General features: G+C 70.6%; 50 protein-coding genes (1 of these 50 cut by a window edge). 22 read left to right on the top strand and 28 right to left on the bottom strand.

Annotation, left to right across the window (positions count from 1 at the left end; genetic code table 11):
• A protein-coding gene (locus FXF65_RS35295; RefSeq protein WP_148354396.1) for a hypothetical protein crosses the window boundary here: on the top strand, nt 1–102 show its 3' end. Its footprint begins 816 nt before the window's first position; only the last 102 of its 918 coding nucleotides appear in the window; its start codon lies off the left edge, out of view; the stop codon is at nt 100–102.
• Between the two features lie 147 nt (nt 103–249).
• On the opposite strand, the gene FXF65_RS35290 is transcribed toward FXF65_RS35295, so the two are convergent.
• Nucleotides 250–639, bottom strand: coding sequence for a DUF5319 domain-containing protein (locus FXF65_RS35290; protein WP_148354395.1), 390 nt, complete (start codon nt 637–639; stop codon nt 250–252).
• Between the two features lie 256 nt (nt 640–895).
• Here FXF65_RS35290 and guaB point away from each other — a divergent pair, with 256 nt between their 5' ends.
• The 3 genes from guaB (at nt 896) to glpD (ending at nt 5594) form a co-directional block, all read left to right on the top strand.
• Nucleotides 896–2392, top strand: a complete 1497-nt coding sequence (guaB, locus tag FXF65_RS35285; RefSeq protein ID WP_148354394.1) for an IMP dehydrogenase — start codon at nt 896–898, stop codon at nt 2390–2392.
• A gap of 239 nt (nt 2393–2631) precedes the next feature.
• Nucleotides 2632–3747: a GuaB3 family IMP dehydrogenase-related protein gene (locus FXF65_RS35280; protein WP_148354465.1), complete on the top strand. Its 1116-nt coding sequence runs from the start codon at nt 2632–2634 to the stop codon at nt 3745–3747.
• Nucleotides 3748–3854: 107 nt separating this feature from the next.
• Complete coding sequence (gene glpD, locus FXF65_RS35275) at nt 3855–5594, top strand: glycerol-3-phosphate dehydrogenase (protein WP_148354393.1); 1740 nt, start codon at nt 3855–3857, stop codon at nt 5592–5594.
• Nucleotides 5595–5687: 93 nt separating this feature from the next.
• On the opposite strand, the gene FXF65_RS44905 is transcribed toward glpD, so the two are convergent.
• Nucleotides 5688–7004, bottom strand: coding sequence for a TetR/AcrR family transcriptional regulator (locus tag FXF65_RS44905; RefSeq protein ID WP_222868890.1), 1317 nt, complete (start codon nt 7002–7004; stop codon nt 5688–5690).
• Between the two features lie 110 nt (nt 7005–7114).
• On the opposite strand from FXF65_RS44905, the gene FXF65_RS35260 reads away from it, so the two are divergent.
• Nucleotides 7115–8590: an MDR family MFS transporter gene (locus tag FXF65_RS35260; RefSeq protein ID WP_148354392.1), complete on the top strand. Its 1476-nt coding sequence runs from the start codon at nt 7115–7117 to the stop codon at nt 8588–8590.
• Between the two features lie 79 nt (nt 8591–8669).
• On the opposite strand, the gene FXF65_RS35255 is transcribed toward FXF65_RS35260, so the two are convergent.
• Nucleotides 8670–9323: a TetR/AcrR family transcriptional regulator gene (locus FXF65_RS35255; RefSeq protein ID WP_148354391.1), complete on the bottom strand. Its 654-nt coding sequence runs from the start codon at nt 9321–9323 to the stop codon at nt 8670–8672.
• Nucleotides 9324–9865: 542 nt separating this feature from the next.
• On the opposite strand from FXF65_RS35255, the gene FXF65_RS35250 reads away from it, so the two are divergent.
• Nucleotides 9866–11446 carry a succinic semialdehyde dehydrogenase gene (locus FXF65_RS35250; protein WP_148354390.1) on the top strand — a complete coding sequence of 527 codons (1581 nt, stop codon included), beginning with the start codon at nt 9866–9868 and terminating at the stop codon, nt 11444–11446.
• A gap of 9 nt (nt 11447–11455) precedes the next feature.
• Nucleotides 11456–13207 (top strand): FAD-dependent oxidoreductase, encoded by a 1752-nt coding sequence (locus FXF65_RS35245; RefSeq protein WP_148354389.1) that lies wholly within the window; start codon nt 11456–11458, stop codon nt 13205–13207.
• Between the two features lie 220 nt (nt 13208–13427).
• Here FXF65_RS35245 and FXF65_RS35240 read toward each other — a convergent pair whose 3' ends face one another.
• Nucleotides 13428–14327 carry a zinc metalloprotease gene (locus tag FXF65_RS35240; RefSeq protein WP_148354388.1) on the bottom strand — a complete coding sequence of 300 codons (900 nt, stop codon included), beginning with the start codon at nt 14325–14327 and terminating at the stop codon, nt 13428–13430.
• A 165-nt stretch (nt 14328–14492) separates the two neighbouring features.
• Here FXF65_RS35240 and FXF65_RS35235 point away from each other — a divergent pair, with 165 nt between their 5' ends.
• Nucleotides 14493–15224 (top strand): DNA alkylation repair protein, encoded by a 732-nt coding sequence (locus tag FXF65_RS35235; RefSeq protein WP_187412670.1) that lies wholly within the window; start codon nt 14493–14495, stop codon nt 15222–15224.
• Here FXF65_RS35235 and FXF65_RS35230 read toward each other — a convergent pair.
• Nucleotides 15221–16204 carry a zinc metalloprotease gene (locus tag FXF65_RS35230; protein WP_246199319.1) on the bottom strand — a complete coding sequence of 328 codons (984 nt, stop codon included), beginning with the start codon at nt 16202–16204 and terminating at the stop codon, nt 15221–15223. The two genes, FXF65_RS35235 and FXF65_RS35230, sit on opposite strands and share 4 nt — an antisense overlap.
• A gap of 264 nt (nt 16205–16468) precedes the next feature.
• On the opposite strand from FXF65_RS35230, the gene guaA reads away from it, so the two are divergent.
• Nucleotides 16469–18037 carry a glutamine-hydrolyzing GMP synthase gene (gene guaA, locus FXF65_RS35225; RefSeq protein ID WP_246199318.1) on the top strand — a complete coding sequence of 523 codons (1569 nt, stop codon included), beginning with the start codon at nt 16469–16471 and terminating at the stop codon, nt 18035–18037.
• A gap of 51 nt (nt 18038–18088) precedes the next feature.
• On the opposite strand, the gene ahpD is transcribed toward guaA, so the two are convergent.
• The 5 genes from ahpD to FXF65_RS35200 form a co-directional block, all read right to left on the bottom strand.
• Nucleotides 18089–18631 (bottom strand): alkylhydroperoxidase, AhpD family, encoded by a 543-nt coding sequence (gene ahpD / locus FXF65_RS35220; RefSeq protein ID WP_148354386.1) that lies wholly within the window; start codon nt 18629–18631, stop codon nt 18089–18091.
• 83 nt (nt 18632–18714) lie between these two features.
• On the bottom strand, nt 18715–19275 hold the full coding sequence (locus tag FXF65_RS35215) for a peroxiredoxin (protein WP_148354385.1): 561 nt from the start codon (nt 19273–19275) through the stop codon (nt 18715–18717).
• 343 nt (nt 19276–19618) lie between these two features.
• On the bottom strand, nt 19619–20101 hold the full coding sequence (locus FXF65_RS35210) for an RICIN domain-containing protein (protein ID WP_148354384.1): 483 nt from the start codon (nt 20099–20101) through the stop codon (nt 19619–19621).
• Nucleotides 20102–20230: 129 nt separating this feature from the next.
• Nucleotides 20231–20629 carry an ATP-binding protein gene (locus FXF65_RS46335; protein WP_425458760.1) on the bottom strand — a complete coding sequence of 133 codons (399 nt, stop codon included), beginning with the start codon at nt 20627–20629 and terminating at the stop codon, nt 20231–20233.
• Nucleotides 20630–20697: 68 nt separating this feature from the next.
• Nucleotides 20698–20955: a hypothetical protein gene (locus tag FXF65_RS35200; RefSeq protein ID WP_148354382.1), complete on the bottom strand. Its 258-nt coding sequence runs from the start codon at nt 20953–20955 to the stop codon at nt 20698–20700.
• Between the two features lie 125 nt (nt 20956–21080).
• On the opposite strand from FXF65_RS35200, the gene FXF65_RS35195 reads away from it, so the two are divergent.
• Both FXF65_RS35195 and FXF65_RS35190 read left to right on the top strand, forming a co-directional pair.
• A complete protein-coding gene (locus FXF65_RS35195; protein ID WP_148354381.1) occupies nt 21081–21914 on the top strand; it encodes a helix-turn-helix domain-containing protein in 834 nt (277 codons plus the stop codon).
• Nucleotides 21892–22083 carry a DUF397 domain-containing protein gene (locus tag FXF65_RS35190; RefSeq protein WP_148354380.1) on the top strand — a complete coding sequence of 64 codons (192 nt, stop codon included), beginning with the start codon at nt 21892–21894 and terminating at the stop codon, nt 22081–22083. Before FXF65_RS35195 ends, FXF65_RS35190 begins: the two co-directional genes overlap by 23 nt.
• Here the strand turns inward: FXF65_RS35190 and FXF65_RS35185 are convergent.
• Complete coding sequence (locus FXF65_RS35185) at nt 22055–23053, bottom strand: phosphotransferase family protein (protein ID WP_187412668.1); 999 nt, start codon at nt 23051–23053, stop codon at nt 22055–22057. The genes FXF65_RS35190 and FXF65_RS35185 overlap by 29 nt on opposite strands.
• A complete protein-coding gene (locus FXF65_RS35180) occupies nt 23050–25524 on the bottom strand; it encodes a tetratricopeptide repeat protein (RefSeq protein WP_148354378.1) in 2475 nt (824 codons plus the stop codon). The genes FXF65_RS35185 and FXF65_RS35180 overlap by 4 nt, the downstream gene beginning before the upstream one ends.
• A gap of 206 nt (nt 25525–25730) precedes the next feature.
• Here FXF65_RS35180 and FXF65_RS35175 point away from each other — a divergent pair, with 206 nt between their 5' ends.
• The 4 genes from FXF65_RS35175 to FXF65_RS35160 all read left to right on the top strand — a co-directional run bounded on the left by FXF65_RS35175 (nt 25731) and on the right by FXF65_RS35160 (nt 35117).
• Nucleotides 25731–26675: a hydrogen peroxide-inducible genes activator gene (locus FXF65_RS35175; RefSeq protein WP_148354377.1), complete on the top strand. Its 945-nt coding sequence runs from the start codon at nt 25731–25733 to the stop codon at nt 26673–26675.
• A 150-nt stretch (nt 26676–26825) separates the two neighbouring features.
• Complete coding sequence (locus FXF65_RS35170; RefSeq protein WP_148354376.1) at nt 26826–30272, top strand: bifunctional glycosyltransferase/CDP-glycerol:glycerophosphate glycerophosphotransferase; 3447 nt, start codon at nt 26826–26828, stop codon at nt 30270–30272.
• A 23-nt stretch (nt 30273–30295) separates the two neighbouring features.
• A complete protein-coding gene (locus tag FXF65_RS35165; protein ID WP_187412667.1) occupies nt 30296–33868 on the top strand; it encodes a bifunctional glycosyltransferase/CDP-glycerol:glycerophosphate glycerophosphotransferase in 3573 nt (1190 codons plus the stop codon).
• 43 nt (nt 33869–33911) lie between these two features.
• The gene (locus FXF65_RS35160; RefSeq protein ID WP_148354374.1) at nt 33912–35117 is read left to right on the top strand and encodes a serpin family protein; all 1206 of its coding nucleotides are present in this window, start codon (nt 33912–33914) and stop codon (nt 35115–35117) included.
• A gap of 5 nt (nt 35118–35122) precedes the next feature.
• Here FXF65_RS35160 and FXF65_RS35155 read toward each other — a convergent pair whose 3' ends face one another.
• From FXF65_RS35155 to FXF65_RS35120, 8 genes are all read right to left on the bottom strand, one after another.
• Nucleotides 35123–35824: a class I SAM-dependent methyltransferase gene (locus FXF65_RS35155; protein WP_148354373.1), complete on the bottom strand. Its 702-nt coding sequence runs from the start codon at nt 35822–35824 to the stop codon at nt 35123–35125.
• 97 nt (nt 35825–35921) lie between these two features.
• Nucleotides 35922–36950 carry an SRPBCC family protein gene (locus tag FXF65_RS35150; RefSeq protein WP_148354372.1) on the bottom strand — a complete coding sequence of 343 codons (1029 nt, stop codon included), beginning with the start codon at nt 36948–36950 and terminating at the stop codon, nt 35922–35924.
• Between the two features lie 118 nt (nt 36951–37068).
• Nucleotides 37069–37926: an FAD binding domain-containing protein gene (locus FXF65_RS35145; protein WP_148354371.1), complete on the bottom strand. Its 858-nt coding sequence runs from the start codon at nt 37924–37926 to the stop codon at nt 37069–37071.
• Complete coding sequence (locus FXF65_RS35140; RefSeq protein ID WP_148354370.1) at nt 37923–40334, bottom strand: xanthine dehydrogenase family protein molybdopterin-binding subunit; 2412 nt, start codon at nt 40332–40334, stop codon at nt 37923–37925. The genes FXF65_RS35145 and FXF65_RS35140 overlap by 4 nt, the downstream gene beginning before the upstream one ends.
• Nucleotides 40331–40822 carry a (2Fe-2S)-binding protein gene (locus FXF65_RS35135; RefSeq protein ID WP_148354369.1) on the bottom strand — a complete coding sequence of 164 codons (492 nt, stop codon included), beginning with the start codon at nt 40820–40822 and terminating at the stop codon, nt 40331–40333. Before FXF65_RS35135 ends, FXF65_RS35140 begins: the two co-directional genes overlap by 4 nt.
• 223 nt (nt 40823–41045) lie before the next feature.
• Nucleotides 41046–41837: a CHAP domain-containing protein gene (locus FXF65_RS35130; RefSeq protein WP_148354368.1), complete on the bottom strand. Its 792-nt coding sequence runs from the start codon at nt 41835–41837 to the stop codon at nt 41046–41048.
• Nucleotides 41834–41992, bottom strand: coding sequence for a hypothetical protein (locus FXF65_RS35125; RefSeq protein WP_246199317.1), 159 nt, complete (start codon nt 41990–41992; stop codon nt 41834–41836). The genes FXF65_RS35130 and FXF65_RS35125 overlap by 4 nt, the downstream gene beginning before the upstream one ends.
• A 343-nt stretch (nt 41993–42335) precedes the next feature.
• Nucleotides 42336–43919: an alkaline phosphatase D family protein gene (locus FXF65_RS35120; RefSeq protein WP_148354366.1), complete on the bottom strand. Its 1584-nt coding sequence runs from the start codon at nt 43917–43919 to the stop codon at nt 42336–42338.
• A 271-nt stretch (nt 43920–44190) separates the two neighbouring features.
• On the opposite strand from FXF65_RS35120, the gene FXF65_RS35115 reads away from it, so the two are divergent.
• Nucleotides 44191–44625 (top strand): cupin domain-containing protein, encoded by a 435-nt coding sequence (locus FXF65_RS35115; RefSeq protein ID WP_148354365.1) that lies wholly within the window; start codon nt 44191–44193, stop codon nt 44623–44625.
• On the opposite strand, the gene FXF65_RS35110 is transcribed toward FXF65_RS35115, so the two are convergent.
• The 3 genes from FXF65_RS35110 to FXF65_RS35100 all read right to left on the bottom strand — a co-directional run bounded on the left by FXF65_RS35110 (nt 44604) and on the right by FXF65_RS35100 (nt 47029).
• Nucleotides 44604–45353: a TetR/AcrR family transcriptional regulator gene (locus tag FXF65_RS35110; protein ID WP_148354364.1), complete on the bottom strand. Its 750-nt coding sequence runs from the start codon at nt 45351–45353 to the stop codon at nt 44604–44606. The two genes, FXF65_RS35115 and FXF65_RS35110, sit on opposite strands and share 22 nt — an antisense overlap.
• Nucleotides 45354–45438: 85 nt before the next feature.
• Nucleotides 45439–45711, bottom strand: coding sequence for a hypothetical protein (locus FXF65_RS35105; RefSeq protein WP_148354363.1), 273 nt, complete (start codon nt 45709–45711; stop codon nt 45439–45441).
• Nucleotides 45704–47029, bottom strand: a complete 1326-nt coding sequence (locus FXF65_RS35100) for a PspC domain-containing protein (protein WP_148354362.1) — start codon at nt 47027–47029, stop codon at nt 45704–45706. The genes FXF65_RS35105 and FXF65_RS35100 overlap by 8 nt, the downstream gene beginning before the upstream one ends.
• A gap of 149 nt (nt 47030–47178) precedes the next feature.
• Here FXF65_RS35100 and FXF65_RS35095 point away from each other — a divergent pair, with 149 nt between their 5' ends.
• From FXF65_RS35095 to FXF65_RS35085, 3 genes are all read left to right on the top strand, one after another.
• Entirely contained in the window at nt 47179–48420 is a 1242-nt protein-coding gene (locus tag FXF65_RS35095) for an ATP-binding protein (protein WP_148354361.1), read from the top strand.
• Between the two features lie 52 nt (nt 48421–48472).
• Nucleotides 48473–49117 carry a LuxR C-terminal-related transcriptional regulator gene (locus tag FXF65_RS35090; protein ID WP_148354360.1) on the top strand — a complete coding sequence of 215 codons (645 nt, stop codon included), beginning with the start codon at nt 48473–48475 and terminating at the stop codon, nt 49115–49117.
• Nucleotides 49118–49264: 147 nt separating this feature from the next.
• Nucleotides 49265–50080, top strand: coding sequence for a DUF4190 domain-containing protein (locus FXF65_RS35085; protein ID WP_148354359.1), 816 nt, complete (start codon nt 49265–49267; stop codon nt 50078–50080).
• A 66-nt stretch (nt 50081–50146) separates the two neighbouring features.
• Here the strand turns inward: FXF65_RS35085 and FXF65_RS35080 are convergent, their stop codons facing one another.
• The 3 genes from FXF65_RS35080 to FXF65_RS35070 all read right to left on the bottom strand — a co-directional run bounded on the left by FXF65_RS35080 (nt 50147) and on the right by FXF65_RS35070 (nt 52429).
• A complete protein-coding gene (locus FXF65_RS35080) occupies nt 50147–51046 on the bottom strand; it encodes a serine hydrolase (RefSeq protein ID WP_148354358.1) in 900 nt (299 codons plus the stop codon).
• A 100-nt stretch (nt 51047–51146) separates the two neighbouring features.
• A complete protein-coding gene (locus FXF65_RS35075) occupies nt 51147–51608 on the bottom strand; it encodes an SRPBCC family protein (protein WP_148354357.1) in 462 nt (153 codons plus the stop codon).
• A 137-nt stretch (nt 51609–51745) separates the two neighbouring features.
• On the bottom strand, nt 51746–52429 hold the full coding sequence (locus FXF65_RS35070; protein ID WP_148354461.1) for a PIG-L deacetylase family protein: 684 nt from the start codon (nt 52427–52429) through the stop codon (nt 51746–51748).
• 199 nt (nt 52430–52628) lie between these two features.
• Here FXF65_RS35070 and dhaK point away from each other — a divergent pair, with 199 nt between their 5' ends.
• The 3 genes from dhaK to FXF65_RS35055 are packed head-to-tail and all read left to right on the top strand — an operon-like array spanning nt 52629 to nt 54636.
• Nucleotides 52629–53624, top strand: a complete 996-nt coding sequence (gene dhaK / locus FXF65_RS35065; protein ID WP_148354356.1) for a dihydroxyacetone kinase subunit DhaK — start codon at nt 52629–52631, stop codon at nt 53622–53624.
• On the top strand, nt 53621–54247 hold the full coding sequence (gene dhaL, locus FXF65_RS35060; protein ID WP_148354355.1) for a dihydroxyacetone kinase subunit DhaL: 627 nt from the start codon (nt 53621–53623) through the stop codon (nt 54245–54247). The genes dhaK and dhaL overlap by 4 nt, the downstream gene beginning before the upstream one ends.
• 2 nt (nt 54248–54249) lie before the next feature.
• Nucleotides 54250–54636, top strand: coding sequence for a PTS-dependent dihydroxyacetone kinase phosphotransferase subunit DhaM (locus FXF65_RS35055; protein WP_222868889.1), 387 nt, complete (start codon nt 54250–54252; stop codon nt 54634–54636).
• 12 nt (nt 54637–54648) lie between these two features.
• On the opposite strand, the gene FXF65_RS35050 is transcribed toward FXF65_RS35055, so the two are convergent.
• Complete coding sequence (locus FXF65_RS35050) at nt 54649–54948, bottom strand: protealysin inhibitor emfourin (RefSeq protein ID WP_148354354.1); 300 nt, start codon at nt 54946–54948, stop codon at nt 54649–54651.
• A 33-nt stretch (nt 54949–54981) separates the two neighbouring features.
• Nucleotides 54982–56451, bottom strand: a complete 1470-nt coding sequence (locus tag FXF65_RS35045) for a gluzincin family metallopeptidase (protein WP_148354353.1) — start codon at nt 56449–56451, stop codon at nt 54982–54984.
• Nucleotides 56452–56511 lie beyond the last annotated feature (60 nt).

The raw sequence follows: 56511 nt of genomic DNA, 5'->3' as shown, positions 1-56511 counted from the left end.
GACAACGGCTGGCCCGGCTTCGCCGACCCGAACCAACGCCCCCAGAAGCGCTTCGACCAGTACCGAGACCCTTACTCGGACCCATACTCCGGCCGCGACTGACCTACGGCCCGGCAACGCTCGCCCGCAGGCCCCGCGGACAGGTCACGCGGGCGGCGCCGGGCCGCCGCGCGGGCCGTGCGCGCGGTCGATCGACTTCGGACGGGCCGCCGCGCGGATACGGCCGCGCGGTCAGTTCTCGCCGAGCGGTCAGTTCTCGTCGTGGCCCTCTTCGCTGTCGATCACGCCGTCGACGTAGCCGCGGGCGTACTCCCAGCTCACGTAGTCGACCGGGTCGGGGGCGAGGGCGGGCTCGTGGACGCGGGGGAGCCCCTGGTCGAGCAGGTGGCGCAGGTTGCCGTGCAGCAGCTCCCAGTCGATGTAGTGGAGCTTGCCGCAGTCTCCGCAGTCGACGGTCAGCCCGCGCACGCCGAGCGGTTCCAGCAGGGCGCGGAAGACCTCCAGGTCGGCGAGGTCGGCCAGCACGTCCTCCCGCTCCGTCACGCTGAGCGGAGCGGTGTCGTCGCCGAGGTCGCCGAGCGCCGCCGCCGGATCCTCCGGGTCTCCGGCGAACGGGTCGATCGGAGCGTCGTCGTGCACACCCCCACGCTACTGCTCCGCGCCCGGAGTGGTGCACCCCCCTGTCTCCTCTGTGCGCGAACAATCACGCGGAGTCAACGCCGGAAAGGGCTGGGCGGGGGGAATCGACTGGAGCGTCCGGCGTGTTGGGGGATGTCACGAAGACCACGCGGCCGTGCCGCGCAACGAGCCGTCCAGGCGCGGGGAGAGCCCCTACCATGGGAACAGGGTCCACCATGACCTGGCCCGATGCCGCGACCACCACGGGAAGGTAGTCATGAACCCCGCCGCCGAGTCCGACAAGTTCCTCCCCCAGGGCCTGACCTTCGACGACGTGCTCCTCCTCCCGGGGTACTCCGATCTCCAGCCCGGCGAGGCCGACACGTCGACCCGGCTCACCCGCCGGATCTCGCTGCGCATCCCGCTCGTCTCCGCGGCCATGGACACGGTGACCGAGGCCCGCACGGCGGTCGCGATGGCACGCCAGGGCGGCATCGGCGTCCTGCACCGCAACATGCCGATCGAGGAGCAGGCCGACCAGGCCGACCGGGTGAAGCGCTCCGAGGCCGGGATGATCACCAACCCGGTGACCTGTCTGCCGGACGCGACGCTCGCCGACGTCGAGGAGCTGTGCGCCCGCTACCGGATCTCCGGCGTCCCGGTGACCGACGTACGGGGCGTGCTGGTCGGCATCGTGACGAACCGGGACATGCGCTTCGAGTCCGACCCGGCCCGTCCCGTCCGCCAGGTGATGACGCCGATGCCGCTGGTCACGGCCCCGGTGGACGTGACGCGCGACGAGGCGTTCCGGCTGCTCGCGGGCAACAAGGTCGAGAAGCTCCCGCTGGTGGACGCCGACGGACGCCTCAAGGGCCTGATCACCACCAAGGACTTCACCAAGAGCGAGCAGTACCCGCACTCCACCAAGGACGCCGACGGCCGCCTGCTCGTCGCCGCGGCGGTCGGCGTCGGCGAGGACGCGATCAACCGCGCCCGCGCCCTCATCGAGGCGGGCGCCGACGTGATCGTCGTGGACACCGCGCACGGCCACTCCAAGGGCGTCGCCGACACGATCGCCACCATCAAGGCGAGCGCGCGGGTCGAGGTCGTCGGCGGCAACATCGCCACCTACGCGGGCGCGAAACTGCTGGTGGACGCGGGCGCCGACGCGGTCAAGGTCGGCGTCGGACCGGGCTCGATCTGCACCACCCGGATCGTCGCGGGCGTCGGCGTCCCGCAGCTCACCGCGATCTCCGAGGCGGCCCGCGCGGCGCGCGAGGCGGGCGTCCCGGTGATCGGCGACGGCGGCCTCCAGTACTCGGGCGACATAGCGAAGGCCCTGGTCGCGGGCGCCGACACGGTGATGGCCGGGTCGCTGCTCGCCGGGGTGGAGGAGTCGCCGGGCGAGCTGATCTTCGTCCACGGCAAGCAGTACAAGTCGTACCGGGGCATGGGCTCGCTCGGCGCGATGCGCAACCGGGAGCGCGGCGCTTCGTTCTCGAAGGACCGGTACGCGCAGGCCGACGTGTCCGCCGAGGAGAAGCTGATCCCGGAGGGCGTCGAGGGCCAGGTGCCGTATCGCGGGCCGCTCGCCAACGTCGCGCACCAGCTCGTCGGCGGGCTGCACCAGTCGATGTGGTACGCGGGCACCCGCACGATCCCCGAGCTGCAGGAGCGCGGCCAGCTCATGCGCATCAGCGCGGCCGGCCTGCGCGAAAGCCACCCCCACGACATCCAGATGACCGTAGAGGCCCCCAACTACCAGGGCCGCTGAGCCTCCAAGCGCCAGGCCGCCAGGCCCCAGGGCCGCTGACGTGCTCGATCGCCCGGGGCGCTGACGCCCCTTCGTGCCTTTCCGCGTCCTCGCGGGGCGTCGCGCCGTCGACCGGTCGTTCGTCCGGGGGAGCGCGGTAGCCCGGCGTGTCCGGGGCTGACGTAAGCTCGTCCGGGGCTCGTTCCCGCCGCCTGCGGGAACACCGGACCACGTGGAGGAAGGGCGCAGTGGCTGCTGAGGTGGAGATCGGCCGGGGCAAGAGCGGCCGGCGGGCGTACGCCTTCGACGACATCGGCATCGTGCCGTCGCGGCGGACGCGCGACCCCGAGGAGGTCAGCGTCGCCTGGCAGATCGACGCCTACCGGTTCGACATCCCGCTGGTCGTCGCGCCGATGGACAGCGTGGTCAGCCCGGCCACCGCGATCGCGGTCGGACGGCTCGGCGGGCTCGCCGTCCTCGACCTCGAAGGGCTGTGGACGCGCTACGAGAACCCCGAGCCGCTGCTCGCCGAGATCGCCTCGCTGGACACCGTCCGCGCCACCCAGCGCCTCCAGGACATCTACACCGAGCCGATCAAGGAAGAGCTGATCGGCCGCCGGATCGCCGAGGTCCGCGAGGCCGGGGTGACCGTCGCGGCGCGGCTGTCGCCGCAGCGCACCGCCCAGTTCCACAAGGCCGTGATCGACGCGGGCGTCGACCTGTTCGTCATCCGGGGGACGACCGTGTCCGCCGAGCACGTGTCGGGCCGCGCCGAGCCGCTGAACCTCAAGCAGTTCATCTACGACCTGGACGTCCCCGTCATCGTCGGCGGCTGCTCCACGTACACGGCCGCGCTGCACCTGATGCGCACCGGCGCCGCCGGGGTGCTCGTCGGGTTCGGCGGCGGGTCCGGGCACACGACGCGGACCGTCCTCGGCGTCGCCGTCCCGATGGCGACCGCCGTCGCGGACGTGGCCGCCGCCCGCCGCGACTACATGGACGAGTCCGGCGGACGCTACGTCCACGTCATCGCCGACGGCGGGATGGTCAACAGCGGCGACATCGCGAAGGCGTTCGCGTGCGGGTCCGACGCGGTCATGGTCGGCTCCCCGTTCGCCCGCTCCACCGAGGCGCCGGGACGCGGCTACCACTGGGGCAGCGAGGCGCACCACGGCGACGTCCCGCGCGGCACCCGCCTCGAACTCGGCACGATCGGCACGATGGAGCAGATCCTGTTCGGCCCGTCCCGGGTCGCGGACGGCTCGATGAACCTGATCGGCGCGCTGCGCCGCGCGATGGCGACGTCCGGATACACGGAGCTCAAGGAGTTCCAGCGGGTGCAGGTCGTGGTGGCCCACCGCAAGTCGAACGACTGACGACAGCTGAGAGCGAACCCACGCAGAATTGGTCGTTCCGAGTGTGGCCCCCTCCCTACTCTTGGGTAGGTAACGCTCGGAAACCGACCGGTGTGGGGGGAATCGCGATGACGGGATCACCTGTGACGGGGCTGGGCACCTCCCGGCTGGGTCCGGCCGAACGGGCGGCGTCGCTCGATCGGATGGCCCGCGAGGAGTTCGACGTCGTCGTGGTGGGCGGCGGCATCGTCGGTGCCGGCGCGGCGCTCGACGCGGCGACCCGGGGCCTGTCCGTCGCGGTGGTCGAGGCGCGGGACTTCGCCTCCGGGACGTCGTCGCGGTCGTCCAAGCTGATCCACGGCGGGCTGCGGTACCTGGAGCAGTACAACTTCGACCTCGTCCGGGAGGCGCTCACCGAGCGCGGCCACCTGCTCCAGCAGATCGCGCCGCACCTGGTGCGTCCCGTCCCGTTCATCCTGCCGACCACGCACCGGGTGTGGGAGCGCGCGTACTTCGGCGCGGGCGTGGCGCTGTACGACGTGCTGGCGTTCCAGATGGGCAACACGCGGGGCGTCCCGCACCACCGGCACCTGAGCCGGCGCGGCGCGCTGCGGCTCGCGCCGTCCCTGCGCAAGGACTCCTTCGTCGGCGCCATCCAGCTCTGGGACGCGCAGGTCGACGACGCCCGCTTCGTCATGACGGCGCTGCGCACGGCCGCCGAGTACGGGGCGCAGATCGCGTCCCGCACCCAGTGCCTCGGGTTCCTGCGCGAGGGCGAGCGCGTGACGGGCCTGCGCATCCGCGACCTTGAGGGCAACACGACCAGCGAGGTGCGCGCCAAGCAGGTCGTCAACGCCACCGGCGTCTGGACGGACGACATCCAGCAGCTCGTCGGCGGGCGCGGGCAGATCCACGTGAAGGCGTCCAAGGGCATCCACCTCGTCGTCCCGAAGGACCGCATCCACTCCGCGACGGGCATCCTCCTGCGCACGGAGAAGTCGGTCCTGTTCGTGATCCCGTGGGGGCGGCACTGGATCATCGGCACCACCGACACGGCCTGGGACCTCGACAAGGCCCATCCCGCCGCGTCGAAGGCCGACATCGACTACGTCCTGGACCACGTGAACTCCGTCCTCAACACACCCCTCACTCATGACGATGTCGAAGGTGTGTACGCGGGGCTGCGGCCCCTCCTCACCGGTGAGACCGAGGAGACGTCGAAGCTCTCTCGCGAGCACGTCGTGGCGCACCCCGTCCCCGGGCTGGTCCTGGTGGCGGGCGGCAAGTACACGACGTACCGGGTCATGGCCAAGGACGCGATCGACGCCGTCGCGCACGGCCTCGACGGGAAGATCCCCGAGTCGTGCACGGACCGCGTCCCCCTCGTCGGCGGCGACGGCTTCCAGGCCATGTGGAACGCGCGGCACCGGCTGGCGTCCCGCTCCGGCCTGCACGTCGCCCGCATCGAGCACCTCCTCCGCCGCTACGGCACGCTCGTGGACGACCTCCTCGCGCTGATCGCCGACAAGCCCGACCTCGGCAAGCCGCTCGCCGGGGCCGACGACTACCTGCGCGCCGAGATCGTCTACGCCGCGTCGCACGAGGGCGCCCGGCACCTGAACGACGTCCTCGCCCGCCGCACCCGCATCTCCATCGAGACCTGGGACCGCGGCGTCGGCGCCGCCCAGGAGGCCGCCGACCTGCTCGGCCCCGTCCTCGGCTGGTCCAAGAAGCAGCGCGACCGCGAGATCGAGTACTACCGCAAGCGCGTCGAAGCCGAACGCGCCTCCCAGACCCAGGAAGACGACCAGGAAGCCGACGCCCGCCGCCGCGGCGCCCCCGACATCGTCCCCACCACGGCCCCCTAGCACCTTGCCGGATCGCCGGGCTACGACTCGGGACCACGCCCCCACAGCCCTAAGCCGATCGTCGGCCTGGTCGGACTGGCCGGGCTGGTCGGGCTAGTCGGGCTTGGGCTCGTGGAGGCAGGCGGGCCAGCCTCGGCTGAGGAGGTCGATGACGATGTCAAGGGTGCGCCCGGGGTCGGAGGTGTTCCGCGCCAGGTCGGGGATCTGCAGGACGTAGCGCGCCAGGAGCCGCGCGGTGAGGTCGTCGGCGGGGAGGCCGGACTCCGCGGCGATGGCGGCGGCGAGAGGCTCTTGGCCGTGCGTCCAGGAGCGGAGCGCGTAGTCGCGCAGGTCCGGAGTGGCGCTCACCAGGTCGAGGACGCGCTGCTCCGCGGGCGTGGGGTCTTCCTTGAACGGCCCGCGCTGGGACAGGAGACCGCGCAGCGCGTCCAGGACGGTCTGGCCCGGCGCCCGATCGTGGACGGCACCGGTCAGCGAGGCGATCCTGGCCGCCCGATCGCCGGGAAAGACCAGGCTCACCTTGCCGTCCGGGAAGTACTTGAACAGGGTCGCGATCGAGGTGTCGGCGGCATCGGCGATCTCGCGGACGCCCACATCGTCGTAACCGCGCTCGGTGAACAGCGCGACCGCGGCCTCGGTGATGGCCCGCCGTGTCTGGGCTTTCTTGCGTTCGCGCAGCCCAGGCGGCCCGGCCGGAGCCTCGGGCCGCGCGCCAGCCGGGGCCTGTTCACGCGCCGGGCGGCTCAGTTCGGGGGCAGGCCACCCGTGAGCCAGCAAGGCGAACGCGGCCTCGACCACGCGACGCGGATCACCCTGCTCCCCGACCCGCAGCCGATCCAACCCAAACCGCGCAACAGCCCGCGCCGCAACATCGGTGCGCGCCGGGTCATGTGTTCGCGTGGCGATGTCCGTCTGCGAAGCGCCTGCATCTGGGGCGCCGCCCGCCGGGCCGTCCGGGCTCGGGGCGTGCGGGTCTGTTTCGGCTTGGGCTAGGGCTTGGGCCAGTTCCTTCTCGTGGGCTAGCCACATTCGGTCGGCGTAGTCCTGGAGGGCCGGGGTGCCGGTGACGAGTTCGGCGAACGCGGCCGTCCGCGGGTCGGCGGAGCGTTCGCGGAGCCGGGCCAGCCGCCAGTCGCGCAGGGCGTCCAGCGGCGGGACGCCCTCGGGACGGTCGCGCACCGCCGACACCAGACTCGTCCGGATGTCGTCGTCCCGGTCGAAGACCAGGGCCTCCTTGGTCGGGAAGTGCTTGAACAGGCCGCTCGTCGACACATCGGCGGCCTCGGCGACGTCCTTGACGCTGACCTGGTCGTAGCCGCGTTCGAGGAACAACTCCAGCGCGGCGTCGGCGATCGCCTGCCTGGTCCGTGCCTTCTTGCGCTCCCTGCGCCCCATGGTCGCCTCGGTCATGCCGCCAGTCTACCGCCGCCTGCAGAACCACTCTCAGAGTAGAGTCGTTCTAGTTTTTTAACGACACCACGAGTATGCTCGTTTCTACTCTGCTTCGGAGGTGATCGGCCATGACGACGACGGCCGTACCGCAGGCGTCCGCCCCCACTGGACGCGAAATCCGCGTCATCTTGTTAGGCGTCATGCTGGCGATGCTGCTGGCGATGCTCGACAACGCGATCGTCGGCACCGCGATGCCGACGATCGTCCGGGACCTCGGCGGCCTCGACCACATGGCCTGGGTCGTGACCGCCTACACGCTGATGACCGCGATCTCCACGCCGGTTTGGGGCAAGCTGGGCGACCTGTTCAGCCGCAAGACGGTCTTCCTGACCTCGATCGCGGTGTTCCTGGTCGGGTCGCTGCTGTCCGGGGCGGCCTGGTCGATGTCCGCCCTGATCGGTTTCCGCGCACTGCAAGGGCTCGGGGCGGGCGGCCTGATGGTCGGCGCGTTCTCGATCATCGGCGCGCTGGTGCCGCCTCGTGAGCGGGGCCGCTACCAGGGGATGACCGCGGCGGTCATGGCGATCGGCGCCATCGGCGGCCCGCTGCTCGGCGGGGTGGTCGCCGACCAGTTGAGCTGGCGGTGGGCGTTCTACCTCAACCTGCCGCTCGGCCTGCTGGCCTTCGGCTGGTCGGCGATGCTCCTGGACCTGCCCGCGACCCGCCGGAACGTAAAGATCGACTACGCCGGGATCGGGGCGCTGGCGACGACCATCGGGGCGCTCATCCTCGCGGCGACCTGGGGCGGCGTCCAGTACGCGTGGACCTCGGGACCGATCCGGGGCCTGGCCGCACTGGCGATCGCCGGTGCTGCGATGTTCGTGCTGGCGGAGCGGCGGGCCGCCGACCCGGTCATCCCGTTGCGCATGTTCGGCAGCCGCAACTTCACCCTCGCCTCCGCGCTGTCGCTGGTCACGGGCGTGGTGATGTTCGCCGGGGTGCTCTACCTGCCGCTGTTCCAGCAGACCGTCCAGGGCGCGTCCGCCTCGTCGTCCGGGCTCCTGCTGCTGCCGATGATGATCCCGATCCTGTTCACGACCCAACTCGTCGGACGGGTGATGAGCGGGACCGGCCGGTACAAGATCTTCCCCATCCTCGGCGGCGTGGCGCTCACCGCGGGCGCTACGTGGCTGTCCGCCGTCGATCCCGGGACCGGACGTGTGGCCACCGGCGCCGCCATGGCGCTGCTCGGCCTCGGTCTCGGGCTGACCATGCAGTTGACCGTCACCATCGCGCAGAACAGCGTCGAGATGACGGACATCGGCGCGGCCTCCGGCACCGTCACCTTGTTCCGCACGATCGGCGGCTCACTGGGCATCGCTGCGTTCGGCGCCATCTTCACCCGCTCACTGGACGGCCGCACCCCCGCCACAGGCCCCGCCTACCTGGACGCCGTAGCCCACGGCACCGCCCAAATCTTCCTGGCAGTAGCCGCAGTAAGCGCCACCTGGCTAACCCTCTCCTGGCTGATCAACGAACTCCCTCTACGCACCGCCCCCGTCCCCAAGCCCGCCCCAACCCCCACCCCCCAGCCCACCCACTGAGGACCTCCGCACCTTCGCCCCGGCCCTCCACCCCACCGGGGCAAACCCACGAGGACGCGGCGTGGGGTGCTTGGTGGGGTTAGGGGGTGCCGAGCATTAGGGTTTTGCCGGTTTTGTAGAGGTGGGCGGGGACGCGGGTCGGGTCGAGTAGGTGTTGGAAGGCGACGCCCAGGTCCAGGGCTACGGCCAGGGCGGCGCGGTCGTCGGCGGCCAGGCCGTCGGTGGTTTCCAGTTCGCTGGCCATTTGGGCGCGGCGTTCGGCGTACCAGTCGGCGATGCGCCAGCCCGCGGCGTAGTCGCGCATGCCGTAGAGCCAGAACTCGACGAGGAGCAGGGCCAGGCGCCGGGGACGGTCGTCGGGGGCGTGGCGGGTGGGACGGCCGGTGGGGTCGGCGTCCTCCTCGGCGGTGCGGATCTCGTCGCAGACGTCGCTGCGGGACGGATCGCTGGTGAAGCGCTCCATCAGGGCCAGCAGCAGGTCGGTCTTGCCCGCGAAGTTGGAGTAGACGGCGCCCTTGGTGAGGCCCGCGGCCGACGCGATGTCGTCGAGAGAGGCGCCGTGGATGCCGCGTTCCGCCCAGAGGCGTTCGGCGGCGGTGAGCAGGGCGGTCCTGGTCTGCTCGCGGCGGTCCCGGCGCGGTGGGGTGCCGCCGCCGGACGGGGGCGGAGTGCGGAAGCCCCCCGGCCCGGTCGAGTCACCCTCGGGCCGGTTGTCACCGTGGGTGTCCGTCATGTGCTGTTCCCTCCCAGTGTGGCCTTTGATACGTCCCTCGCCCCCTTGTGCTTGCGCCCCTGGCCGCCGGGCATATCGCCGCGACGCACGCGCTTTCCTCGTGTTTCCTGGTTGCTTTGGTCTGGGAGATGCTCCCCGGCTTGCCTGCCTGCCTGCCTGCCGTCGGGCGGACGGACAGGGCCTGACCGCGCTCCCGCCTTTCGATCAAGTCGCCGACATCTCCAATTGGACCCTTGTGGGCTTGGGTCTCTGGGTGGTCGTCTGAGCCCGGGGACTGGACGGTGTGTCGTGGTTGGTGGGCTTTGGTTCTCCTTGGTTGGGGAGCGGGCGGCGTGGGCGTGGAGCGAGATTCTCTCTTCGGAATACACCGGGTAAGCATGGTCAGTCCGTCGGTTACGTAATTCGACCTGGCTTGGAACGGTCCGGTCAGGTTGAGGTGTCAATGGGGGATGGAGACTGCTCTAGCGCGTGGGGTACATCACTCCACGGGTCGCGTTACTTGCGGGTAGCCAAGAGTGGGCGGGGGGTCATACGCTGCCTGTATGGCATCCCCGACGGTCTCCGCCGAAGGCGCGACGGAGCGCACGCTGCCGCAGACTCTGATCGACCGGCTGGTCTCGCATGTGGCGTCGAGCGGCGCCGAGACCGCGACGATCACCGGGCCGTTCACCGGCGAGCCTCTCGCGACCGTTCCGCTGTCCAGCGCCGACGACGTCCGGAAGGCGTACGAGCGGGCGCGGGCGGCGCAGCGGGCCTGGGGCGCGCTGCCGGCGGCGGAGCGGGTCAAGCCGTTCCTGCGGCTCGCGAACGCGCTGGTCGACCGGCGCGCGGAGATCCTCGACGTCATCCAGCTGGAGACCGGCAAGGCGCGCCGCCACGCGATGGAGGAGTTCCTCGACGTGGCGCTCTGCTCGCTCTACTACGCGCGGCGGGCCCCGAAGCTGCTGAAGCCGCGGCGCAGGCAGGGCATGATGCCGGGGCTTACGCGCGTCCATGAGTTGCGGCACCCGAAGGGTGTCGTCGCGCTGATCGCGCCGTGGAACTATCCGTTCGCGCTCGGGGCGAGCGATATCGCACCCGCGCTGATGGCGGGTAACGCCGTGATCCACAAGCCGGACACGCAGACCTGTTTGTCCAGCTTGTGGGTTCTCGATCTGCTGATCGAGCTTGGGCTGCCGCGCGATCTGTGGCAGATCGTCGTGGGTGACCCGTCCGACATCGGCGACCCGCTGGTGGAGAACGCCGACTACGTGTCGTTCACCGGGTCGACGCGCGGTGGGAAGGCGATCGCGGAGAAGGTCGCGCCTCGGCTGGTCGGGTACTCGCTGGAACTCGGCGGAAAGAACCCGATGATCGTCCTGCCGGACGCCGACGTGGAGCGCACCGCGCGGGGCGCCGTGCGCGCGTGCTTCACCAACGCCGGGCAGCTCTGCATCTCGATCGAGCGGATGTACGTGCACGAGGACGTCTACGACCGGTTCGTCCCCCGGTTCGTCGAGCTGGTGAAGGGGATGAGGCTCGGCGCCGGGCTGGACTTCCAGGCCGAGATGGGGTCGCTGACCTACAAGCGGCAACTGGACGCAGTGACGCGCCATGTCGACCAGGCCGTGGAGGCGGGTGCGACCGTTCTGGCCGGAGGCAAGGCCCGTCCGGACGTCGGGCCGCTGTTCTACGAGCCGACCGTTCTCGCGGATGTCGATGGCGATATGGACCTGTGCGCCAACGAGACGTTCGGGCCGGTCGTCGCGGTCTACAAGTACCGGGACGAGGACGAGGTCGTCGAGCGGGCGAACGACACCCCTTATGGGTTGAACGCCTCGGTATGGACGAAGGACGTCGCGAAGGGGCGCCGTCTCGCCGCCCGCATCCAGGCGGGGACGGTCAACATCAACGACGGGTACGGCGCGGCCTACGCGTCCTACGACTCGCCCATGGGCGGGATGAAGCAGTCCGGTGTGGGCCGGCGGCACGGGTCCGAGGGGCTGCTGAAGTTCACCGAGGCGCAGACGGTCGCGAGCCAGCACATCATGGACCTGGAACCGCCGGGCGCCATCGGCTACGACCGGTTCGCCGACATGATGGCGACCGGGATCAAGCTCATGAAGAAGCTGCGGATCAAGTAGGGATCGCCCGTGAAGCATGACTTCGACGTGCTCGTGGTCGGGTCGGGATTCGGCGGCAGCGTGTCGGCGCTGCGGCTGACCGAGAAGGGCTACCGGGTCGGGGTGATCGAGGCGGGCCGCCGCTTCGACACGAACCCGTCCGGAGCGCCCGGGTCGCGGTATCCGGCGCTGCCCAAGACGAACTGGCGCATCGCCCGCTACCTGTGGGCGCCCGCGCTCGGGTTCACCGGCATCCAGCGGATGCACCTGATCCGCGGGGCGAAGTCCAGCCGGGTGCTGGTGCTGGCCGGTGCGGGCGTGGGCGGCGGCTCGCTCAACTACGCCAACACCCTGTACGTCCCGCCGGAGCCGTTCTTCAAGGACCGGCAGTGGGCGCACATCACCGACTGGCAGGACGAGCTGGCGCCCTACTACGAGCAGGCGAAGCGCATGCTCGGCGTCGTGCAGAACCGGACGACCACCGAGGCCGACAAGATCATGAAGCGGGTCGCCGACCGGATGGGCAAGGGCGACACGTTCGTCAGGACACCGGTCGGCGTGTTCTTCGGACGCGGCGCCGGGGTGGAGAGCGCCGACCCGTACTTCGGCGGCGCGGGCCCGCGGCGGCGCGGCTGCCTGGAGTGCGGCGAGTGCATGACGGGCTGCCGCCACGGCGCGAAGAACATGCTCACCGAGAACTACCTGTATCTGGCGGAGAAGGCGGGCGCGCGGGTGATGCCGCTCAGCCGCGTCACGTCCGTCAGGCCGCGGCAGGGCGGCGGCTATGAGGTCGACATCGTGCGGACGGGTTCGTTCGGCCGCAACCGCAAGACGCTCACGGCCGAGCAGGTCGTGTTCGCCGCCGGGACGTACGGGACGCAGAAGCTTCTGCACAAGCTGAAGGCGACGGGCGCGCTGCCGCGACTGTCGGACCGGCTCGGCGCGCTGACCCGCACCAACTCGGAGGCGATCCTCGGCGGCGGGCGGGCGAACGGCAAGCCGGGCCCCGACTTCTCCAAGGGCGTCGCGATCACGTCGTCGTTCCACCCCGCGCCGGACACGCACATCGAACCCGTCCGGTATGGGCGCGGCTCCAACCTGCTCGCCGGTCTGCAGACGCTGCTCGTGGACGGCGACCGTCCGGGCGAGAAGCACAAGCCCCGCCTGCTGAAGTTCGTCCGCGAGGCGGTGCGCCGCCCGCGCGACCTGATGCAACTCGCGGACGTGCGGCACTGGTCGGAGCGGACGGTCATCGCGCTGGTCATGCAGACCCGGAACAACTCGATCACGCTGCGCCCGAAGAAGGGTCCCTTCGGCTGGGACGTCCACTCGTCCGCCGGGCACGGCGAGCCGAACCCGACGTGGATCCCGGAGGGGCACGAGGCGACCCGGCTGATCGCCGACGAGATCGGCGGGATGGCGGGCGGCACCTGGGGCGACCTGTTCGACGTCCCGATGACGGCGCACTTCCTCGGCGGGTGCGCGATCGGCGACTCGGCGGATTCCGGAGTGATCGACGCATATCACCGCGTATACGGGCACCCGGGCCTGCATGTCGTGGACGGCTCGGCCGTCTCCGCCAACCTGGGCGTCAACCCGTCCCTGACGATCACAGCGCAGGCCGAGCGTGCCATGTCGCTCTGGCCGAACCGGTCGGAGGACGACCTCCGCCCTGAGCTGGGCGAGCCGTACCGGCGGCTCAACCCCGTCCCGCCGAAGAACCCGACCGTCCCGGCCGACGCGCCGGGGGCGTTGAAGCTCCCGATCATCGACATCACCTGACGCCGCCCCACCCGCTGAATCCGCCATCGCCGCCTCCCCGAACTCGACTCCTGAATTCTCGGCGGGGCGACGGCGGCACGGCACTAGAACGAGATTCTGTGGAAAAGTCGGCCGGTCGCAGCGCAGAACGGGCCGGGTGAGCCTGACAGGCTCACCCGGCCCGTTCTACCGGGGGTCAGTCGTCGGCTGGACGGTCACGACCGTCCAGCCGGGGTGCGGGTCAGGTTCCTGACGCGCGGTATGCGGACCACTGGCTCTGCATACGCGAGGTCTGGCCCGCCGTGAACTCGGTCATGCAGGAGTCGTAGCTGTAGTCCATGTAGTTGTGGATCGGGTCCACTCCGGCCGAGGAGCACGTGTCGCGACCGGTGGGGCAACCGGAGGCCGGGCTCTGCTCGGCGGGCGTGTCGGAGACCTCGTCTCCAGCGCCCGTGCAGCCGCCCTGGAACGTGTGGTAGAGCCCCATCCAGTGACCCACTTCGTGGGTGCCGGTGTCGCCTTCGTTGTAGTTGGTGAGAGTGCCGCCCGGCACGCTCTGGTAGTGGATGACCACACCGTCCATCTTGGGCTGCGAGCGGTAGCTGCTCGGGAACGTCGCCCAGCCGAGGAGGCTGTTGCCCAGGTCGGCGGTGTAGAAGTTGAGGTCCTGGGCGTTGCCGACATGCAGGGCGTTCTTCATGGCGGCCTCGTTGGCCTGCGGGTCGGAGAACCAGGCGGAGTTCTGCGTCCGCTTGATCTCGGCCAGAGTGAACGTCACGCCGCTGCCCGCGTAGGCGCTGTTCATGACGTCGATCTGCTTGTTCAGGGTCGCGTCGGGCACATTGCCCGCACTTCCGTAGACGACCTGGAAGTGCACGCGGACCGTGATGGCCGAAGTCTTCTTGTTCCGCAGCTTGCCAAGGCGGTTCTGGAAGTCCTTCTCCATCGCCGCTACCTGGGCGGTCCCAGGCTGGTTGGGCTCGACGGCGTGGGTTCCGGCGCGAACGCGGGCCTGGGCCGACTGGTCGGCGCACAGGTTGGACGGCGCCGAGGGCGCCGCGAGGGTGGCGGGGGCGGTGGGGGCGTACGTCGTGACGGCTGCGGCCAGTCCGAGAACGGCCGCGATTCCGGCGCGTTTCATGAAACTCCTTGGGGGTGACGCGAGCGGGAGCGCGCGCAGGGGAGCGGAGTCATCGCTGGAACCAGCCTGGATGTGAACAACCAAGGCGTCTTTGGCAAACCTGAACGAATCAGGTCGCTCAACGCTGAATGCGGCACCCTAGCGCGGCGGCGTAGCGTGACCCGCGTGGACGTCGACGGGGAAGTGGAACGGCTCCTGGCCGAATTTCGGGCACAGGCCGATCCGGCGCGAGCCGAGAGCGAGAAGCGCTATCTGAAGAGTGACTTCACGCATATCGGCGTCACCGTCCCGGCCCTGCGGAAGGTCGCGCTGTCGGCGGTGAAGACCAAGCCGACCCGGGACGAACTCATCGCGCTGGCGGAGAAGCTCTGGGACGTGACCGACCAAGGCCGTCCCGTGCATGAGGCGCGCATGGCTGCGATGGAAGTACTCGCCAAACGCGCGGCACTCCTGGAGCCACCCGACCTTGCCTTGGGCGAACGTCTTATCCGTGACTCGTCGAGTTGGGTCTACGTGGACCACCTGGCCGAGAAAATCGTCGGCGGCCTGGTCGTCCGGTATCCCGACCTGGGGACGGTCCTGGATGCCTGGGTCAGCGACCCCTACATGTGGATACGCCGCACGGCGATGCTCGCCCTGCTCGCGGGCGTCCGTGCGGGAGCACCGGATCTGGGCAGGATCGACCGCTTCGGGGACGCGCTCATCGACGAAAAGGAGTTTTTCATCCGCAAGGCCCTTGGGTGGGTGTTGCGGGAGCTGTCGAAGAAGGACCCGGAGTGGGTGGTGGCCTGGGTCGAGCCACGCGCACACGTCATGTCGGGCGTCACGCTAAGGGAGGCAGTCCGAAGACTGCCTCCCGAAGACGCGAAACGCATAACCAACCGCAAGACGCGCTAGGCGCGGTAGGCCGTCCACACGTTGTGGATACGGCCGCCCTGTCCGCCGGTGAAGGACGTCATGCACGTGTCGTAGCTGTAGTCCATGTAGTTGTGGATGGGGTCCTCGCCACTGGACGGGCACGTGTCCTTACCGGCGGGGCAGCCGTTGGTGGGGTCGCGCTCTGCGGGGGTGTCGGCGACGCGGTCGCCCTGCCCTCCGCAGCCGTCCTGGAACGTGTGGTAGAGCCCGAGCCAGTGACCGACCTCGTGCGTGGCGCTGAATCCCTTGTTGAAGTTCTCGATGGATCCGCCCGGCATGCTGCCGTAGTGGATGGTGACGCCGTCCATCTTGGGCTCGGCGCTGTACTTCCAGGGGAAGGTCGACCAGCCGAGGAGGTCGCCTCCAATACGCGCGCTGTAGAGGTTCAGTGTGCTCTTGCCGCCCTGCCGCAATCTGGGCTTGTACGTCCGCTCGTAGCGCTCGGGGTCGTTGAACCAGTCGGCGTTGTCCGTCCGGGTCACGGCACGCAAGGTGAACGAGACGCGGGTGTTCGCGCCTCCGTTCTGTCCGCCGTAGGAAGCGTTCATCGTGTCGAGCTGGCTCCCGATCGCCTCGGCGGACACGTTGCCAGACGAACCGTCGTGCAGCACATGGAAGTAGACGGGAATGTTGATGGGGGCGGCGCCGCGCAGGTCACGTCCGGTCGACTGCCCGCGCGGGTTCTGCTCGGGGGCGAGGCCGAGACCGTCCAGGATCCGGTTGAGGTTCTGCTCGACGCCGGCGGCCTGCTCCAGGGAGAGGTCGTTGCGGTCCCTGACGTGCGAGCCGGGCCGCAACCGCGCGTTGGCGGGGGACACGTCGGCCTTGACGCAGTCGCCCGTACGCGCGGTCTCCTGGCGCACCGCCTCCTGACGCACCGGGCGAGGGGGCGAGGCGGTGGTCGACGGCAGCGCCGGAACGGCGGCGGCGAGCAGGACGGTTGCGGCGAGCAGCTTCACGGCACTCCTAGGGAGGACGCTTGCGGACGGGAACGAAATGAACACAGCGCGTTATCAACAGGTATCAGAGCGAAGTGCTGCCGCGAGTGTGATCAAGGTAAATGGATGCCGACCGTTATAGGACGATCGCACCATGTGATGGTCTCGTCCGAGACGTGCTCATGGTCCGGCCCCAGGACGGAGGCCGGGACGCGCGCGATCGGGCGCGGGCGGGGGCCCCGTAGACTGGGTGAATCGTTCCGGCCCGTGCGAAAGGCGTTCTTGGTGGCCGCAGACCAGTCCTTCGACACCGTTCTCGTCGTCGACTTCGGCGCGCAGTACGCGCAGCTCATCGCCCGGCGCGTCCGCGAGTGCCATGTGTACAGCGAGATCGTGCCGTCCACGATGACGGCGGCGGAGATGCTCGCCAAGCGGCCGAAGGCCATCATCCTGTCCGGCGGGCCATCGTCGGTGTACGAAGAGGGTGCCCCGATCGCACCGGACGGGTTGTTCGACCTGGGCGTCCCCATGTTCGGCATCTGCTACGGGCACCAGGTGATGGCACAGGCCCTGGGCGGGACGGTCGAGAACTCGAATGTCGCCGAGTTCGGTGGGGCGACCGTAGCGGTGACGTCCCCCGGCATGCTGTTCGCGGGGTTGCCCCATGAGCAGGCGGTGTGGATGTCCCACCGCGACTTCGTGAGCCAGGCGCCGTCCGGTTTCACGGTCACCGCCAGTACGGACGTCACCCCTGTCGCGGGTATGGAAGACCGCGAACGTGGTTTCTTTGGCGTCCAGTTCCACCCCGAGGTCATGCACACCGAGCACGGCATGGAGTTGTTGCGCCGGTTCCTGTACGAGGGTGCGGGCTGCCGTCCCAACTGGACGATGGTCAACATCGCGGACGAGTCGATCGAGGCCGTCCGGCGGCAGGTCGGGTCGAAGCGGGCGATCTGCGGGCTGTCCGGCGGGGTCGACTCGGCGGTCGCCGCCGCGCTCGTCCAGCGGGCCATCGGCGACCAGTTGACCTGCGTGTTCGTCGACCACGGGCTGCTGCGCAAGGGCGAGGCGGAGCAGGTCGAGAAGGACTTCGTCGCCGCGACCGGCGTGAACCTGCACGTCGTGGACGCGCAGGAGCGCTTCCTCGCCGCCCTCGACGGCGTCGCCGACCCCGAGCAGAAGCGCAAGATCATCGGCCGCGAGTTCATCCGCGTGTTCGAGGAGGCGGCCCGCGAGGTCGTCGGCGAGGACGCGGCGGAGCCGGTGGAGTTCCTCGTCCAGGGCACCCTCTACCCCGACGTCGTCGAATCGGGCGGTGGAACGGGCGCGGCCAACATCAAGTCGCACCACAACGTCGGAGGTCTTCCAGACGACCTCCAGTTCCAGTTGGTGGAGCCGCTGCGCACGCTTTTCAAGGACGAGGTCCGCGCGCTCGGTGAGCAGCTCGGTTTGCCCTCCGAAATCGTCTGGCGGCAGCCTTTCCCTGGGCCGGGCCTCGGGATCCGCATCGTCGGCGCCGTCACCAAGGAGCGCCTCGACATCCTGCGCGACGCCGACTTCATCGCCAGGACCGAGCTGAGCAACGCCGGCCTCGACCGTGACATCTGGCAGTTCCCGGTGGTCCTGCTTGCGGACGTGCGTTCCGTAGGGGTCCAGGGAGACAGCCGCACTTACGGCCACCCCATCGTGCTGCGTCCGGTGACGAGCGAGGACGCGATGACCGCCGACTGGGCGAAGCTTCCCTACGACCTGCTCCAGCGCATCTCGACCCGCATCACCAACGAGGTGAGGGAAATCAACCGGGTCACCGTGGACATCACGTCCAAGCCCCCGGGCACCATCGAGTGGGAATGACGAAATGAGCAAGGCCCGGACGGATCCGTCCGGGCCTTAGCGTTTTCGTCGTCAGACGGTGGCGGGGGCCAGCGCGGCCTCTGCGTCGAGCGTCGCGGCGGCGGCGTTCACCACGGCGGCCACGCGCAGCGCCTCCTGCACGTGCTCACGCGAAAGGCCCGCTTCGCGGACGACCTTCTCGTGCGACTCCAGGCAGCGTCCGCAACCGTTCACGGCGGACACGGCGAGGCACCACAGCTCGAAGTCGGTCTTGTCCACGCCGGGACGTCCGATGATGGACATGCGCAGCTTCGCGGGAAGGGTCGCGTACGTCTCGTCACCGATCAGGTGGGTGGCGCGGTAGTAGACGTTGTTCATGGCCATGATGGACGCGGCGGCCTTCGCGGCCTCGAACGCCTCCGCGGACAGGTGGTCCCCTGCCTCCTCGGCCAGTTCCCTGATGACGACCGTGCTCCGGGTGGCGAGCGCGCTGGCCAGGACGGCGCCCCACAACTGCTGGTCGGTGAGCTGCGAGGTGGACGTCACCGAGCCCAGGTTGAGCTTGGTGTCCTTCGCGTACCCCGGGAGGGCGCTCTTCAGCGCGTCAACGCTCATCTTCGTCCGTCCTTCCTCTGAATCCGTGCGAACGGCCGGTCACAAGTGCGCGTGACCGGCCGCTGTCGATCCGATCGAGCCGGTCAGGCTCCGGCTCCGGCGAGGAGCTTTCCGGCGTCGAGCGTGTCCTCGCCCTTGTTCCAGTTGCAGGGGCACAGCTCGTCGCTCTGCAGCGCGTCCAGGACCCGCAGGACCTCCTTGACGTTCCGGCCGACGGAACCGGCGGTCACCATGGAGAACTGGATCTCGTTGTTGGGGTCGACGATGAACGTCGCGCGCTGGGCCACGCCGTCCGCGGTGAGGATGCCGAGCGACTCGCACAGGTCGCGCTTGACGTCGGCCATCATCGGGAACGGGATCTCGCGCAGGTCCGGGTGGTCCTTGCGCCAGGCGAAGTGGACGAACTCGTTGTCGACGGACGCGCCGAGCACCTGGGCGTCGCGGTCGGCGAAGTCCTCGTTCAGCCGTCCGAACTCGGCGATCTCGGTCGGACAGACGAACGTGAAGTCCTTGGGCCAGAAGAACACGACGCGCCACTTGCCCTCGTAGGACTTGTGGTGGATCGTCTCGAACGCGTGCTCGGCGTCAAGCGAGACGCAGGCGGTGAGCTCGTACTCGGGGAACTGGTCACCGACAGTAAGCACGAATGCTCCTTCGTCATGAGTTGAGGGGCGCCTCCGCAGGTGAGGCGCGGGAAAGCCGCTTTTGCTCCGAGCGGCTGATGTCACTCAGCGTGCCTCGACCCTGCTGAAAAGAGAAATCAATCTGTCTCATCTCACTGATAGGCAATGCCTATCGATGGCACGCGCGACGCTGTGACCAGGGACGAGATCGAGTCATGACCGAAGGGCGGGATTTCGGTGGTAGATGTAAATCACACTGATACGCCCAAAACGGACTTCTATCTCTGTGGCGGGCAAGTGTAGCGCCTCACACGGCAAAGGGCGGCGCGACCGTGGCCGTGCCGCCCTTCGACTCCGGATCGGGTCAGCCGATGACCGGCACGATCTCCCACAGTTGGCCGTGCTCGGCACCCGCGGGCGCCAGCACGGCCCTGTCCTCGTCCTGGGTCCAGACGAGGTTCCGGCCGGGCAGTTCGATGACGTACCGGCCCTCGGCGACCCGCCGGATGGACCAGGTCGTCGATCCCTCATGAAGGCCGACCAATCGGCCGTTCCGCACCACGGCGCGGTTGTCCGAGCCCACGTTGTCGATGGTGAACGCGTTTCCCGTCGGGGTGATGCGCCAGACCTCGTGGTCGCCCGCGTGGTCGCGGTCGACGATTATCGGCGTGGGTGCGGACGGGTTGATCCCGGGGAAGTTCTTCGCCGACTCGCCCTCGTCGGCGTTCACGATCCGGAAGGTCTGCGGGGCGCGGGCCAGGGCGTCCGGGCCGCTCAGGGCCAGGGCGCCCATCAGGATGAGGGCGGCGGTCAGGAGTCTTCCGGTGGTGCGTACGGTGCCGCGCATGATCGTCCTCCAGCTTCTGGTCGGAGATGCGTCACCGCCTGAGATTACCCTCTGTGTTCAGATAATGACTCTAAGTTTGCCTTGCTGGTCTGGGCTCGCGTCAGCGCAGGGGCGCATCGACCGTCGTCCCTAGGGTGAGACCCCGTTTTCGTGAGACGGCTCTATGCCGAGTACGGCCCACACGCATTTTCCTTCGTGTTCTGGGCGGCAGCCGTAATGCTTGGACAAGGAGGCAATGATGCCTAGGCCCCACCCTCCTGGATCGGACGCGTTATCCGGAATGCGTTGGGTCGGCATCCTCAGGTCGGGTGCGGACGTCTTCGGTCTTTCCGGGGACGAGTCCCACACCCCGATACGGAGACCCTCCTCCACGAGGGCCAGGCGGAGACTGATCGGTGCATTCGGTGTAGCGCGGACGGCGTTCGTCAGCAATTCCGATGCGACCAGGACCGCGTCGTCCACCGTGCTCTGGGGAAGTTCCCATTGGAGGGTCTGCGCCTCCACGATGAGACGCCCTTGCCGTGGCACGTCGGGTGTCGCCAGGAACCCGCGACGGAGCGCCAGGGGACCGGCGGACGTTCCCTCGACCAGGGCGCTCACCACTCGCTCGCCCGTGCCAGGGCGTCCTGCTCGGCCATGAGGTCGCCCAGCGTGAACAGGTCGCCAGCGGTGAGCGTGGCGACCAGACGGCTGTCACGCTTCCGGATCGACTTGGGGTTGCGGAGGTGCACCGTCCACAGGCCGTTCTCGTGGGCCTGATAAGGCTCCGCCCATCGCCCGCGCGGCGGCCCGACGGCCGGAAGGGGGTCCGATTCGTCTATGAAGTCATTCTTGCGGAATTTGTCGATTCCCATTCCGTGCTCGCCTCTGCGTCGGTCATTCCCTTGATTTCCGCGCAACAGATTGACGGCGACGACTTATGGTTGTCATCATTGCCGCAGACATCAGAAAAACGAGGAAGTGCGGAGGTGCCCCGACCGTGGTCCGCCCATCCCCCGACCCGCACGAGTCCATCCATGGCTTCCTGGCTTACTACCTACGGTTCCTGCGCACCCGGCACAACGCGACCCAGGCCGACGTGGCGAAGATCCTTAGCTGTTCGATCGGCCAGGTTTCCAAGTACGAGTCAGGCGACAAGCAGCTCGGCACGAACGAATGCAAGGCCCTGGACGCCGCCTGGAACACCGGCGGCGTCTTCAAGATCTGGCTCGGCTACGCCAAGCTCGGCATCGACGCCAACGCCCCGTCCCGGCTCCTGCGCTACCAGCGCAGGGCGATCGAGCACTGCATCTACTCCGCCAACGTGGTCCCGCTCCCGTTGCAGACGGAGGACTACACCAGGAGCTTGTTGGAAGCCGGGTACTCGGCCGGGCTCATCGCGGACCTTGAGAAGACTCTCGCCCTGCGCATGGAGCTTCAGAACGCGATCCTGGACGGCCAGCCCGATATCTGGATCGTGATCGACCAGATAGCCCTGCGCCAGATGGCAAGTCCCCAGGTCATGGCCGCGCAGCGGGACTGGCTGGTCGAGATGGGCCAGTTGCTTCACATCTCCGTCCGTATACTTCCGCTGTCGGCTGCGCCGCATACAGGCGTGGATGGTTCGTATTGGTCTTTCGTACTGCCAGGTCGGCGCATGGCGGCTTATTCCGGCAACGCGCTGGGAGTGGGCCGAGTCATCGACGACCAAGCGGAGGCTATCGGTGTGATGTCGCGCTTCCAGCGACTCGCGGCGCGCGCCTGGAACGAGGACCAGTCGCGTGAACTCCTAGAGCGAATGGGCGAGTCCTATGACGGCATGGCGGAAGAGTAGCTACAGCCAGTCTCACGGAACCTCCGACTGCGTGGAGTTGGCTGACCTGTCGTGGGGGATCGGCGTCCGGGACAGCAAGGACCCCGAAAGTCTGCCCCTGGTTGTGACCCGGGAGCAGTTGGCCGCGTTGGTCGTCCGGATCAAGAACGGCGGTTTCGCCGCTTCCTGAGGGCCGCTTCGACTGTTTCCGTGTCGATGTCCTCTTGGTGGTGCCAGTAGCGTCTTGCGGCGTTGACCTTGGCGGTCATCGAGGCGACGAGTTGGTGTTCCGGGTACGGGTACGGGCCGCCCTGCGCGAACAGCTGCGAATAGCGGACGGCGTCCACGATCGCTGACTTGATGCGTTCGTGGGTGAGGTACGCCTCGACATCGTGTTCCCAGCCCGCCGTGTGTTCGGACGGCATGGCGGCCAGCCAGCGTTCGGTGACCGCGTCACCTTCGTCTGGCAGATAGCCCATTTTGTGGAAGTGGACCGCCAGGTCGTAAACGGGATCGCCCCACAGCGCGAGTTCCCAGTCGAGGAACTCGGTCTGCCCGCTGCTGACGATCATGTTGCGGCGGTGGACGTCGGCGTGGACGCAGCCGAACGGGCGCGGTGTGAGGCTCTGCCAGAGGTCGTCCACCGGCACGAGCGGTTCGGTGGGGATGGCCAGGGCGGCGAACAGGTCCGCGTACTGCTCGCGGTAGGTGTCGTACACGCGGTGTGTCAGGGCGGACAGGAGTCCCGCGAAGGCGGTGGTGTCTCCGTCCACCGGCCAGTCCGCGGGTGCGTCCGGAACTTCCGGGACGTTCGTGAGCTGGGTGAAGAGCCGCACCACGTCGTCCAGTACATGGGCGGGGACGCGCACACCGCGCGGAGCGACGTCGTTGAGGACGTCCCCGACGATGAACTCGTGCACCTGGAAAGGCGGGTCGGCGGAGGCATGCAGGAGACGCGGCGCGTGCCGGACGTGCGGCGCGATCGCCGTGAGCACCCGGTCCTCACGCCACGGACGGAGGTCCATCATGTCCGCCCCGTGGATCGGGATCCGGACGTTGACTGGTCCGTCAGGGGTCTCTACGCGGACGTTGTCGTTGTAGTACCCGGCGGCGGTCTCGCTGTGCGCGCGCGCCCGCTCGTACAGGTCCTGCCAGTTCACGAATCCTCCAGCAGGGCGGTCACGAGGTCTCGCCCACGAGATTCCAACGATGGCAGCAGGTCCGGCGGCCGGATCTGCGCTCGCGCGCGCGCCGCCGCCTCGGCGGTGTGCTCGTCGGCCGCGCCGAGATCGTCCAGGAGGTACCCGGCGACCATGATCAGAGTCGGGTAGACCTCCGAGCCGACCAGTTCCGCGAGGGCCCAGCGCGCCGACTCCGCCGCCCGTCCCGGGTCGCCGGTGCGGGCGTGCAGGAACGCACGGAACAGTTCGGCGCGGGCGCGTCCGGACCGGTAGCGGGCGCGCTCCAGCGCTTCGGCGGCGGTCTGGAACGACGCCGCCGCCGGGGCGTGCTGCCTCAACCGGAGCTGGGCGATGGCCAATGCGGTGAACGCCTTGCCGATCTCATGGTGGGCGCCCAGTTCGGTCTGCGCCTCGATCGCGTCGGCGGCTGCGGTGACGGCGCGCGGGGCGTCGGTCCATGCCAGCAGTTCCGCGCGGTTGGTCTTGATGTTCGCCTGCTCCACGCGGGCGCCTGCACGTGCGTAGAGTTCGTCCGCCTTTTCCAAGGCGCGCTGGGACGAGTCCGTGTCGAACGAGAACCGGTGGCCGAGGTGCTGGAGCCGGAAGACGTCGCCGCGCAGGACGAGGTCGTCGTCCGGGGCGGCCTTGAGGATCTGGTCCGTGATGGACTGCGAGTCATCGAAGCGGCCCTGGCACATGTCCAGGTCGGCGACGCTGAATCCGGCGCGCAGGCGGGTGGGGCCGGGGTGGTCGTCCCAGACCATCTTGAACAGGCGTTGGGCTTCGCTGGTGTCTCCGGCGATGCGGCGTCCATGCGCGCCCGCCAGCGCGAGACGAGCACCGGGCACCGTGTCCAGCGGCCAGTCGATGGACGCGGTGAGAGCCGTCGCGGCTGCCGCGTCCCCCAAGACGACGGCCGATTCCGCCTCCAGGCAGCGGGCGGTCTGGGCGAGGTCGGCGTCACCGGATCCGGCGTTCAGATGGTTCCTGAGGTCCTGGGCGACGCCGTCGAGACCTTGCTTGCCGCCGTAGAGCATGGCCCGGTCGGCGTAAGTCAGGACGTCCTCGGCACTGAACAGGCCAGCTCGCAGCCCGCAGTACGCCGCCTCGCGCACCGCGCGGATCCTTGTCGCGACGCCGTCCTCGGCCGCGTCGTCGTGTTCCGCGCGGGCGTCCCAAACCCTGTGGAGGAGCGCTTGGACGTCTCGGACGGTGCCGTCCGACAGCCGCCGGTGCAGCGCCGCCCGCATGAGCTGGTGCAGGCGCCTGCCGCGCGCGCCCGCCGGGTAGACGAACGAGTACGACGTCAGCGACTCCCAGGCCATGCGGTGCCGGGGCAGATCGAACGCGTCTGCCAGCGCCTGGAAGATCTCGTAGTCGAAGGTCCGGGCGACGCTGAGCAGTTCCAGCGTGCGGATCTCGTCGGCGGCGACGTGGGCGAGGAAGCGTTGCAGGATCTCCTCCGACGACACGGGCGCGGCGGGGGCGGCCTGGCGGGCGGTCGTACGGGTGTCGACGGCGAGGTGCAGGTAGAAGGGCAGGCCCTGGCTGGCGGTGGCGATCGCGAGGCGTGCCGCGTGGTCGGTGATGCCGCCCTCGGAGAGGAGTTCGAGGCGCGCCTCCATCGGCAGACCGTCCACGCGCTGGCCGTGGATGACCTCGTTCCAGGCGGGGTCGATGGACGCCCATCCGAGGGGCTCGCGGCTCGCGATGACGACGACGCCCCGGTCGAGCTGGGCGACGAGGTCCCGGAGCCAGACGTCCGCTCCCATCACGGGGCCCGAGCGCCCGGCGGCTGGGGCCAGCGCCTCGTAGGCGTCCACGAAGACGACGTACGGGCGGTCGGAGCCGTCGCGCAGGTCTTCGGCGAACAGGTAGGTGACCGCGTCCGCGAGTTCGGAGTTGGAGAAGTCGTCCAGGCGGCTCAACGTGTCGTCGCCTTTGATCCAGTGCCGTTGGCGTATGCCGGTGGTCGCCTTGCCGAGAAGGCGCAGCAGACCGACGCCGGTACCGAACACGGGTACTCCGGCCGCGCCGTCGAGTACCTGGGAGAGGGCCTCGCTTTCGTCCACGAACGGCAACTCCCGGCGGGACAGCCGCAGATGCGGGTGGAGCCGCTGCCAAAGGACGGCGTACGCGATGTCGAACCGGTCGAACTTAACGCCCTGCCGACCGAGCTCGACCCGGAGGACGGCCAGCGCGTCTTCCTGCTGGCGTAGCGCGGGCACCTGGAGGTCGAGGGTCGCGGTCCGGTGCGTCTCGGTGCTGCGTTGCCTGAGCTCTTGCAGGAGGCGCGATTTACCGATGCCGCCGACCCCGACCAGGTTGAACACCCGGGGAGACTCGTGCCGCGCGTCCAGCAACGCGCCGAACGCGGCGATCACCGGTGCCCGGTCGACGAACGGACGGTGCAGTGCCGCGACCCGCCGGAAGCGAGGTTCGAGGGGCATGAAACGACTCCCGAAGCCGAGAACGGTTTCCCGCCCGGCGGGGACGGACGGCGACGGTTTCCACGACGACGATAACGGCTGCCGCGACGCGGGGCGGCCGGGTCCACAGTCCCATTGATGTGGCCGCCGAGCGTCGTTCGTCTCGACCGTGATGGGCTGGGGTGGTGTGGGGGGCTGGGTGGGGCGTGGGTAAAGTCGCTGGTGGGATGGCGAACAGTAGACCTACGGTGGCGCAGTTGCGGGCGTTTGTGGCGCTTGCGGAGCATCTGCATTTTCGGGATGCGGCTGCTGCGCTGCGGATCAGTCAGCCTGCGCTGTCCGGGGCCGTCGCCTCGCTGGAGGAGTGCGTTCACGCGCGGCTTGTGGAGCGTACGACGCGGAAGGTTCTGTTGACGCCTGCTGGGGAGCGGGTCGCGCGGCAGGCGGAGGTCGTGCTCTCCGAGTTGGACCGGCTGGTGGACGAAGTCAACGCGGTGCGGGGTCCTTTGGTTGGGCCGTTGCGGGTGGGTGTGATTCCTACTGTCGCGCCGTATTTGCTGCCTGTGGTTCTGCCTAGGCTCGCGAAAGAGTTTCCTGATCTGGAGCTTTCGGTGCGTGAGGAGCGGACCGATCCGATCGTGGCGGAGCTGCTCGCGGGGCGGCTCGACGTTGTTGTGCTGGCGTTGCCCACGCCTGCGGCCGGGGTGACCGAGCTGGCGCTTTATGACGAGGACTTCGTGCTCGTCGCGCCCGCCGACTTCGACTTCGGCGACCTGGAGCGGCCGGACGGCGTGCACCGGGAGGCGCTGTCGCGGCTGGACGTCCTGCTGCTCAACGAGGGCCACTGCCTGCGCGACCAGGCTCTGGATGTGTGCCGGGACGTCGGCGCGCGCCCGGCGGCGGCCACGTACGCGACGAGCCTCGCGACGCTCGTGCAGCTCGTGTCGGGCGGGCTCGGGGTGACGCTCGTCCCGGAGACGGCGCTGCCGGTCGAGACGCGCCGCGCGCCTCACCTGGGGCTGCACCGGTTCGCGTCGCCCGCGCCGTTCCGGCGGATCGGGCTCGGCTTCCGGTCGGCGTCGCCGCGCGCGGACGAGTTCGGGACGCTCGCCGCCAGCATCCGGTCCGCTGTCGCGGAGGCGGGGATCGCGGAGGGCGTCCGTCCCGCCTGAGCCGGTTTTTCGGACCGCGCGGACGTTCAGCGGCCGGTAAAGCGCGGGCATGCAGGGTCAAGTCTGCGTCAGAGGACGGCCTGGCAATCGCGATGCGCTTTCGGGTGACCACATCGCGTCATCATGCTCGTGGGGCGAGGAGGAGGCCCCATGTCCCCGAAGCTCAGCGTCGTGGTCCCGTTCCACAACACGGAGGAGTTCTTTCAGGAATGCCTGGAGTCCCTGGCGGGGCAGACGCTGCACGACCTTGAGGTCATCCTGGTGGACGACGGTTCCACCGACAACGGCGCGGTTCTCGCCAAGGAGATGTGTGCGCGGGACCCCCGTTTCCGGCTCGTCACGCGGGACAACGAGGGGCCGGGCCCAGCGCGCAATGCCGGGGTGCGTCAGGCGAAGGGGGAGTACCTCGCCTTCGCGGACGCCGACGACGTCGTTGAACGCGACGCCTACGCGCGGATGGTCGGTTCGTTGGAGCGGACGGGTTCCGACATGGCGTCGGGCAACGTCCACCGCATGGACGCCGACCGGACGTGGCAGTCCCACCTGCACGACCGCGTTTTCACGGACTCCTGTTCACGGACGCACGTGTCGTCCAAGCCGCTGCTCATGCGCGACCGGACGCCGTGGAACAAGGTGTACCGGCGTGAGTTCTGGGACCGTACCGCCCTGGAATTCCCCAAGGGCTACTACGAAGACCCGCCCGTCACGATGCGCGCCCACGCGCTGGCACGTTCCGTCGACCTGCTGAGCGAGGTCGTCTACTACTGGCGCAAGCGCCCCGGGTCTATCACCGAGGACCGCTACGACTGGGACAACATCACCCAGCGTCTGGCCTCCGCGCGTGCGTTGCGGGACGGGATGGCCGAGTACGCGCCACGGCTCCTCAACGCCTACGACGAGCACGCCCTCATCCCCATCGAACTGCGTGTGCTGTTCGAGGCCCTGCCTAGGACGGACGACGAGAACCGCGAAGAACTCGTCTCGATCGGTGCGGACCTCGCGCGGAAGGTCTCCCCGCGTGTGTTGAGGCGGTTCCCGGCCATCACGCGCCTGCAACTGCACCTGTTGTGCAGGGAGATGCTGCCCGAACTGCTGGAGGTGCTGCGGTTCGCCCAGCTCAAGAAACCCGGGGACGCGCCGCGCGTAAGGCGCGGTCTGCGGCGACGCTGCTACGCCGAGTATCCGTTCTTCGAGGACGAGGAGCGCGCCGTTCCACGGCACGTGTACGACGTGACGGCCGAATTGCGCCCGGTCGCGGCGATCGACCGGTCCGCGTGGGTGGACGGACGGCTCCGCATCGAGGGCCACGCCTACATCCGGCACCTGGACTCCTCCACCGAGGACGGGTCACGCATCCGGGTGTTCCTGCTGGCGTCGAACAAGCGGGCGTTGAAGCGCGTCCCGGTCACGCGAGTGCGCAGGCCCGACGTGACGGCGCGGTCGCGGCAGTCCGCGGTGTCCTACGACTGGTCCGGGTTCGTCGCGGACGTCGACCCCGCGACGCTGCGGATGTACGGGCGCTGGCGGGACGTCGACTGGGTGCCGTGCGTCGAGATCGTCAACGGCGGGACGCGCCGCCGCGCGCGGTTCGGCAACCCGCGGCTCACCTCCCTGCTGTGGCCGCGCGACCGGGAGTGCGCGCCGGGCGTCCGCGTCCAGGGCGTCGCGGGGCGGCACCGGTTCGTGCTCCAGGTCAGGCGGACGGCGGCGGCGATCACCGGTGGCCGGGTGGAGGACGGCGAGCTGTGGCTGGACGGCTGGAGCCGCGCCCCGCTGAGCGAGCGCCCCGAGATCATGGCCGCGCCGAAGGCCGGCCGGGGCGCGGTGACCGGGCCGATCGAGCCGGTCGGCGGCGACGGCCGGTTCCGGGCCAGGCTGCCGGTGGACAGGCTGAGCCGGCGGCCCGGCGACTGGGACGTCACCCTCCCGGGCGGTATCAAGCCCTACCTGGACGAGGACGCTTCGGGCGCCGCCTTCGCCACTTCGACGGGCAAGTTGGAATTGGCGAGGTCGCGGCGGAGCGCGATGCGGATCGTCGTCCGCGAACAGGTTCTGGTCGTCGATGAGATGTCGTGGTCGTCCGATGGGGCGCTGCTTCTCGGCGGGTCGTGCGCCGATCCGCTGGAACGGCCGGAATCGCTGGTCCTGCGGCGGCGGCGGTCATCCGAAGAGCACACGGTCACGCTGCATTGGGCGGGCAGCCGGTTCGCCGCCAAATTCTCTCCAGCGCGCATGCGCGTGCTGGGGCAGACGCGCCCGCTCGTCTCCGGCCGCTGGGACGCGGTCACCGCGATAGACGGCCGGGAACGGCCGGTCGTCATCAATCGGCACACGCTCCGCGACATTCCCGAGCCGTTCGAGGCGGGACTGCACATCGTCACGATCCGCGCGCAGCGGACCGACCAGTTGCAGTTCCTGGTCGAGACGGCCTTGGACGACGACGAGCGCGGCGCCTACGCGCAGAGCCGGATCCAGTCCGGGCATTACCGGCGGCACCGGAACCTTCCGGTCCGAGAGCTGGCCGTATTCGACGCCTACAAGGGCCGCCAGTTCTCGTGCAATCCGCGCGGCATCTACGACGAGCTTCGGCGGCGCGGCACGGACCTCGAATGCGTGTGGGTCACCGAGAACGGCCAGTTCGGCAAGCCGGTCGGCGCGCGGACCGTTCTCGCCGGGTCGCGGGAGCACTACGAGGCCCTCGCCCGCGCCCGCTACATCTTCGGCAACTGGTCGCAGCACGAGTGGTTCGTGAAACGCGACGACCAGACGTACGTCCAGTGCTGGCACGGCACGCCGCTGAAGAAGCTCGGCTACGACGTCAAGCAGATGCCGTACAAACGGACCGAGGGCGTCGACTGGATGGAGTACGACGTCCCGCAGTGGGACGTGCTCCTCTCGCAGAACGCCTTCTCCGTGCCGCTGTTCCGGCGCGCCTTCGGCTACAACGGCGAAATCCTGGTCAGCGGATATCCGCGCAACGATGTCCTGAGCAGCCCGCAGCGCGCCGAGGTCGCGGCGGCCGTGCGGCAGCGGCTCGGCATCCCGGAGGGGAAAAAGGTCGTCCTCTACGCGCCGACGTGGCGGGACGACTTCCACCACGCCATCGGCAAGCGCGCGTTCCGGCTCGAATTCGAGCTCGACCGGTTCAGGGCGGCGCTCGGAAACGACCACGTCCTGCTGCTGCGCACGCATTACCTCGTCACCGACAAGCCCAGGCTGCGGCCCGGCGACTGCGTCGTCGACGTCTCCGTCTACCCCGACATCTCAGAACTGTTCCTCGTCAGCGACGTGCTTGTGACCGACTATTCGTCGGCCATGTTCGACTTCGCCGCCACCGGCCGGCCGATGGTGTTCTTCACCTACGACCTGGAGCGTTACCGCGACCACGTCCGCGGCTTCTATTTCGATTTCGAGGCGGAGGCCCCGGGGCCTTTGCTCAGCACCACGCAGGAGGTCGTCGACGCCCTGCGCGAGCCGGTCGCGCTCGACGCCGGATTCCGGGCCGCCCGCGCCGCCTTCGCCGCCCGGTACTGCCCGCACGACGACGGCCAGGCGGCCGCCCGCGTGCTGGACCGGGTCGTCCGGTCCGCCCACTGAAAGAACCCCATCACGGAGCCACAGTGTCACCTCAGCGCAACCCCGCCAAGATCAGCGTCGTCGTCCCCTTCCGCGGTACCGGGGACCATTTCGAGGAATGCCTGGAATCGCTAGCCGGGCAGACGCTCCACGACGTCGAAGTGCTCCTGGTGGGCGAGGAACCCGAGGACGGCACGGCAGAGGGCAACGCGGCCGTCGCCATGGAGTTCGCCGAGCGGGACGAGCGGTTCGCGCTGCTCCAGGCGTCCGGCGAACTGTCGGCCGCCGACACCGGGGCGGAGCAGGCGAAGGGCCGCTATCTCGCCTTCGTCGAGAGCGAGGACGCGCTCCCGCCGTACGCGTGCGAACTGATGGTCGGCACGCTGGAGAAGACCGGCTCCGACCTCGTCGGCGGAAACGTCATGTACGTGGACGGGAACCAGGCGCGCCCTTCTGCGCTGCACGCCGTGCCCTATGCCGCGACGATGAAGAAGACGCACGTCACCCGCCATCCCGCCCTTCTCCAGGACCGGACGGTGTGCAACAAGGTCTTCCGCCGCGACTTCTGGGACGCGCACCGCTTCGACCTTCCGGCGACGACCCAGGACGCGCTCACCGCCGCGCAGGCGCAGGTTCTCGCCTCGGCGGTGGACGTTCTCGACACGACCGTGTATTACCGGCGGGACCGCACCGGAACTGCGACGCGCGCACGGTATGAACCGGCGGAGATCACCGAGCGGATGAGCCTCATCACGGCCGTCCGGAAATTCCTCGGCGACCACGCGCCGGAACTGCTGCCCTACCACGACCGGTACGCGCTGGACCTGGACGTCCGCGCGCTGGTCCTCGCCCTTCCCGAGGCCACCTGGCAGGAGCGCGAGCGGCTCAGCGAACTGGGCGCCGCCTATGTCGAACTCGCCGGGCGACCGGCCGCCGCCGGACTGTCGGCGATCAGGCGGCTGGAGACGTATCTGCTCGGCGAGCGGATGCTGCCGGAACTGCTGGAGGTGGTCCGTTTCGAGGAGGCCGGTCTTAGGAACGTTCCGCTCGCGCGGCGGGGGCGCGTCCGCCAGCGGTGGTACGCCGAGTACCCGTTCTTCGACGGCGCGAAGAATGACGGTGTGGAACGCGACATTCCCGCGGATGTGTACGACGTCACCGACGAGCTCCGCCTTTTCGCGGACGTCGACCGCGTCGAATGGGACGTGGACACCCTGATCGTCGAAGGGCACGCGCATTTCGACAGGTTCGACGTGTCCTCGGTGAGCGACTCCCGAATCCGCGTCTGGATGCGCGACGTGAAGACCGGCAAGGAGATCCGGCTGCCGGTGGAGCGGATCGCGTGCCCGGAGGCGACGATCCGGTCCGACCAGCCGTCCGTCTCCTACGACGAGTCCGGCTTCTCGGTGCGGGTGGAGCCCGAATACCTCCTGGACGGCGACGAATGGCGCACGGCCACCTACGAATTGTTCGTGGAGGTGACCGCGCAGGGGCGAAAGGCCGTCCAGCGGCTGCCCGCGACCGCCCCGGCCGTGCGCTGGACGTCCGCCCGCCAGGTGGACGAGCACGTCGCCGTCCAACCGGCGGCGGGGGAGGACGACGTGTTCGTCGTCCACGTGAAGCGGGCCAAGGCCGTCGTCACCCGCATCCGGCGCAACGGCGACGTGCTGGAACTGTCCGGATGGACGCGAAGAGCACTCGGCACCGGGGCCGCCGTCGTCGCGGCGCGGCGACACGGCGGCGGCGGTGCCGAGGTTCACGGGGAGGTGACGCTGCGCCAGTCGTCCGTGCTGCGCATGGCGGGCGGCACCGGATTCGACTTCACGGCCACGCTGCCCATGCAGTCACTCGTTTCTGTGCCGGACGACACCGGAATCCCAGGACGACCGCATCTGCGCGACTTCATCGACTGGGACATCAGGCTCACGGGTGAGGGTGGACCGATCCGACTGACCGTCGCTAGCAACGTGGCCGCCGTCCGCTACGTCCTTCCAGGGCGCAGACGTGAATTCGCGTTGACCCGCACCGCTTTCGGCAACCTGCGTGGGATCGAGCGCAGTGTTCGTCCCGTGGTGACCAAGGCGGAGTGGGACGAGCAAGGGCTCCTCACTCTTTCCGGTGACTTCGCCTGCCCCAAGACCAAGCCGGACTACTTCGTCCTGCGCCGCCGCCGGTCTGGGGACGAGCACCGCGTGCCCGTCACCTGGGACGGTCTCCGCTTCACCGCCGCGTTCAACCCGGCGACGATGACCGTTTTCGGGACGGACCTCCCGTTGAGCACCGGAACGTGGGACGTGCTGGCGCGCGCGCAGACCGGCGAGGTGTCGGTCGTGGTCGAACGGGAGAAAATCTCCCGTCTCCCTGAGTGGCACCGTGCCGGAACGCACGAGTTCGAGGTCGGCGTCCACCAGAAGGACGCGCTGCTCCTGCGCAGCCGCCCTGGCCTCGACGAAGACGAACGCGGTGCGCGCGCTCAGGTGCTCCTCCAACAGCACGACTATCCGGTGTATCTGCGGAGCCCGGTCGCTGATGTCGCGGTGTTCGACAGCCACGGTGGCACGCAGTACAACTGCAGCCCCAAGGCCGTCTACGAAGAACTGATGCGCCGCAAGCCCGAACTGGAATGCGTGTGGGTTTCCCAGGACGGACAGTTCGCAGTGGACGGCAAAGCCAGGACCGTCCTGTCCGGAAGCCGTGAGCACTACCGGGCTCTTGCCCGTGCCCGTTACGTCGTCACCAACCATGGGCTGCCGCCATGGTGCGTCAAGCGCGAGGGGCAGACGTTCGTCCAGACGTGGCACGGCACGCCGTTGAAGCGTCTCGGCTACGACCTCCGGGACATGCCCTACCGGCGCACGGAACGGTTCGACCTGGTGGAGCGCGAGGTGGCGCGGTGGGACGTGCTGCTGTCCCCGAGCCCGTTCGCCACCCAGACCATGCAGCGCGCGTTCAGGTATGAGGGCGAAGTCCTGGAGACGGGATATCCGCGCAACGACGTCCTCAGCACGCCCGAGTGGGAGAGCATCGGGGACGAGATCCGTAAGCGCCTCGGAATCCCGGACGGGAAGAAGGTCGTCCTCTACGCGCCGACCTGGCGGGACGATCGGTTCCACGCGCCTGGGGTGCAGGGCTTCTCCCTTGAGTTGGACATCCGCACGATGCGGGACGTCCTAGGCGACGACCACGTGCTGCTCATACGAGCGCACCATTTCGTCACGGACAAGGAGCGTCACGCAGGGGACGGGTTCGTCATCGACGTGTCCCGTTACCCCGACATCGCCGAGCTGTACATGGCGTCGGACGTGCTGGTCACGGACTACTCGTCCGCCATGGTCGACTACGCCATCCTCGGACGTCCGATCGTCGTGTACGCCTACGACCTGGAGCGCTACCGCGACCATGTCCGCGGCCTCTACCTCGACCTGGAGGCGGACGCACCCGGACCGGTTGTGACCACCTCGGCGGACGTCGCCGTCGCCGTCCACAAGGCTCCGGACGGCGAGGACCGCTATGCGGACGCCTACGACCGCTTCTTCGTGAAGTACTGCCCGCACGACGACGGGCAGGCGTCGTCGCGGGTCGTCGACCATGTATTCGGCGACCTGCTTGGCGGGTGACCCGCTTTGACACGTGCCGGGACGTTCCCCAACCATCAGGAGAATGGCTTCCGGAACCGCGACAGGTGATCTCGTCCGTGCGTCCAACGACCTGACCGCCCGCTGGGCGCGGGACGCCTGCGACGGAACGACGACCGTGCTGTCCGGGGCGGGGGCGTGGCCGCTGCTCGCGTTCCTCGCCGCCGCCGCGCGCGAGCCCGGGCGCGGCGAACTCCAGCAGGCCGTCGGGGTCGACGCCAGCGGAGCGGAGCGGCATGCACGCGACCTCTTGGCCCTGCTTGCGGGTGGCACGGCCACGACCGCCGCGCTCGGCGTGTGGACGCTGGCCGACCTGCCCGTCGAGCAGTGGTGGCGCGACGCCGTCCCGGCTGAGGCGCGCGGCGAGTTGACCGGTGACCCGGCCGCCGACCAAGCCCAGCTGGACGAATGGGTCACGCGGAACACCGATGGGCGGTTGACCGGAATGCCGGTCGAGGTGCGGGATGACACCGGGCTCGTCCTCGCCACCGCGCTGAGCATCGCCACGCGCTGGCGGGAGCCGTTCGAGGACGCGCCGCTCGTCCCGGAGGGCGGCCCGTGGGCGGGACGCGACCGTCCGGCGGCGGGCCTGTTCGTCAACACGCCGGAGGTCGACCGCCTCGCCCTGGCCGAGGCCACCCCGGCGGGCCCGGTCACGCTCCTGACCGTGACCGGCGAGGACGATGTCGACGTGATCCTCTGCCTGGGCGAGCCGGGACGTCCGGCGGGCGAGGTCGTCGCCCACGCCTTGGCCGCCGCGGACGGGCGGCACGAGCTGAGCCAGGGCGCTGAGCTGTTGGAGAAGGCCGCGCCCGGTGTGCGCGTTCGGACGATCGCGGCGTTCGAGCCCGGTACCAGGCTGAACGTCACCGCTGCGCGCTTCGACGTCGCCGCCTCGCACGACATGCTCGCCCGTGCTGGGTTGTTCGGGCTGGCCACTGTTTCCACTGCGGATCCGCGCGGCCACCTCCCTGGGATCAGCTCGGCGCCGCTGGCGGTCGCGCAGGCCGTCCAGGACGTCAACGCCACGTTCAGCGCCGAGGGGTTCCGGGCCGCCGCCGTCACGGCGATGTCCGTGGCGTTGATGGGCTTTCCGATGGCGGAGGCGCGGGTGCTGGACGTGCGTTTCGACCGGCCGTTCGGGTTCTTCGCCCGGCACCGTCCGAGCGGGCTCGTCCTGCTCGCGGGGTGGGTCGCCGAGCCGCAGGACTGGCCGGACGACACCGTCTGAGTCGCTCAGCCTGGGCGGCGGGCGCGTGCGAACAGGCGTGTTCCGGGCCAGCCGCAAACCGGTGGGCATCGTTCCAGCACGGCCGACAGCCGTAGCACCTCGTTGACCAGGGGATGCAGCGGCGCCAGGTCCTCCTGCCGCGCCGTGCGGTGCCTGCGGAGACGTAGGACGGGACGCAGCAGCACCCCTCGGCTCCACACCCGCTCCACGACCAGCCCGGCGCCCTCGATCAGGTCGACCAGCGCGCGGCGCGAGTACCGGCGGACGCGGCCGAGCGCCACGTCCTGTGCCGACCACAGCGCCATGTCGCACGCGACGGACACGAGCGCCGTCCCGCCGGGGCACAGCACGCGGGCGATCTCGGCGGCGGCGCGCTCGTCGTCCTCGACGTGCTCCAGGACGTCCAGCGCTAGCGCCAGGTCGTAGCCCGACGACGGGAGCGGCAGGTAGCAGGCGTCGCCCTCGTACGCGTCCACGCCGTGCGCGCGGGCCAGCTCGACGGCCGCCGGGCTCAGGTCGATCGCCGTGGCGTGCCAGCCGTGCTCGGCCAGGACCCGGCAGGACGTCCCGGCCGCCGCGCCGATGTCGACGGCCGTCCCCGGCATGCTGAACCGCAGCAGCTCCGCGGACAGCGCCTCGCGGCGCGTCCGGAACCACCAGTTGCCGTCCTCGATCCGCGCGATCCGGCGGAGCTCGATGGTGTCCACAGGACAAGCCGACGGCATGCGCGGCGGCGCGGGCCACCGACGCCGCCGTCCGGCGGCGGATCGTTGACCCGCGCTTTCCGCTCTCTTCGGCCGGGCGTCAGCGCCAGCGGCGCCGACCGGCGCGCCGCCTGCGCGCCAGGAACCGGACGGCCAGCAGCACCGCGACGACCCCGCCGACCGCGGGCACCGCCCGCTTCGCGACCGAGGGGCCCGCGACCTCCAGCAGGTCGATCGCGTCGTCGTCGCGGGCGACGCGCAGCGGACGCTCCCGCTTCCGCTCCACCGGCTCGGATTCGGGCTCGGATTCGGGCTCGGACTCGTGCTCCGGCGGCGTGATGTCGGAGACGGGGGCCAGGGTCTCCGAGGTGGCCGGGCCGGGCTTGTCCGCGGGCTTCGCCGCGTTCACGCCCTCGTCCTTGTCGGCGGGGGTCTTCTCCTCGGCAGGGGCCTTGTCCGCCGGTGCCTTCTTGGCCGAAGCCTTCTCGGCCGGTGCCTCCTCGACCGGGGCGGGGGTCTCGGGCGGGGCGGCGGCCTCGGGCGGGGCGGCGGCCTCGGGCGCGGGCTTCGCCTTGGGCTCGGCCTTCTTGGGCTCGGCCTTCTTGGGCTCGGCCTTCTTGGATTCGGTCTTGGGCTCGGCCTTGGTCGCGGTCTTCGGCTTGGCCTTGGGCTCCGGCTTGTCGGGCGACTCCAACTCCTCCGCCAGCGCCTTCGCGAACCGGGCGATGACCTTGGAGCCGACCTCGGACAGGATGTTGCGGCCGAACTGCGCGGGCCGTCCCGTCACGTTCAGCTTCGTGTGGACGGTCACGCGGGTCGTGCCGTCCTTCTCCTCGTGCAGCTTCGCCTGGACGGTCGCCGCCGCCGTCCCCGAGCCGCGGGCCTCCTTCGCGGACGCCTCCAGCGTCACCGTCCGGGCCGACTCGTCCGCCGACACGATCCGCGCCGTGCCGCGGTAGGTGATGGTCATCGCGCCGACCTTCACCTTCATCCGGCCCTGGTACTCCTCGCCCTCGACGGAGTCGAGCGTCGCGCCCGGCATGCACGTCGCGACCCGCTCCACGTCGAGCAGCACCGACCAGGCACGCTCCACCGGTACGGGGACGGTGAAATCGTGGTCGAGCTCCATGATCGTTGTCCTTATCGTCCGGAGAACTTGCCCGTCACGCGACCTTACGGCGGTGGCCGGGCAGCCCGCCAGTCGGGGGCCGGGCACCCGAACGGGTACCCGGCCACACGACGTGCAATCAGGCCGCGGCGGCGGCCGCGAGCGCCCGCGCGGTCAACACCGTCGCGAGATGCGACCGGTATTCGGACGATCCGTGCAGGTCAGACGGCGGTTCCGTGCCGTCGGCGGCGTGCCCGCCCGCGGACCGGAATGAATCGTCCGAAATCGGACGGCCGCGGACGGCGTCCTCCACCGCGCCGGCCCGGACGGGCGCCGGGCCCATGTTGGTGAGCGCGACGCGGGCCTCCGCGACCGAGTCCCCGTCGCGGCGCACCGCGCACGCGACGCCGACGATCGCCCACGCCTGCGCCGTCCGGTGGAACTTCTCGTAGTGGACGCCCCAGCCGGGCCCGAGCTTCGGCACCCGGACGCCGACGAGCAGCTCGTCCGGCTCCAGCGCGGACGTCATCCAGTCGACGAAGAACTCCGCCGCCGGGATCTCCCGCTCGCCGCGCGGGGACCGGACGAGGAGCACCGCGTCCAGCGCCAGCGCGACGGCCGGGAGGTCGCCCGCCGGGTCGGCGTGCGCCAGCGACCCGCCGAACGTCCCGCGGTGCCGGACGGCCGGGTCCGCGACGGTCTCCGTCGTCCGCGCGATCAGCGGCAGGTGCGCGCGGACGAGCGGGTCGCGGATCACCTGGTGGTGGGTGGCCATCGAGCCGATGACCACGGCGTCGCCGTCGTCGCGGATCTCCCGGAGCGCCGCGATCCGGCCGAGGTCGATCAGCGCGTCCGGGATCGCGAGCCGCAGCCGCAGCAGCGGCATCAGGCTCTGACCCCCGGCGAGGACCTTCGCGTCCTCACCCGCGTCGGCCAGCGCCCGGACGGCCTCGTCCACCGAGCGGGGGCGCGCGTAGTCGAACGCGGCGGGGATCACTGGGCACCTCCGGCCGATCCGAGGCCGCCGCCCGCGCCGGGTTCCGCGGTCTCCGGTTTCCGTTCGTCGCGGATGGCGCGCCAGACGCGCTCGGGCGAGCACGGCATCGGCACGTCCTTCACGCCGAAGGGGCGCAGCGCGTCCACGACCGCGTTGACGACCGCCGGGGTGGACGCGATCGTGCCCGCCTCGCCGACGCCCTTCACGCCCAACGGGTTGGACGTCGCGGCCGTCTCCGTCCGGTCGGTGGTGAACTCCGGAAGGTCCGCGGCGGACGGGACGAGGTAGTCCGCCATGGTGGTCGTGGTCAAGTTCCCCTCCTCGTCGTACACGGCCTCCTCGAAGAGGGCCTGCGCGATGCCCTGCGCCAGGCCGCCGTGCACCTGCCCCTCGACGATGAGCGGATTGACGACCTTCCCCACATCGTCCACGGCCACGTACTTGCGGATTTTCACCATCCCCGTCTCGGTGTCGACCTCGGTGGCGCACAGGTGCGTGCCGTGTGGGAAGGAGAAGTTGTCCGGGTCGAATGTGGCGTCGGAGTCGAGCGAGGGCTCCATTCCCTCCGGCAGATCGTGCGCCGCCCATGCGGCGAGCACGACTTCCTGGATCGTCTTGCCCTCCTGCTGGACGCCGCGCACGCTGAATCGTCCGTCGGAGAACTCAAGGTCCTGTTCGGCGGCCTCCAGCAGGTGCGCCGCCACCTTGCGCGCCTTGTCGACGACCTTCTCGCACGCCGCGTACAGCGCGACCCCGCCGACCGTGAGCGAACGCGACCCGTAGGTGTCCATTCCCCTCGGGGAGATGGCGGTGTCGCCGTGCAGGACGCGCACGTCCTCGAACGGGACGCCGAGCCTGTCCGCGGTGATCTGCGCCCAGGCCGTCTCGTGGCCCTGCCCATGCGCGGACGAACCCGTCACCACCTCGACCTTGCCGGACGGCAGTACGCGCACCGAAGCGTGCTCCCAGCCGCCCGCCCCGTACGACAGCGAACCGAGAACACGGGAAGGGGCCAGCCCGCACATCTCCGTGAACGTCGAAACCCCGATTCCGAGCTGAACCGGGTCGTTCCTCTCACGACGCTCGGCCTGCTCCGCGCGGAGCTTGTCGTACTGGAAGAGTTCCAGCGCCTTGTCCGTCGCCGCCTCGTAATTGCCCGAGTCGTAGGTGAGCCCCGCGATGGTGTCGTACGGGAACTCCTCGTGCGCGATCCAGTTGCGCCGCCGTACCTCGATGGGGTCGAGGTCCAGTTCGGCGGCCAGTTCGTCCATGATGCGCTCGACGGCGTAGGTCGCCTCTGGACGGCCCGCACCCCGGTAGGCGTCGGTCGGTGTCTTCGTGGTGAAGACGCCCGTACAGGTGAACGAGTAGGCATCCATCTTGTAGATGCCGTTGAACATGAACGCGCCCAGCAGCGGGATGCCCGGCGTGACGAGCATCAGATACGCGCCCATGTCGGCCAGCAGATCCACCTTGAATCCGCGGATTCGTCCATCGCGCTCCGCGGCGAGCGTGAGCCGCTGTATCTGGTCGCGCCCGTGGTGGACGGTCATGTTGCCTTCGCTGCGCGACTCCGTCCACTTGACGGGACGTCCCAGCCGCCGCGCCAGCAGAAGGGCGAGGACTTCCTCCCCGTACACCTGGAGCTTGGAGCCGAACCCGCCGCCGACGTCCGGTGCGACGACCCGGATACGGTGCTCGGCGATTCCGGTGACGGTCGCCAGCATCAACCGCAGAATGTGCGGGATCTGCGTGGCGGAGTACAGCGTGAAGTCGTCGGCCTCCGGCACGCACAGCACCGACCGGGGCTCCATCGCGGACGGGATCAGCCGCTGCTGGACGTACTCGCGTTCGATGACGACGGGTGCGTCCCTGAGCGCGGCGTCGATGTCGCCGTTCTCGAACACCCACGTGTAGGACTTGTTGGTCCCGAGTTCCTCGTGGACGAGGTCGGCCCCGTCCGCGACGGCCTCGTTCATGTCGACGACCGGCGGCAGCGGCTCGTAGTCGACGTCGATCTCCTCCAGGGCGTCGGCGGCCGCGTACTTGTCGCGCGCCACCACGCACGCCACCGGCTCCCCGACGTACCGGACCTCGCGCACCGCCATCGGCGGGTGGTCCGGGTGCTTCATGTCCTCGGTCACGACCCACGCGCAGGGCAGCGAGCCCTGCTCGTCGGCGAAGTCCGCGCCGCTGAACACCGCGACGACGCCGGGGCTCCGCGCCGCCTCCGACGTGTCCACGCGGGTGATCCGCGCGTGCGCGAACGGGCTGCGCAGGAACGCCACGTGCAGCGTCCCGGCCGGGGCGAGGTTGTCGGTCCAGCGCGTCTGGCCGGTGATGAGCCGGGCGTCCTCCGACCGTTTGCGCGGAGACCCGACCTCCGCCCTGCCTTCCTGAACCGTCACGGCGTCACCTCCCGCTCGGCCGGTTCGCGCATATCTTTGGCGGCGCGCCGGACGGCCTTGACGATGTTCTGGTAGCCGGTGCACCGGCAGAGGTTGCCTTCGAGCCCCTCCCTGACCTCGTCGTCGGACGGGTCGGGGTTCTCCCGCAGCAGATCCAGCGATGCCATGATCATGCCGGGCGTGCAGTAGCCGCACTGGAGCGCGTGCTCCTCGTGGAAGGCGCGCTGCATCGGGTGCGTGGTCCCGCCGACGCCGAGGCCCTCGACGGTGGTGACGTCGGCGCCGTCGGCCTGGACGGCGAGCACGGAGCAGCTCTTCACGCTCTCGCCGTCCAGCAGGACGGTGCAGGCTCCGCAGTTGCTGGTGTCGCACCCGACCGGGGTACCGACCTTGCCCAGCCGTTCACGCAGATAGTGGACCAGTAGGAGGCGAGGCTCGACGTCGTCCTCGTACGTCGCGCCGTCGACCTCGACACGGATACGTGGCATGCGTTTCTCCCAGGGACGTCTCGGGGTGGACAGAGTCCGTTTCACGGAGAGACGCCCCTGGGGAGGGGCACGCTGGTCCGGCCAAGTCATCGAGGCCACCTCCACGGAAGGCGACCATACGAACCTATGCCGGGGTTGAATTCTGTACTAGTCCTCGGCCCGCTTATTTACCGAGGTGTGCCCAAGTGCTGGAGGCTTCCGCACGCGCCGGAGAACCACCAGGTCAGACGGCGTCCTTGGGTGCTCCTCCGTGCGCGAGGAACAGCGCGCGGGCCGTGTGGTCGCCGTAGTCGCCGTCCGCCGAGAGCTTGTCGCCGTTCTCGTCGCGGTGGTCCTTCTGGAAGTCGACGACCGTGTCCTTGGTGTCGCGGCCGAACTCGCCGTCCACGTTCAGGCTGGAACCGAGGCCGTTGAGCGCGTCCTGGAGCCATTTCACGCGGCCCCCGCTGGACCCCTCGCGCAGGACCGGCGACCCCCACGGGACCCGGACGCGCCGCAGCGCGACGGTGGACTGGACGTCCCAGAACGTCGGCTTCGGCGGCGCGGACGGTCCGTAGGCCGGACGCCCGTACCCCGCGATGACCCCGGCCGCGCGGACGCGCCGCTTGACCGCGTCGTCGGTGTTGGCCTCGATCGTCTGGAGCCGCCCGCCGCCGAGGACCTTCTCGACCACGCCGACGTGGTCGATCGCGGAGATGCGGTCGGTCGCGCCCCAGTCGAAGAACACGATGTCGCCCGGCTTGGCCCTGTTGACGCCGGCCGTCGTGCCCGCGTGCCAGCGTCCGGCCTTCTTGAAGTCCTCGGCGTGCCAGACCGTGTAGGCGCGGTCGCCGCCGAGCAGGACGGCGGTCGCGTTGCCGCTGTGCCGCGCCCAGTAGGTGATGGCCATGTCGCACCAGGACGCCGAGGCGAACTCGGACCCGTGCCTGTCCGCGTACTCCTTTGTGATCTTGTTGGGGCGGCCGGACAGGCCGAGCGACTTGCGGGCCTCCTTGATCATCCCGGCGGCGCTCATTCGGCGTCCTCCGCGCCGGACTCGTCGTCCTCGTCGGCGCCCGCGCCGCGGAAGACGCCGTCGGCGTCCGGGGCGCCGTACAGCTCGGTGAGGACCTGTTCCTCGTCGGGCTCGGTCGCGCGGTGGACGGCGGGATTCACGTCCACCTCATCCATATGGGCGGCTTCTGTCGTTTCTGTACCGTTTTCGGGGGTCATTGCTCCTCCTGGAGCGTTCCGCCTTGTCCGCCCCGTTCCGTGGGCGACTCTCAACAGACGGTAATGGCCGCACGTCAAGGTATTCCGGGTTTCGCCGGAAAACGTACTCGTTTGCTGGTCCACCGTTCCCGCTGGGTAAGGCGGGGGTCATGGCCCGTTCATGATCGGCCGACACCGGGATTTTCGGGGGGTATGGGCCACCGCATGGTGTTCTTCTCGTCCCGGCTGGGATGTCTGGGATCACTCGCGGTGACCCTCGTTCTCACCTGGATCGCGTTCCTGATCCTCAACCGCTGAGGGGTCAGCGGCGGGGGGTGAGCGTCTCGGTGTGCAGGGCGTGACCGTCCAGGTCACGCAGCCGGACGGTCAGCGTCGCCGCGTCCCCGTCGATCTCGACCTCGCCGAAGAACTGGAAGCCTTCGGCGGGGGACGTGTTCGCGTGCGGCGGCGCCTGGACGAACTTCGCCACCGGACCGAACGTCCCATCGAGCTTGTTGGGACCGAACGCGCCCGCGTTCAGGGGGCCCGACACGAATTCCCAGAACGGATCGAAATCCTTGAAAGAAGCCTTGGCCGGGTCGTAGTAATGCGCGGCCGTGTAGTGGACGTCCGCAGTCAGCCACACCATGTTGCGGACGCGGTGCTGCCGCGCGTACGACAGCAGGTCCGCGATCTCGCGCTCGCGGCCGAGCGGGACGCCGTCGTCGCCCTGCGCCGCCGCCTCCTGCGCGGTGCCGTCCGGGACGACCAGGCCGATGGGCAGATCGGCCGCGATCACCTTCCAGGTGGCGCGGGAGTTCCGCAGCTCGCGCTTGAGCCAGGCGGACTGCTCCCGGCCGAGCAGACCGTCCCGCTGGGTGGGGGACGTGTCCGCGTCGTTGGGCGACTTGTAGGTGCGCATGTCGAGCATGAAGACGTCCAGCAGCGGGCCGTAGGAGACCTTGCGGTAGAGGCGTCCGCCGCGTGCCGCGCGTACGGCGGTCGGCGTGTACTCGAACATCGCGCGGCGGGCGCGGGCGGCGAGGACGTCCACGCGCTTTTCGGTGTACTGCGGGAGGTCGAGGATCTCGCCGGGGTACCAGTTGTTGAGGGTCTCGTGGTCGTCCCACTGGTAGAGCATCGGGACGTGCGCGTTGAACGCCCTGAGGTTGGCGTCCTCCAGGTTGTAGCGGAACTGGCCGCGGTATTCGGCGAGAGTCTGCGCGACGGCCGATTTCTCGGCGGTGACGATGTTGCGCCAGGTACGCCCGTCCGGGAGCTTCACCGTTTCTGTCAGCGGGCCGTCCGAGTAGACGAGGTCTCCGCTGCACAGGAAGAAGTCGGGGTCGACACCGGACATCGCCTTGAAGATGCGGTAGCCGCCGAACTCGGGATTGATGCCCCAGCCCTGCCCGGCCAGGTCGCCCGACCATACGAAGCGGACGTCGCGGGCTTGATTCGACGCGGTGCGCAGGCGTCCGGCCACCGGCTCGGACGCGAGGCCGCGGTCGAGGTCCGCCAGCCGCACCCGGTAGTGCAGTTCCTCTCCGGACGGCAGGCCGCGCAGGAACGCCTTGCCGGTGAGGTCCGTGTCCGGGGTGAGGACGGGCCCCGGCAGCGTCCGCGCGTCGCGGAGGTCGGGACGGCGGCCCACCTCCACCAGCATCCGCGCCGGACGGTCCGACCGCGCCCACACGACCGCCTCGCGCGCCGTGACCTCGCCGCTCTGCACGCCGTGCGTGAGGCGCGGGCGCCCGCCGCGCAGCAGCGCGGGGGCCGTGCGGCCGCCCGCCAGCGCCGCCGCCGGTCCGCCGGTCAGCAGGGCGAGCGCCGCCCCGCCGGTCGTGACGAGCCCGCCGCGCAGCACGCCACGCCGATCGAATTCCCGGTCAGTTCGACGGTCCATCGGTCCCCGCCCCTTCGTCAGCCCCTTGATCAGGGTGTTCCTTGATCCGCTACCGGACGCATGGTCCGCGCGCGGGGCGGCTTCCGGATGGACGCGCGGTGATCGGCTTGACAAGGTTCGGTGACCGCGTGTCTCCTTGTACGCATGTTCGCGCGCAATCTCCTCGAGAGCCCCGTGGCCCTGGGCCGCGTGGCCAGCGCGCTGTGTCCTTCGTGTTGTCGCTGAACCCGCTCTCGCCTTCCAGCCGACATCCGTACACGAAGGACCTCCGATGGTTCCCGATCTCACCATGCGCGGCCAGGACGATCCGCACGGCCGCGTCATCGCCGTCCGCCCGCCCACCGTCGGGCAGCTCGCCGTCCGCGTCAGCGACCTCGCCGGACGCCCCGGGCCGTGGTGGCGGCTCGTCCGCTTCGACGCCGCGGGCCCGGTGCACGTCCCGCTGGACGACTCGACCTGGCTCACGACCTGGCCGCCCGGTTCGGGCGCGACCGTCCACGCCCAGGTCGGCACGCTGATCGCGGGCGAGCTGGCGGAGGTGACGATCGCGGAGTGCGGCGTCACCGAGCGGCCGTTACGGGCCAACCGGGTCCGGGTGCACGGGGGCCCGCACACGCTGACGAACCCCGGCCCGGCGTTCGCGGTCAGCCTGCACGCGGGCGGGACGCCCCCGGCCGTGCCGGATCAGCGGTCGTCCGCCAGGTAGGGGGACGCCGCCTCCCGCCCGATGACGGGCAGCAGCGCGAAGTAGGTGAGGGACGGCAGCAGCGACGGCAGCTCCGCCGCCTCGCCCGTCTCCATCTGGACGTGGATCGCGCTGTAGACGCCGCCGACGATCGCGTCCACCACCGCCACCGGGACCTGCTCCTTCGGGGCGGACGACCCGCCGCACTCGCCGGGAACCGGGCGGGGCGCCGGGCAGGGCGGGGAGAAGAACGTGCGGAAGCGGGCGAGGTTGTCGATGCGCGCCTGCCTGACCTGCGGGCCCGCCGCGTTCACCTCGACCAGCGACGCCCGCGCGAACCTCGGCTCCCGGGCGAGGAGGGCGAGCATGGTGCGCAGGGCCGCGTGCACGCCGTCCGGCCAGGTCGGCGCCGCCTCGTACGCCTCCGTCATGCGGCGCAGCAGGATGCCCATGCCGCGCTCGTAGGCGGCGAGGAAGCATTCGTCCAGGTCGGCGAAGTGGGCGTAGAACGTCTTCTTGGTGACGCCCGCCGCCTCGGTGACCCGGCTGATCGTCGTGTGCCCGAACCCGCGCTCGGACACGACCTCGACGAAGGCGTCGATGAGCCGCTCGCGCTGGATCCCGGCGACGGTCTCGGGGGGCAGCCCGTGCCGCCCCGGCTTGATCGCGCGTCCCGGGTCGAGCGCGGACCGGGAGCCGGGCAGCACCTCGGCGCCCTCCGCCTCCGCCGCGCCGGGCTGACCTGACATCACACCTCGTTCCGGCCGGTCACTTGCCGTCGGGGCCAGGCTACTCGGCGTCGACGCGGCGCGATCGGGCGGCCCGCGGGAGACGTCAGCGGAGGTCGCGGCGGCGCCCGCGGGTCAGCACGCGGACCGTCCCGACCAGGCCGAGCCCGATCAGCACCACCGGGACCAGGACCGTCGCGTCGAGCGGGCTCCGGTCGGAGAGGCCGTCGGCGAGGAACACGCCCGCGAGGGCGAGGAAGAACAGCCCGGTGACGGGCCCGGCCGGGTCGAACCGGCGGCGCCCGCCGCGCGCGGGCTCACGGCGTTCGGGCTCGCGGGGATCAGGCTCACGGGGATCAGGCTCGCGGGGGTCAGCCACGGCGCACGTCCACGTCCCCGACCTTCCCGCGGATCCGCAGGACGATCACCGGCGGCTCGCCGGTCCCCCTGACCTCCGGCTCCAGCGTCTGGACGGCCTTGGCGTACGGCCCGCTCGTCGTCCGCTGCCCGATCCGCAGGTCGCCGAGCGAGATCCGGGCGTCCAGCAGAACGCGCGCGGTCGGCGGCACCGTCACCCGCAGCCCGCCGAGCGCCACCCGGGCGTCGATCGAGACCCGCTCCCCGGCGGCCATCGGCAGCTCGGTGAGGTTCAGCTCGCCCTGCCCTACGCCGACCCGGTACACCTGGTTCGTCTGCGCGACGTCGGTCGGCCGCCACTCGACCTCGCCGTACTCGGCGTTCTTCGGCGCCTCGCCCGCGACCGAGGTGGACAGCAGCGCGAGGGTGAGGACCGTCCCGGCGGTGGCGAGGCCGCGGGTCCGGACCCAGCCGCCGACGACGAGCCCGAACCCGACGACGGCGAGCGCGGGCGCCATGACGATCAGCCAGGAGTCCGGGGCCGGGTACCGGTCGGCGACCGGGATCATCGCGGCCCCGGCGGCCATCGCGGCGAGCAGCGCGATCGCGGTGGCCGGCGGGGTGCCCCGCTCGCCCCGCCGCCGCTTCTCAGGGACGCACCCCGCGGAAGGCTCCGCGTCGGCGCGCGCCTGGGCCTCGGCCTGCGCCGTCCCGTACGCGGCCAGGTCGATCATCCCCTCGGGGAGGACGCCGGGCGGCGTGTCCGCGGGCGGCTCGTCCTCGAACCCGTCCTTGTAGAGGGAGACGCCGCCGACCGTGACGGACTCCGAGCGCGTCCCCCAGGTGGCCGGCTCCGGCGGATGCCCGGTGAGCCGCTCCGGCACCGACCGCGCGGTCGCCACCAGGTCGACGCCGCGCGAGCGCGCCACCAGCAGCACCAGCCCGCACACCACCAGGACGGCGATCGCGTCCGTGGACAGCCCGCCGAACACGCTGAACACGACGCCCGCGCACAGCAGCGCGCCGAGGATCGAGAGGACGGCCTGCGCGTCGAACCAGCGCTTGAAGAACTGCTCCGCGAGCGACGACTCGCCCGGCTTCCCCGGCATCAGCAGCACCGCCGCGACGTAGAGAAGGACGCCCTGCCCGTGCGCGAGGACGAGGACCGCGAACCCCACGCGGAAGACGACGGGGTCGATGCCGGAGTACCGGCCGAGTCCGGTGCACACCCCCGCCAGCACGCGGCGGTCGGCGTCGCGTGCCAGTCGGTCGTAGGTGGTGGCGTGTCCGCCGCCCGCGGCGGTGGCGCCCGTTTCTGTTCCGGCCTGTCCGGTGTCCATGCCGTCAATGGTGGCGTGCCGGGCCGGGGGCGGGGTATCCGGGAGGTCCCTGATCCGACCCTGAGTCAAGCCGGGGGTCCGCCCCTGATGCGGATCAACGGCGGCCGTGTGACGATCGGTGACGTGGGAGAACCTCGGGAAGGACGGCGATGAGCGAGGAGGCGGCCGGACGGCCGGGCGGAGCGTCGGCGGCGCCCCCGCCCGCGCCCGCCGCGCCGGTGGCCGGGCCGTCCGACCCGCCGCGGCGGCTGGAGCGGGCCGCGGAGGGCAAGCTCGTCGCGGGAGTGGCCCGCGGCCTCGCCGGGCACCTCGGCGTGGACGTGCTGATCGTCCGCGTCGCGTTCGTGCTGCTCACCATGGCGAGCGGGCTCGGGTTCGCCGCCTACGCCGCGTTCTGGCTGCTCGTCCCGAAGGCGGAGCGGCCGGAGCGGGAGGCCGGACGGCGCACCGGACGCGACTGGGGCCAGCTCCTCGCCTACAGCGCCGTCATGCTCGGCCTGGTCGCACTGCCGTGGGGCGCGGGCGGCGGGCTCCTCCAGTTCGCGCTGTGGCCGTTCGCGGTCGGCGGCGTCGGCGCCGCGATCCTCTGGCAGCAGGCCGACCGCGACCAGCGGCAGCGCTGGACGCTCCCGCTCCGCCAGCGGTGGCTGCGCAGCCTGCTCGGGCTGCTGCTCGTCGTCGGCGGCATCGGCGGCTTCGTGGCGCAGAAGGTGGAGGCCGCGCAGGCCCGCTCGGTCGTCATCGCGATGCTGATCATCCTCACCGGGGTGGCGGTGATCGTGACGCCGTGGGTGGTGCGGCTCTGGCAGGACCTGGACGCCGAGCGGCACGAGCGCATCCGCTCCCAGGAGCGCGCCGAGCTGGCCGCGCACATCCACGACTCGGTGCTGCACACGCTGACCCTCATCCAGCGGAACGCGCACGACACGCGGGAGGTGCAGCGGCTCGCCCGGTCCCAGGAGCGGACGCTGCGGACCTGGCTCTACCAGCCGCGCGCCGACCCCGACCAGACGTTCGCCGCCGCGATCAGGGAGGTCGCGGGGGAGGTGGAGGACGACCACGGCGTCCCGATCGAGATCGTCTGCGTCGGCGACACCGCGCTGGACGAGCGGCTCGGCGCCGCGCTGCAGGCCGCGCGGGAGGCGATGGTGAACGCCGCGAAGTACGCGGAGGCGCCGTCGGTGTCGGTGTACGCCGAGGTCGAGGGCGACGAGATCGCGATCTTCGTCCGGGACCGGGGCAAGGGGTTCGACCTGGACCAGGTCCCGGACGACCGGATGGGCGTCCGGGGGTCCATCATCGGACGTATGGAGCGCAACGGCGGCAAGGCCACCGTCCGCACCGCGCCGGGCGAGGGCACGGAAGTGCGTTTGGAGATCAAGAAATCGTGAGCGGAGCGACTCGGGGGGCGTGGGGGGTCGTCCCCCCTCGAAGGAGCACAGTATGAGTAGTGAGGCGTTGAAGAAGGTCGTGCTGGTGGACGACCACCAGATGTTCCGGACGGGCGTCAAGGCCGAGCTGGGCGGTGGCGTCGAGATCGTCGGGGAGGCGGGCGACGTCGACGAGGCCGTGTCGGTGATCAAGGCGGCGCGGCCGGACGTGGTGCTGCTCGACGTCCACCTGCCGGGCGGCGGGGGGATCGAGGTGCTGCGGCGGCTGCACGGGTCCGTCCCGTCGAAGTTCCTGGCGCTGTCGGTGTCGGACGCGGCCGAGGACGTGATCGGCGTCGTCCGGGGCGGCGCCCGCGGCTACGTCACGAAGACGATCTCCGGGCCCGAGCTGACCGACGCGATCGGACGGGTCGCCGACGGCGACGCGGTCTTCTCGCCGCGGCTCGCGGGCTTCGTGCTGGACGCGTTCGCCGCGACCGACGTCCCGGCCGTCGATCCCGAGCTGGACCAGATCACCCAGCGGGAGCGGGACGTGCTGCGCCTGATCGCCCGCGGCTACGCCTACAAGGAGATCGCGAAGGAGCTGTTCATCTCGGTGAAGACGGTCGAGACGCACGTCAGCAGCGTGCTGCGGAAGCTGCAACTCTCGAACCGGCACGAGCTGTCGCGGTGGGCCGCGGCCCGCCGTCTGGTCTGAGATCGACTCGTCCGAGGCCAACACGAAGTAATGCCCACCGTATCCCGGCTGGTAAACCTGGATTTGGACAAGTGTGAGCAAATCGTCATATTCGATTCTGGCCATGATGATCGTTGAGCGCGCCGGGGTGTGCAACAGTCCCTCTTCATGACGTATCCACCGCCCGGTAACAATCCGCCGCCGATACCCGGCCAGCCGGACCTGAGCAAGCAGTCGCCCTACGGGGCTCCGCCGCCCCCGCCGCCGCCTCCCATGCCGGGCGGCCCCGGCGGCGGGTCCGGCTACGGACCGCCGCCGCCGTCGCACGGCGCCCCGGCCAGTGAGAAGACCAGCGGGCTCGCGATCGCCGCGTTCGTGACCGGACTCCTCGGCTGCTTCGGCATCGTCGGCCTCGTCCTCGGGTTCGTCGCGCTGCGGAACATCTCGCGGACCGGTGCGAAGGGGCGCGGGCTCGCGATCGCGGGCATCGTCCTGTCGTGCCTGTGGCTCGTCGGCGGCATCGCGATCTACGCGCTGCGCGGGGACGACTCGTCCACGACCGGCGGGAAGTCGCCCACCACGTCCGCGACGAAGCCGAAGACGGTCGACGCGAAGAAGATGAAGGCGGGCGACTGCATCAACGACGACCAGGGCTCGTCGAACACCACCGCGACGGGCGAGCCGGTCGAGGTGGAGAGCGTGAAGGTCGTGCCGTGCGACGGGCCGCACGACGGCGAGGTGATGGCCGTCTTCAAGCTTCCCGACGGCGGCATGCCCACCGACAAGACGATGGCCACGGTCGCCTCGGCCCAGTGCAAGCGGCTGATGGCGCCCCGGATCAACCGCGACCCGGCGCGCAACGGGCTCGCGACGTCCTACTACTACCCGACCGCCGACTCGTGGCGGGCCGGTGACCGCGAGGTGACCTGCGTCGCCGTGGCCGCCACCGAGGGCAAGAAGCTCACCCGCAAGCTGCACTCCTGACGGCCGGGCCCGCTGGGCGGCCGGCCCGCCGCCCCGGTCCGCGGCCCCGACCACGGCCGTGGGCGATCACGGCCGTGCGGTGCGGAGCGTTCCAACGACCATGGCCGCCATGTGCTCGACCGTCGCGACGCCCGCCCCCATCGTCGGGCTGTCGCCGCTGCACACGGCGACGAGGAAGTCGTGGTCAGGGCCGGTGATGCGGCCCACGCTGTTCACCGCCCAGCCGTGCCCCTGGTGGTAGACGGGCGTCCAGCCGTTCTTCAGCGCCACCCGCTCCCCGGGGCGCGCCGCCGCGCTGACCCCCCACGCCTGCTCGCGCAGCACCGAGCCCATCAGGCCGAGGATGTAGCCGCGGCCGGGCGCGCCGATCGGGCTCGTCTCCGACACCAGGGTCCGCAGCAGCAGCACCTGGTCGGACGGGCTGGTCAGCGATGACCCCCACGACCCGGCGAACGGCGTCGTGTCGCGCAGCCCGAGCCGCTGGTTCGCCCTCCGCACGCCGTCGCTGCCCCCGGCGGCGGAGTACAGCGCGTCCGCCGCCGAATTGTCGCTCTCGCGGATCATGTGCCCTGCCAGCGCGCGCTGGTCGCCCGACAGGTTCCGCTGCCCGCCCTGCCGTTGCAGGACGAGGCTCGCGAGAATGTCGACCTTCATGACGCTCGCCGTGACGAAGTCGCCCTTCTCGTTCTCCCCGAAGGACAGCCCGGTGCGCAGGTCGGTGGCCATGACCCCGGCCTTGCCCGGACGTCCCTGAACATACGCGCGGACGCTCTGCCGCAGCCCCGCCGGGTCGAACGGGCGCGCGTTCGCCATGGCCGCCCCGCGCTTGGCCGCCGCTCGGGCCGACTCCGTCGCGCCCGCGACGACGCCCTCCCGCCGCGGCTCGTGCGTGACGACCCGGTGGGCGGTGACGCCCAGTGCCGTGGCGCCCGCCGCGACGGCGAGCACGATGATGCGACGTCGCATCGATCCCCCCGAATTCGTGCGACTTCCCCGGTGAGGGGTGCTGCCGGACGCGCGTCGGCGCGCGTCCGGAGGGCGCGTCGGCCCGCGCCCGGAAGACGGATCAGAGCGCGCCCGGAAGGCGGGCCGGGCAGCCCGGTTCGCAGCGCTCGGCGTGCAGCGCGACCCTCCGCGCGTACGCGCGGAGCCTGCGCCGCAGCACCGCCCGCGTGAACGGCCCGGTGCCCGGGAACCCCTCGAACGCGCCGCGCCAGCGGATCAGCGTCGTCCCGGCGGCGTGCGGTTCGAGGGTCACGTCCGCGCGGAGCCCGCGCGGCGGCGGCCCGGTCAGCACGACGTAGCCGTAGTGGCGGGGCGGGTCCCAGGCGACGACCTCCTCGCGGCGCGGCCGGACCCGCCGGACCGCCCCGACCCCGTTCGGATGGTCCGCGCCCGCCGCCTCCCGCCGCGCGGCCCGCACCCAGAACCCGCCCCACTCGTCCCAGCTCTCCGCCACGCAGAGGTGCTTGAAGATCACGTCGGGCGCGGCCCTGGACGTGGCGGTGGCCTCGATCTCATGCGGCATGACAACCCCCCGTGTCCTGTCACAGGAGGCCACATGCCCGGACTGAGGTCGATTACGGCATGTGAGGGAATGTATTTGGACCGTGAGGTCTCAATACTGGTTCAAGCCGTTTCATGCGTAATCTTCACGCGGTTTCGTCAAGCGGTGTCGACGACCTGGAATGCCTCGGCGAGGCGTCCTTCGGAAAGGCCCGCGGCGGCGGCGTTCGCGGACAGCCAGCCGCGCAGCATGGCCGGCAGGCCGTCGCCCATGTGGGCGGTCTGGCTGGCGTGGGCGCGCAGCGCGTTCAGCTTCCGGTCGAAGTGCGCGGTGATGTCGACGTAGTGGTTCACCGACGGGCCGCCGCTCAGCCAGACCTCGCGGGCCGTCCAGGCTTCGAGGCCCTCGTCGGCGAGGAGTTCCGGGAACGCGTACGGGTTGCGCGCGTCCGGGTAGACGGCGTCGAGCGCGGCCGAGCCCACCGCCCGGTGGTCGGGGTGGCTCGGGTAGATCCGCTCGTAGTTGCGCTCCGGGCTCGGCATCAGGACCCGGTCGGGCCGCACCCGGCGGATCTCGCGGGTGATGTCGCGCCGCAGGTCGAGCGTGACCTCGACCCTGCCGTCGGGGTAGCCGAGCCAGCGGACGTCGCCGACCCCGACGCACTTGGCCGCCGCGCGCTGCTCGTCCCGGCGCAGCGCCGCCATCTCGGCGCGGGTGATCCCGTCGTCGAAGCCGCCCGCGTCGCCGTCGGTGACCATGAGGTACACGACCTCGATCCCCCGGTCCGTCCAGCCCGCGACCGTGCCCGCCGCGCCGAAGTCGACGTCGTCGGGGTGTGCCATCACTACCAGGATCCGCCGCAGCTCGCCGTCGTCCAGAACAGTGGTCACGGCTTCAACGATAAAGTCTGTGAACAGTTTGCGTGACCGGCCCCCCGGCCACCCGGTGCTGCCCCCGGCGATGTGCGCACTATCTGGGGATTCGTAGGAAGATCGGGGATTAGGTCTGGGATGCGGGCGTTAGCCAGGGTAGAGCTGAGACATGCGCAAACTCATCAACGCCCCGGCGGACGTGGTCTCCGACGCGCTGCGCGGCCTCGCCGCCGCGCATCCCTCGCTGCGCGTCGATCCGGCGAGCGGGACGGTCGTGCGCGGGGACGCGCCGCGCGCCGGGAAGGTCGGCCTGGTGTCGGGCGGCGGGTCCGGGCACGAGCCGCTGCACGCCGGGTTCGTCGGCCACGGCATGCTGGACGCCGCCTGCTGCGGCGAGGTGTTCACGTCCCCGGTGCCGGACCAGATCATCGCCGCGACGATGGCGGTGAACGGCGGCGCGGGCGTGCTCCTGATCGTCAAGAACTACACCGGCGACGTCATGAACTTCCAGCTCGCCGCCGAGCTGGCCGAGGACGAGGACATCGAGGTCACGTCCGTGCTCGTCGACGACGACGTCGCCGTCGAGGACAGCACGTTCACCGCCGGGCGCCGGGGCACCGGCGCCACCCTCTTCGTCGAGAAGATCGCGGGCGCGCTGGCCGAGGAGGGCGCGGCGCTCGACGCCGTCGCCGCCGTGGCGCGCGAGGTGAACGAGCGCAGCCGGTCGTTCGGGGTGGCGCTGTCGTCCGTCACCGTCCCGGCCGCCGGGACGCCGACGTTCGAGCTGGCCGAGGACGAGATGGAACTCGGCATCGGCATCCACGGCGAGCCGGGCCGCGAGCGGGTCAAGATCGGCACCGCGACGGAGATCGTGGACGCCGCGCTGACCGCGATCGACGCGGACATGCCGCTGTCCGGCTCCGAGGTGTTCGTGCTCGTGAACGGCATGGGCGGGACGCCGCTGATCGAGCAGTACGTCGCCTACGCGGCCGCCGCCGAGTGGCTCGCCGGGCACGGCGCGACCGTCGTCCGGCCGCTGGTCGGGCCGTACGTCACGAGCCTGGAGATGGCGGGCTGCATGATCAGCGTGTGCCGTGCGACGCCCGAGCTGGTCCGGCTCTGGGACGCGCCCGTCGAGACCCCCGGGCTCCGGTGGGGGCGATGAGGAGCGCCGACCTCGCGGACTGGATCAGGCACGCCGCCGAGCTGGTCACCGCCGACGCCGGCCGCCTCTCCCGCCTGGACGCCGACATCGGCGACGGCGACCACGGCCACAATCTCGACCGCGGCTTCCGCGCCGCCGTTGGAGCGCTCCCCGGCGGCGACGTCCCGCCGGGGAAGGTGCTGATCGCGGCGGGTCGGGCGATCGTGTCGAAGACGGGCGGCGCGTCCGGCCCGCTGTACGGGACGGCGCTCCGCCGCGCGGGCAAGGCCCTCGGCGACGCCGGGGAGGTCGACGCCGCCGCCCTCGGGGCCGCGCTCCGCGCCGCGCTCGACGGCGTCCGGGAACTGGGCAAGGCCGAGCGGGGCGACAAGACGATGGTCGACGCGCTCGGCCCGGCCGCCGACGCCTACGACGCGGCGCTCGCGGACGGCTCCGACCTCGCCGGATGCGTGCGGGCCGCCGCCGAGGCGGCGGCGAAGGGGGCGGAGGAGACCGTCCCGATGCAGGCGCGGAAGGGGCGGGCGAGCTACCTCGGGGCGCGCAGCGTCGGGCACCTGGACCCCGGCGCGGCGTCCACGGCCCTGATCCTGGGCGCCCTCGCGGACGTCACCGGGGAGGGCTGACCGTGGTCGGAATAGTGATCATCTCGCACAGCCGCACGCTCGCGGACGGCGTCGCTGAGGTGGCCCGCGCGATGGGCGTCGGGCAGGCCGTCGTCGAGCCCGCCGGAGGCGACTCCGAGGGCGGGCTCGGCACCAGCATCGACCTGGCCGAGGCCGCCGTCGCGGCGGCGGACGGCGGCGACGGCGTCGTCCTGCTCGCGGACCTCGGCAGCTCCGTCCTCACCGCCCGGACGCTGATCGAGGACGCCGAGCGCGACGACCTCCTGCTCGCCGACGCGCCGCTGGTCGAGGGCGCGGTGGCGGCCGCGTCGATGGCCGCGACGGGGGCGGACCTCGCGACCGTCCACGCCGCCGCCGAGTCCGCGTTCGAGCACCGCAAGACGCGCTGAAGGGCGAGTCGGTCAGCCGTCCGGCCCCGGCAGGAGGTCGCCCAGGACGGACGGCGGGCCCGCGGTCGGGTCGCCCCGCACCTCGTAGACGCGGGGTTCCCCGGCCTTCTCGGCGTCGGAGACGGTGATCCGGTAGGCGGGGAGGTCCGCGCCGATCTCGCCCTCGTCGCCGCGTTCGCGTGCGGCGGCGAGCGCGTCCACCGCCGCGCGGACGCGCCCGGCCCGCGCGGCGGGAAGGTCGGCGGTGTCGTACTGCGCGACGACGGTGTCCCGGCCGGTGAAACCGCCGGTGCTCTCCACCTTCACGCGCATGCCGTCCGCCTTCCCACCGCCTCGACCTCTGCGCTACTTGAACGCGCGGCGCAGCTCGTCGAGATCGTCCCGGAGGATGTCATCGTCCTCCAGCGGGCCCCGCTTGGCCAGCCGCTCCGGCGCGACGACCTGGTACTCGGGCATCTGCATCGTGCCGCAGCAGCGCGACCTGTCCTGCTCGGCGCGCAGGCTCGCGGACAGCTCGTCGTGCGCCTCGACCTCGGTGACGTCCTGCCCGTCGCCGGTGTACTCGGCGTCGGTCATCCGCATCACCCCGCTCATCAGGTCGGTCAGCGGGGTCGCCGCCGTCGTGATCTCGCGGACGGCGAACCGGTTGCGGATGAACGTCCGGTAGATCGCGGGGTCGCCGCGGCCCGCCGAGACCTGGAGCATCTTGTTCGCGACGTCCACGTACCTGGCGCCGGTCGCCGGGGACGCGACGATCGCGTCGAACAGCAGCCGGCACAGCCGCGCCGCGACGTCGATCAGCACGATCGTCGGGTCCTCGGTGCGCCGCCTGCGCCCGAGCTCGAACGCGTAGACGTCGGCCAGCACGTCGTACACCGCGCCGGTGAACACCTGCGAGATCGCGTGGACCTCGTTGCTCACCTGGCTCAGCGTGAGGTCGTTGTCGGCGTTGCGGAGGCCGGTCGGCATGCCGAGCGCCTTCCCGAACTCCTCGGCGAGCGCGGGCAGGAACGACTTGTCGTGCAGGTTGGCCTTGGTGAGCGCGACGAACGCCTCCGCCTGGTCCGGCTGCGCCAGCGTCAGGAAGATCGCGGTCAGGTCGCCGAACGACTCGTGCAGGCCGCCCGTCTGCGGCGGGTTGCCCGCCGACAGCCAGCCGGGCTTGAGCCCGTCCAGGACGGCGTGGCCCGTCTCGTGGGACACGATGTCCAGCGACCGGCACGTGAACACCACGTTCGCGGGCGGCTGGCCCTGCGGCGTGAAGAAGAGGAACTTCAGCGCCTTGGACGTCCTGGTGTAGAACGCGTTCGCGCCCGTCCCCGCGTGGGGGAAGACCGTGATGCGGTCGGTGTTGCCGCCGACGTTCCACGCGAACGGGATCGGGTTGCCGCCGTTGTGCCGCTCGTACATCGCCAGGGTCTGCCGGACGACCGCGAACGTGTGCGCGCAGTCGAACTGCGGCGTGTTGGGCGTGAAGATGAAGTCGCCCCCGGCGTTGCGGGCGACCGGCGTGACCCCGGACAGGTCGGTCTGGACGCGGGCGTCCGCCGGGCCGTTCAGCACGACCGTCGGGACGAACACCGGCCGGACGCCCAGCTCTGTCACGGACGGGTCCTGCTTGTAGATGAGGAACCTGTGCCCGGTCGGGGTCGGCACCGGGATCGGCACCGGCCGCTCGACCGGACGGGTGGCGGCCTCGGCCGCCCCTTCGACTCGGAACCGCGGCGCGAGCCGTCCGGCGTGCGTATCGGGGACCTCCGTTCCCCGTGCCGGACGGCCTTGCGATAGGTGGGACTGCTCCTGGTGGACCGTCATCGACTCCACCTTTCCCATCACCGTGCGTGGACCCCTGCTGGCCCTACGCGGTCGCGGAAG

Source organism: Actinomadura syzygii, assembly GCF_008085905.1.
In the GTDB taxonomy this organism is placed as follows: domain Bacteria; phylum Actinomycetota; class Actinomycetes; order Streptosporangiales; family Streptosporangiaceae; genus Spirillospora; species Spirillospora syzygii.
The sequence above is the reverse complement of the archived record's forward strand: the minus strand, read 5'-3'. Positions and strand labels throughout refer to the sequence as shown.

What these genes read in the sequence shown, in the direction of transcription:
- FXF65_RS35250 (WP_148354390.1), top strand. Translation starts at nt 9,866, where the DNA reads ATGGCATCCCCGACGGTCTCCGCCGAAGGCGCGACGGAGCGCACGCTG.
- FXF65_RS35190 (WP_148354380.1), top strand. Translation starts at nt 21,892, where the DNA reads ATGACGGCATGGCGGAAGAGTAGCTACAGCCAGTCTCACGGAACCTCC.
- glpD (WP_148354393.1), top strand. Translation starts at nt 3,855, where the DNA reads ATGACGGGATCACCTGTGACGGGGCTGGGCACCTCCCGGCTGGGTCCG.
- FXF65_RS35085 (WP_148354359.1), top strand. Translation starts at nt 49,265, where the DNA reads ATGACGTATCCACCGCCCGGTAACAATCCGCCGCCGATACCCGGCCAG.
- FXF65_RS35260 (WP_148354392.1), top strand. Translation starts at nt 7,115, where the DNA reads ATGACGACGACGGCCGTACCGCAGGCGTCCGCCCCCACTGGACGCGAA.
- FXF65_RS35080 (WP_148354358.1), bottom strand. Translation starts at nt 51,046, where the DNA reads ATGCGACGTCGCATCATCGTGCTCGCCGTCGCGGCGGGCGCCACGGCA.
- FXF65_RS35125 (WP_246199317.1), bottom strand. Translation starts at nt 41,992, where the DNA reads ATGGATGAGGTGGACGTGAATCCCGCCGTCCACCGCGCGACCGAGCCC.
- FXF65_RS35210 (WP_148354384.1), bottom strand. Translation starts at nt 20,101, where the DNA reads ATGCGCGGCACCGTACGCACCACCGGAAGACTCCTGACCGCCGCCCTC.
- FXF65_RS35100 (WP_148354362.1), bottom strand. Translation starts at nt 47,029, where the DNA reads ATGGACACCGGACAGGCCGGAACAGAAACGGGCGCCACCGCCGCGGGC.
- FXF65_RS35150 (WP_148354372.1), bottom strand. Translation starts at nt 36,950, where the DNA reads ATGGAGCTCGACCACGATTTCACCGTCCCCGTACCGGTGGAGCGTGCC.
- FXF65_RS35070 (WP_148354461.1), bottom strand. Translation starts at nt 52,429, where the DNA reads ATGGCACACCCCGACGACGTCGACTTCGGCGCGGCGGGCACGGTCGCG.
- FXF65_RS35110 (WP_148354364.1), bottom strand. Translation starts at nt 45,353, where the DNA reads ATGTCAGGTCAGCCCGGCGCGGCGGAGGCGGAGGGCGCCGAGGTGCTG.
- FXF65_RS35050 (WP_148354354.1), bottom strand. Translation starts at nt 54,948, where the DNA reads ATGCGCGTGAAGGTGGAGAGCACCGGCGGTTTCACCGGCCGGGACACC.
- FXF65_RS35045 (WP_148354353.1), bottom strand. Translation starts at nt 56,451, where the DNA reads ATGACGGTCCACCAGGAGCAGTCCCACCTATCGCAAGGCCGTCCGGCA.
- FXF65_RS35095 (WP_148354361.1), top strand. Translation starts at nt 47,179, where the DNA reads ATGAGCGAGGAGGCGGCCGGACGGCCGGGCGGAGCGTCGGCGGCGCCC.
- FXF65_RS35075 (WP_148354357.1), bottom strand. Translation starts at nt 51,608, where the DNA reads ATGCCGCATGAGATCGAGGCCACCGCCACGTCCAGGGCCGCGCCCGAC.
- FXF65_RS35090 (WP_148354360.1), top strand. Translation starts at nt 48,473, where the DNA reads ATGAGTAGTGAGGCGTTGAAGAAGGTCGTGCTGGTGGACGACCACCAG.
- FXF65_RS35255 (WP_148354391.1), bottom strand. Translation starts at nt 9,323, where the DNA reads ATGACGGACACCCACGGTGACAACCGGCCCGAGGGTGACTCGACCGGG.
- FXF65_RS35135 (WP_148354369.1), bottom strand. Translation starts at nt 40,822, where the DNA reads ATGCCACGTATCCGTGTCGAGGTCGACGGCGCGACGTACGAGGACGAC.
- FXF65_RS35115 (WP_148354365.1), top strand. Translation starts at nt 44,191, where the DNA reads ATGGTTCCCGATCTCACCATGCGCGGCCAGGACGATCCGCACGGCCGC.
- FXF65_RS35175 (WP_148354377.1), top strand. Translation starts at nt 25,731, where the DNA reads ATGGCGAACAGTAGACCTACGGTGGCGCAGTTGCGGGCGTTTGTGGCG.
- FXF65_RS35240 (WP_148354388.1), bottom strand. Translation starts at nt 14,327, where the DNA reads ATGAAACGCGCCGGAATCGCGGCCGTTCTCGGACTGGCCGCAGCCGTC.
- ahpD (WP_148354386.1), bottom strand. Translation starts at nt 18,631, where the DNA reads ATGAGCGTTGACGCGCTGAAGAGCGCCCTCCCGGGGTACGCGAAGGAC.
- FXF65_RS35200 (WP_148354382.1), bottom strand. Translation starts at nt 20,955, where the DNA reads ATGGGAATCGACAAATTCCGCAAGAATGACTTCATAGACGAATCGGAC.
- guaB (WP_148354394.1), top strand. Translation starts at nt 896, where the DNA reads ATGAACCCCGCCGCCGAGTCCGACAAGTTCCTCCCCCAGGGCCTGACC.
- dhaK (WP_148354356.1), top strand. Translation starts at nt 52,629, where the DNA reads ATGCGCAAACTCATCAACGCCCCGGCGGACGTGGTCTCCGACGCGCTG.
- FXF65_RS35180 (WP_148354378.1), bottom strand. Translation starts at nt 25,524, where the DNA reads ATGCCCCTCGAACCTCGCTTCCGGCGGGTCGCGGCACTGCACCGTCCG.
- FXF65_RS44905 (WP_222868890.1), bottom strand. Translation starts at nt 7,004, where the DNA reads ATGACCGAGGCGACCATGGGGCGCAGGGAGCGCAAGAAGGCACGGACC.
- FXF65_RS35170 (WP_148354376.1), top strand. Translation starts at nt 26,826, where the DNA reads ATGTCCCCGAAGCTCAGCGTCGTGGTCCCGTTCCACAACACGGAGGAG.
- FXF65_RS35120 (WP_148354366.1), bottom strand. Translation starts at nt 43,919, where the DNA reads ATGGACCGTCGAACTGACCGGGAATTCGATCGGCGTGGCGTGCTGCGC.
- FXF65_RS35130 (WP_148354368.1), bottom strand. Translation starts at nt 41,837, where the DNA reads ATGAGCGCCGCCGGGATGATCAAGGAGGCCCGCAAGTCGCTCGGCCTG.
- FXF65_RS35160 (WP_148354374.1), top strand. Translation starts at nt 33,912, where the DNA reads ATGGCTTCCGGAACCGCGACAGGTGATCTCGTCCGTGCGTCCAACGAC.
- dhaL (WP_148354355.1), top strand. Translation starts at nt 53,621, where the DNA reads ATGAGGAGCGCCGACCTCGCGGACTGGATCAGGCACGCCGCCGAGCTG.